The organism is Erwinia sp. GW821-FHT03D09 (genome assembly GCF_059420805.1).
In genome coordinates this window covers 119,848-177,518 of the sequence record NZ_JBWKUK010000007.1, presented here as the reverse complement: position 1 = coordinate 177,518, position 57,671 = coordinate 119,848, and the positions used below count along the sequence as shown (strand labels likewise).

48 protein-coding genes and 3 pseudogenes (1 of these 51 running past the window's edge) are annotated in these 57,671 nt (G+C 56.5%); 36 read left to right on the top strand and 15 right to left on the bottom strand.

Annotation, left to right across the window (positions count from 1 at the left end):
• Both treF and AC07U6_RS08950 read right to left on the bottom strand, forming a co-directional pair.
• Window positions 1–442, bottom strand: partial view of an alpha,alpha-trehalase TreF gene (gene treF / locus AC07U6_RS08955; protein ID WP_494764567.1) — the start only. Its footprint begins 1,211 nt before the window's first position; only the first 442 of its 1,653 coding nucleotides appear in the window; it begins with the start codon at window positions 440–442; its stop codon lies beyond the left edge, outside the window.
• Window positions 443–549: 107 nt separating this feature from the next.
• Window positions 550–852, bottom strand: a complete 303-nt coding sequence (locus AC07U6_RS08950) for a hypothetical protein (RefSeq protein ID WP_494764036.1) — start codon at window positions 850–852, stop codon at window positions 550–552.
• Here AC07U6_RS08950 and AC07U6_RS08945 point away from each other — a divergent pair.
• From AC07U6_RS08945 to AC07U6_RS08935, 3 genes and pseudogenes are all read left to right on the top strand, one after another.
• Window positions 842–1,053: pseudogene (locus AC07U6_RS08945) on the top strand (MFS transporter); the annotation flags it as partial. The gene AC07U6_RS08950 and the pseudogene AC07U6_RS08945 overlap by 11 nt on opposite strands.
• Window positions 1,042–1,332, top strand: coding sequence for a hypothetical protein (locus AC07U6_RS08940; protein WP_494764598.1), 291 nt, complete (start codon window positions 1,042–1,044; stop codon window positions 1,330–1,332). The pseudogene AC07U6_RS08945 and the gene AC07U6_RS08940, both read left to right, overlap by 12 nt.
• A gap of 141 nt (window positions 1,333–1,473) precedes the next feature.
• Window positions 1,474–2,100: a LysE family translocator gene (locus AC07U6_RS08935; protein ID WP_494764037.1), complete on the top strand. Its 627-nt coding sequence runs from the start codon at window positions 1,474–1,476 to the stop codon at window positions 2,098–2,100.
• Window positions 2,101–2,230: 130 nt separating this feature from the next.
• Here AC07U6_RS08935 and AC07U6_RS08930 read toward each other — a convergent pair whose 3' ends face one another.
• Window positions 2,231–2,401: a hypothetical protein gene (locus tag AC07U6_RS08930; protein ID WP_494764038.1), complete on the bottom strand. Its 171-nt coding sequence runs from the start codon at window positions 2,399–2,401 to the stop codon at window positions 2,231–2,233.
• Window positions 2,402–2,539: 138 nt separating this feature from the next.
• Between AC07U6_RS08930 and AC07U6_RS08925 the strand changes: the two genes are divergently transcribed.
• A complete protein-coding gene (locus AC07U6_RS08925) occupies window positions 2,540–3,436 on the top strand; it encodes a LysR family transcriptional regulator (protein ID WP_494764039.1) in 897 nt (298 codons plus the stop codon).
• 164 nt (window positions 3,437–3,600) lie between these two features.
• On the opposite strand, the gene AC07U6_RS08920 is transcribed toward AC07U6_RS08925, so the two are convergent.
• Window positions 3,601–4,380 (bottom strand): L-threonylcarbamoyladenylate synthase, encoded by a 780-nt coding sequence (locus AC07U6_RS08920; protein ID WP_200543595.1) that lies wholly within the window; start codon window positions 4,378–4,380, stop codon window positions 3,601–3,603.
• A gap of 414 nt (window positions 4,381–4,794) precedes the next feature.
• Between AC07U6_RS08920 and AC07U6_RS08915 the strand changes: the two genes are divergently transcribed.
• Window positions 4,795–5,172: a hypothetical protein gene (locus tag AC07U6_RS08915; RefSeq protein WP_494764040.1), complete on the top strand. Its 378-nt coding sequence runs from the start codon at window positions 4,795–4,797 to the stop codon at window positions 5,170–5,172.
• A 151-nt stretch (window positions 5,173–5,323) separates the two neighbouring features.
• Here AC07U6_RS08915 and AC07U6_RS08910 read toward each other — a convergent pair whose 3' ends face one another.
• A complete protein-coding gene (locus AC07U6_RS08910; RefSeq protein ID WP_494764041.1) occupies window positions 5,324–6,136 on the bottom strand; it encodes an IclR family transcriptional regulator in 813 nt (270 codons plus the stop codon).
• 337 nt (window positions 6,137–6,473) lie between these two features.
• On the opposite strand from AC07U6_RS08910, the gene AC07U6_RS08905 reads away from it, so the two are divergent.
• The 11 genes from AC07U6_RS08905 to araD all read left to right on the top strand — a co-directional run bounded on the left by AC07U6_RS08905 (window position 6,474) and on the right by araD (window position 17,395).
• On the top strand, window positions 6,474–8,000 hold the full coding sequence (locus tag AC07U6_RS08905) for a sugar ABC transporter ATP-binding protein (protein WP_494764042.1): 1,527 nt from the start codon (window positions 6,474–6,476) through the stop codon (window positions 7,998–8,000).
• A gap of 40 nt (window positions 8,001–8,040) precedes the next feature.
• Window positions 8,041–9,138 (top strand): ABC transporter permease, encoded by a 1,098-nt coding sequence (locus AC07U6_RS08900; RefSeq protein WP_494764043.1) that lies wholly within the window; start codon window positions 8,041–8,043, stop codon window positions 9,136–9,138.
• Window positions 9,135–10,235: an ABC transporter substrate-binding protein gene (locus tag AC07U6_RS08895; protein WP_494764044.1), complete on the top strand. Its 1,101-nt coding sequence runs from the start codon at window positions 9,135–9,137 to the stop codon at window positions 10,233–10,235. Before AC07U6_RS08900 ends, AC07U6_RS08895 begins: the two co-directional genes overlap by 4 nt.
• Window positions 10,236–10,248: 13 nt before the next feature.
• Entirely contained in the window at window positions 10,249–11,100 is an 852-nt protein-coding gene (locus tag AC07U6_RS08890; RefSeq protein ID WP_494764045.1) for an SMP-30/gluconolactonase/LRE family protein, read from the top strand.
• Window positions 11,101–11,387: 287 nt separating this feature from the next.
• Window positions 11,388–12,386, top strand: coding sequence for a 3-dehydro-L-gulonate 2-dehydrogenase (gene yiaK, locus AC07U6_RS08885; RefSeq protein WP_494764046.1), 999 nt, complete (start codon window positions 11,388–11,390; stop codon window positions 12,384–12,386).
• Between the two features lie 13 nt (window positions 12,387–12,399).
• Window positions 12,400–12,885, top strand: a complete 486-nt coding sequence (locus AC07U6_RS08880) for a NanQ anomerase/TabA/YiaL family protein (RefSeq protein ID WP_494764047.1) — start codon at window positions 12,400–12,402, stop codon at window positions 12,883–12,885.
• On the top strand, window positions 12,882–13,703 hold the full coding sequence (locus AC07U6_RS08875; RefSeq protein ID WP_494764048.1) for an MFS transporter: 822 nt from the start codon (window positions 12,882–12,884) through the stop codon (window positions 13,701–13,703). Before AC07U6_RS08880 ends, AC07U6_RS08875 begins: the two co-directional genes overlap by 4 nt.
• A complete protein-coding gene (locus AC07U6_RS08870) occupies window positions 13,700–15,175 on the top strand; it encodes an FGGY-family carbohydrate kinase (RefSeq protein ID WP_494764049.1) in 1,476 nt (491 codons plus the stop codon). The genes AC07U6_RS08875 and AC07U6_RS08870 overlap by 4 nt, the downstream gene beginning before the upstream one ends.
• Window positions 15,176–15,178: 3 nt before the next feature.
• A complete protein-coding gene (ulaD, locus tag AC07U6_RS08865; protein WP_494764050.1) occupies window positions 15,179–15,841 on the top strand; it encodes a 3-keto-L-gulonate-6-phosphate decarboxylase UlaD in 663 nt (220 codons plus the stop codon).
• Between the two features lies 1 nt (window position 15,842).
• The gene (locus AC07U6_RS08860) at window positions 15,843–16,700 is read left to right on the top strand and encodes an L-ribulose-5-phosphate 3-epimerase (protein WP_494764051.1); all 858 of its coding nucleotides are present in this window, start codon (window positions 15,843–15,845) and stop codon (window positions 16,698–16,700) included.
• The gene (gene araD / locus AC07U6_RS08855; RefSeq protein ID WP_494764052.1) at window positions 16,697–17,395 is read left to right on the top strand and encodes an L-ribulose-5-phosphate 4-epimerase; all 699 of its coding nucleotides are present in this window, start codon (window positions 16,697–16,699) and stop codon (window positions 17,393–17,395) included. The genes AC07U6_RS08860 and araD overlap by 4 nt, the downstream gene beginning before the upstream one ends.
• Before the next feature lie 130 nt (window positions 17,396–17,525).
• Here the strand turns inward: araD and AC07U6_RS08850 are convergent, their stop codons facing one another.
• On the bottom strand, window positions 17,526–18,668 hold the full coding sequence (locus AC07U6_RS08850; protein ID WP_494764053.1) for a phytanoyl-CoA dioxygenase family protein: 1,143 nt from the start codon (window positions 18,666–18,668) through the stop codon (window positions 17,526–17,528).
• A gap of 9 nt (window positions 18,669–18,677) precedes the next feature.
• Window positions 18,678–19,508: an SDR family oxidoreductase gene (locus tag AC07U6_RS08845; protein WP_494764054.1), complete on the bottom strand. Its 831-nt coding sequence runs from the start codon at window positions 19,506–19,508 to the stop codon at window positions 18,678–18,680.
• Between the two features lie 119 nt (window positions 19,509–19,627).
• Between AC07U6_RS08845 and AC07U6_RS08840 the strand changes: the two genes are divergently transcribed.
• Entirely contained in the window at window positions 19,628–20,635 is a 1,008-nt protein-coding gene (locus tag AC07U6_RS08840; RefSeq protein WP_494764055.1) for a LacI family DNA-binding transcriptional regulator, read from the top strand.
• 16 nt (window positions 20,636–20,651) lie between these two features.
• Here the strand turns inward: AC07U6_RS08840 and AC07U6_RS08835 are convergent, their stop codons facing one another.
• Window positions 20,652–21,146, bottom strand: coding sequence for a GNAT family N-acetyltransferase (locus AC07U6_RS08835; RefSeq protein WP_494764056.1), 495 nt, complete (start codon window positions 21,144–21,146; stop codon window positions 20,652–20,654).
• A gap of 235 nt (window positions 21,147–21,381) precedes the next feature.
• Entirely contained in the window at window positions 21,382–21,528 is a 147-nt protein-coding gene (locus AC07U6_RS08830) for a hypothetical protein (protein WP_494764057.1), read from the bottom strand.
• Between the two features lie 164 nt (window positions 21,529–21,692).
• On the opposite strand from AC07U6_RS08830, the gene AC07U6_RS08825 reads away from it, so the two are divergent.
• The 10 genes from AC07U6_RS08825 to glgP all read left to right on the top strand — a co-directional run bounded on the left by AC07U6_RS08825 (window position 21,693) and on the right by glgP (window position 36,936).
• Window positions 21,693–22,388 carry a pirin family protein gene (locus AC07U6_RS08825; RefSeq protein ID WP_494764058.1) on the top strand — a complete coding sequence of 232 codons (696 nt, stop codon included), beginning with the start codon at window positions 21,693–21,695 and terminating at the stop codon, window positions 22,386–22,388.
• Window positions 22,389–22,501: 113 nt separating this feature from the next.
• A complete protein-coding gene (gene gntR, locus AC07U6_RS08820; RefSeq protein ID WP_494764059.1) occupies window positions 22,502–23,497 on the top strand; it encodes a gluconate operon transcriptional repressor GntR in 996 nt (331 codons plus the stop codon).
• A 192-nt stretch (window positions 23,498–23,689) separates the two neighbouring features.
• Complete coding sequence (gene gntK, locus AC07U6_RS08815; RefSeq protein ID WP_494764060.1) at window positions 23,690–24,229, top strand: gluconokinase; 540 nt, start codon at window positions 23,690–23,692, stop codon at window positions 24,227–24,229.
• A gap of 10 nt (window positions 24,230–24,239) precedes the next feature.
• Window positions 24,240–25,580: a gluconate transporter gene (gene gntU / locus AC07U6_RS08810; protein WP_494764061.1), complete on the top strand. Its 1,341-nt coding sequence runs from the start codon at window positions 24,240–24,242 to the stop codon at window positions 25,578–25,580.
• Window positions 25,581–25,938: 358 nt separating this feature from the next.
• Window positions 25,939–27,048 (top strand): aspartate-semialdehyde dehydrogenase, encoded by a 1,110-nt coding sequence (gene asd, locus AC07U6_RS08805; protein ID WP_105592180.1) that lies wholly within the window; start codon window positions 25,939–25,941, stop codon window positions 27,046–27,048.
• A 467-nt stretch (window positions 27,049–27,515) separates the two neighbouring features.
• Complete coding sequence (gene glgB / locus AC07U6_RS08800; protein ID WP_494764062.1) at window positions 27,516–29,699, top strand: 1,4-alpha-glucan branching enzyme; 2,184 nt, start codon at window positions 27,516–27,518, stop codon at window positions 29,697–29,699.
• Window positions 29,699–31,672, top strand: a complete 1,974-nt coding sequence (glgX, locus tag AC07U6_RS08795; protein ID WP_494764063.1) for a glycogen debranching protein GlgX — start codon at window positions 29,699–29,701, stop codon at window positions 31,670–31,672. The genes glgB and glgX overlap by 1 nt, the downstream gene beginning before the upstream one ends.
• A gap of 15 nt (window positions 31,673–31,687) precedes the next feature.
• Window positions 31,688–32,977, top strand: a complete 1,290-nt coding sequence (glgC, locus tag AC07U6_RS08790; protein WP_494764064.1) for a glucose-1-phosphate adenylyltransferase — start codon at window positions 31,688–31,690, stop codon at window positions 32,975–32,977.
• A gap of 57 nt (window positions 32,978–33,034) precedes the next feature.
• Entirely contained in the window at window positions 33,035–34,468 is a 1,434-nt protein-coding gene (gene glgA, locus AC07U6_RS08785) for a glycogen synthase GlgA (protein ID WP_494764065.1), read from the top strand.
• A gap of 20 nt (window positions 34,469–34,488) precedes the next feature.
• Window positions 34,489–36,936 carry a glycogen phosphorylase gene (gene glgP / locus AC07U6_RS08780; protein WP_494764066.1) on the top strand — a complete coding sequence of 816 codons (2,448 nt, stop codon included), beginning with the start codon at window positions 34,489–34,491 and terminating at the stop codon, window positions 36,934–36,936.
• A 151-nt stretch (window positions 36,937–37,087) separates the two neighbouring features.
• Here the strand turns inward: glgP and glpD are convergent, their stop codons facing one another.
• Window positions 37,088–38,593, bottom strand: a complete 1,506-nt coding sequence (gene glpD, locus AC07U6_RS08775; protein WP_494764067.1) for a glycerol-3-phosphate dehydrogenase — start codon at window positions 38,591–38,593, stop codon at window positions 37,088–37,090.
• Between the two features lie 236 nt (window positions 38,594–38,829).
• On the opposite strand from glpD, the gene glpE reads away from it, so the two are divergent.
• The 4 genes and pseudogenes from glpE to AC07U6_RS08755 all read left to right on the top strand — a co-directional run.
• A complete protein-coding gene (gene glpE / locus AC07U6_RS08770) occupies window positions 38,830–39,159 on the top strand; it encodes a thiosulfate sulfurtransferase GlpE (protein ID WP_494764068.1) in 330 nt (109 codons plus the stop codon).
• Window positions 39,160–39,257: 98 nt separating this feature from the next.
• The gene (gene glpG, locus AC07U6_RS08765; RefSeq protein ID WP_494764069.1) at window positions 39,258–40,088 is read left to right on the top strand and encodes a rhomboid family intramembrane serine protease GlpG; all 831 of its coding nucleotides are present in this window, start codon (window positions 39,258–39,260) and stop codon (window positions 40,086–40,088) included.
• Between the two features lie 13 nt (window positions 40,089–40,101).
• Window positions 40,102–40,860: a DeoR/GlpR family transcriptional regulator gene (locus AC07U6_RS08760; protein WP_494764070.1), complete on the top strand. Its 759-nt coding sequence runs from the start codon at window positions 40,102–40,104 to the stop codon at window positions 40,858–40,860.
• A 21-nt stretch (window positions 40,861–40,881) separates the two neighbouring features.
• Window positions 40,882–41,901: pseudogene (locus AC07U6_RS08755) on the top strand (MFS transporter); the annotation flags it as partial.
• 48 nt (window positions 41,902–41,949) lie between these two features.
• Here AC07U6_RS08755 and AC07U6_RS08750 read toward each other — a convergent pair.
• Window positions 41,950–44,028, bottom strand: coding sequence for a sensor domain-containing protein (locus tag AC07U6_RS08750; RefSeq protein WP_494764071.1), 2,079 nt, complete (start codon window positions 44,026–44,028; stop codon window positions 41,950–41,952).
• Window positions 44,029–44,480: 452 nt separating this feature from the next.
• Between AC07U6_RS08750 and sbmA the strand changes: the two genes are divergently transcribed.
• The gene (gene sbmA / locus AC07U6_RS08745; RefSeq protein ID WP_494764072.1) at window positions 44,481–45,707 is read left to right on the top strand and encodes a peptide antibiotic transporter SbmA; all 1,227 of its coding nucleotides are present in this window, start codon (window positions 44,481–44,483) and stop codon (window positions 45,705–45,707) included.
• 123 nt (window positions 45,708–45,830) lie between these two features.
• Here sbmA and AC07U6_RS08740 read toward each other — a convergent pair whose 3' ends face one another.
• On the bottom strand, window positions 45,831–47,471 hold the full coding sequence (locus AC07U6_RS08740) for a dihydroxyacetone kinase subunit DhaK (protein ID WP_494764073.1): 1,641 nt from the start codon (window positions 47,469–47,471) through the stop codon (window positions 45,831–45,833).
• A 675-nt stretch (window positions 47,472–48,146) separates the two neighbouring features.
• On the opposite strand from AC07U6_RS08740, the gene leuA reads away from it, so the two are divergent.
• The gene (leuA, locus tag AC07U6_RS08735; RefSeq protein WP_494764074.1) at window positions 48,147–49,823 is read left to right on the top strand and encodes a 2-isopropylmalate synthase; all 1,677 of its coding nucleotides are present in this window, start codon (window positions 48,147–48,149) and stop codon (window positions 49,821–49,823) included.
• Here leuA and AC07U6_RS08730 read toward each other — a convergent pair.
• Together AC07U6_RS08730 and gltP are read right to left on the bottom strand one after the other, a co-directional pair.
• A complete protein-coding gene (locus tag AC07U6_RS08730) occupies window positions 49,802–50,569 on the bottom strand; it encodes an AraC family transcriptional regulator (protein WP_494764075.1) in 768 nt (255 codons plus the stop codon). The genes leuA and AC07U6_RS08730 overlap by 22 nt on opposite strands.
• Before the next feature lie 144 nt (window positions 50,570–50,713).
• On the bottom strand, window positions 50,714–52,012 hold the full coding sequence (gene gltP / locus AC07U6_RS08725) for a glutamate/aspartate:proton symporter GltP (protein ID WP_494764076.1): 1,299 nt from the start codon (window positions 52,010–52,012) through the stop codon (window positions 50,714–50,716).
• 520 nt (window positions 52,013–52,532) lie between these two features.
• Here gltP and acs point away from each other — a divergent pair.
• The 3 genes from acs to actP all read left to right on the top strand — a co-directional run bounded on the left by acs (window position 52,533) and on the right by actP (window position 56,615).
• Window positions 52,533–54,488 carry an acetate--CoA ligase gene (acs, locus tag AC07U6_RS08720; protein WP_494764077.1) on the top strand — a complete coding sequence of 652 codons (1,956 nt, stop codon included), beginning with the start codon at window positions 52,533–52,535 and terminating at the stop codon, window positions 54,486–54,488.
• A 160-nt stretch (window positions 54,489–54,648) separates the two neighbouring features.
• Complete coding sequence (locus AC07U6_RS08715) at window positions 54,649–54,960, top strand: DUF485 domain-containing protein (protein ID WP_494764078.1); 312 nt, start codon at window positions 54,649–54,651, stop codon at window positions 54,958–54,960.
• Window positions 54,957–56,615, top strand: coding sequence for a cation/acetate symporter ActP (actP, locus tag AC07U6_RS08710; protein WP_494764079.1), 1,659 nt, complete (start codon window positions 54,957–54,959; stop codon window positions 56,613–56,615). The genes AC07U6_RS08715 and actP overlap by 4 nt, the downstream gene beginning before the upstream one ends.
• Window positions 56,616–56,682: 67 nt before the next feature.
• On the opposite strand, the pseudogene AC07U6_RS08705 reads toward actP, so the two are convergent.
• A pseudogene (locus tag AC07U6_RS08705) lies at window positions 56,683–57,448 on the bottom strand (Rpn family recombination-promoting nuclease/putative transposase).
• Window positions 57,449–57,671: the final 223 nt, after the last annotated feature.

The window sequence follows — 57,671 nt, the reverse complement described above, 5'->3', positions numbered from 1 at the left end:
TCGGATGGCGGGTTAATACCGGCCACAGGGCATCAATATGTTCCGCCATGGTTTTTTCCGGGTCGGAAACATAATGACTTTCATTGACCTGCGGCAGATCGAAATTCTCCAACACGAAGTGAAGCAAATTAAAATCATCGCGCTCGCGGGCCAGATAATAACGAAACATAATGCGTTCCGGATCGAACTTTGGTGCACAGTCGGCAAACGTTTTACTGTCGCTAAAGATGCGCGATGTCTGCACCGCAACGAACAGCTCCTGATAGCGGTCCGACGGCGTGAGGATATCGGAAACCGGCAGGCCGCGGATGTGCTCCGGCTGCGGCTCCATCACCGCTTCAGGACCAGCTTCGTAATCGAGATACCAGTTTTCAAATTCGCCGGGAATGTTGTTTATCGTTTCGGTGTGATTGAAAGTGATAAAAGCCTCCTGCTGCCGGATATTAACGGCAGAATTCACATGATGAATTTATCGTACTGCTAATGAGTATAGTACCGGTGTCTCTTCACGCAACCCAATGTTTCTATTAATCTTAATGACATATTATTTCAAAAAATAAATGAAACATTAAATACGGTTTTTTTATAAAAAAAAGAAAACATCAGAGCGAATGAATAAACATAAACTGACAAATTCAGCTTCCAGCCGTATTTATTAAAAATAGCTGCCGCATAACAGGAGGTTAGCGTGACCTGGCTCACTGTTTTGCCGCAACCTAATTTCCCAGCTTTTTTAGCGGTAATCTTCAATCCGAACCGCAGATTAGTACGTTTTTCCTTGTGCAAGCCCGCCACCTCGCCCACTGCGCCGATACCACGAACCTGGTGGATCGCCCTGCTGATGGCCGTCACTTTCTTTATGGAAAATCTGGATGCGACGGTGATCGCCACCGCCCTGCCGCAGATGGCGCGTGATTTTTCGGTCAGCGCGATTGATATGAACGTGGGTATTACGGCTTTTCTGCTGGCGGTGGCGGTATTCATTCCGCTGAGCGGCTGGCTGGCCGCTTTGGCGAACGGCGCATTTTTGCCAGCGCTATCGTGCTGTTTACCTGCTATAACTCGTTGGGTTTTGCCGATGTGCCGCGCCCGCAGATGAGCGCTGCCGCTACGCTATTCAGCATGTTCTTCCAGTTCAGTATGAGTGCCGGTATCGCCTTTGCCGCACTGGCGCTGCGCGCCTCGATGTCTTTGCAGGCGCATCCACAGCCGCTGCCGGTAGATTTTTCCTGGGCGTTTATTGCCGTCAGCCTGCTGTCGCTGCTGGCATTACTTGACAATCTGCGACGGAAGGCAGGAACCAGCGAGCACGTTTTACAGCGCCAGCCGTAGCAATAATGGAAAATCTTGCGCATGTGATTTACTTCTCACTGCCGTGAAAATAAACTATCGCTCCTTCGTATTTCAACGAAATCCATTATCGCTTATCGCTAAAAACCCTCAGACAGAGGGTTTTAAATGAAAGGACCTTGTATGACGCTCCACCTCTGGTTGGCCTATACCGGCGTAATTGCCGCACTGATTGCGATTCCCGGCCCGTCGGCTTTAATCAGCATGACCCACGGCCTGCGCTTTGGCCGTAAACATGCGCTGGCAACGGTTGTCGGCGGCGTGCTGGCAGCCATGATGCTGATGACCGCCTCCGCGCTGGGTCTGGGTGCTATTTTGGCCGCCTCCACCACTGCCTTTACCATTCTGAAAGTGGTCGGTGCCGCCTATCTGGTCTGGCTGGGCATTTCCGCATGGCGCGATAACAGCCATGAAACGCCGGCGGCCACGCCGGAGATGGAAGACGCGCCGAGCGCGCTGCGACTGTTCCGTAAGGGCTTTATGGTCGGCATCAGTAACCCGAAAGATCTGCTGTTCTTCGCCGCGCTGTTCCCGAACTTTATTGATGCCAGCCAGCCGCACGCGCTGCAGTTTGCCACCCTGGCGATCACCTGGGCCGCGCTGGATTTCAGCATTATGTTCAGCTACGCCTGCGCCGGTCGTCGCCTGTCAGGGCTGTTCTCTAACCCGAAACGACTGCGGATGCTCAACCGTTCAACAGGCAGCCTGTTTGTCTTTGCCGGTGGCGCACTGGCCATCTCCGCGAAGTAATCCCCCAGGGCCGCCTCACAGCGGCCCTGCTGCTTTACAGCATCAGTCTCTCTACCCGGATATTCTGATTCGCCTGCGGATCGGCGGAATAAACAAAATGGTCAGAAATAAGAATAAATCGATCCGGATTTCATATTTTCGCCCGTTCACCAAACTCTTTTTTAAATACGCTGGCCACTCCCGGCATACAGGGATCGTGCGACATTAATATATCCACCTTTGCCCAGACTATTTCACCAGGCGTCACGCTTTCGCGCCCACTGGCCCGGGCGAGTATTTTCTGACTGATTGTCTGACCCATGTTAATTTTCTCTCTGCGCGATTATTCTCCGATAACTTAAATTTATTTTTAATTACCCTATCTATTTTCTGTGCGTTGGAAACGTGAAATATGCTAGTATCCTTTATTGTTTCTCCTTAAGAACAATCCGGGATAATAATGAGCGATTTTGAAAACCTGCACGGGATGATTATTTTTGCCAAAGTGGTGGAAACGCTAAGCTACACCGAAGCGGCAAAGGTGCTCGGGCTGGCGAAATCCTCGGTGAGCAAGGAGATTTCCGCGCTGGAAGTGCGGCTGGGGGCCAAACTGCTCACCCGCACCACCCGCCGAATCCAGGTGACCGAAGTGGGGATGACCTACTATCACTACTGCTATCGCATCCTGCACGAGGTGAAAAGCGCCGACCTGTTCATCCGCCAGTTCCACGAGGAACCCACCGGCAGCCTGCGCGTGGTTGCGCCGGTGACGTTTGGCTGCCAGTGCATCGTGCCGGTACTGAACCACTTTGTCGCCAGCAATATCCACGTCAGCGTCGATCTTGACCTCACCGATCGCCCGGCCAGCCTTGAGGACGATAACTTCGACCTGGCGGTAGTGATTAAGCGCGAGCTTCCAGGACACCGTAACTATCGCCCGCTGATGGATATTACCTGGGGAATTTACGCCGCTCCGGATTACTTGCAACAGCACGCGGAAATTACCAGCCCGGACGATCTTACCCGCCATGACTTTATTCTTTTTCGAGGCCCGGCGCATACCATCTCGCTGCCGTTCAGAAAAGAAAAGCAAAAAAAAGATATTGAAGTCCGCAGCAGATTTCGTGCCAACAACAGTATTGCACTGGTCAATTCAGCCATAGCCCAGACCGGCATCGCGTATTTACCAAGCTATATTGCGCAGGAAGCCGTTGATGAGGGTAAATTAGTTCACCTCCTGCCGGACTGGGAGATGGATATTTATAAATCCTACGTTCTGATGAAAACGGACAGCTATATTTCCCCGCGCGTCAGGTTATTCGTCGAGGCACTGCAAAAGGCGCTGAGTAGTAATTAACATTTCGGATTCAGGCCGGGAGATGGCAGTAATTAACGCTCCGGATTCATTCCAGGAGAGTAACAATAAAAAAACGCCCGTATTAGCGGGTGCTGATTGATTTTCGCGTTAATCGCGCCTGAAGATAGCAGCATCTGCCGTCGTCTCAGGCGCAGAAGCGGTAATCAGTAGTAGTTACCGTGACGGTAATCCCAGGTGGTGAAGATGTCGGACAGCATTGACATAATCTTATCCACGTCCAGACCTTTACGGATCAGTACCGGGCAAGGCGTGATGTTACGTTCGCCTTTCTGCTCTGGAACCAGCTTACCGTTTTCGTCCACCATCGCGACCATCACGCCCTGCTCGTAACGGGTCTTTTCAGATTCATTAGGCTGGATTGATTTCACGTAGTCGTTCGCAGCAATAATCAGGTCAGCGTGCTGTTCGATACGCTCGCCGATACCTTCCACCAGGCCACGGTTACCTTTACCTGACGGGTTAGCCGAGCTGGCGAAGGAGAACTTGCCGTGGTTTTCCCACAGTTCTTTTGCCAGGTTCTCACCAGGCACACCAAACTTGATCACGAAGCAGCTGGTCTGGCGGCGGTCCATCATCAGGTCTTTAGAACCGTCTTCCGGAATGCGCGCGACGGCTTCTTCTTTCCACGGCAGGATGCAGCCCAGCAGAACGTCTTTATCCCAGTGCTGCTGATACAGCTCTTCGATTTCCGGGTTCAGCTGCGCCAGCTCTTTCAGCTGTTCCAGCGAGCCGCACAGCACCACACCAGGCTTGTTACGGTTACGCTGTTTGGCATCGAACTTGCGCTCCAGGCCTTTCGCGTCGGAGGTCATGATGATGTAGCCCACTTTGGTAGGGCAAACGATCATGCCGCCTTCAGCAGACAGGATTTCAACGGCTTCCGGCTGTAAGCCACCATTCCAGTTAACGACTTTATTGCTCATCACGACACCTTCGGATTCGGTTTAAATTAGGAGGGTAATCACCCGTTGAAACCATCCTGCCACAACCAGTTTTTCCTGCAACAATAAACGCGTAAAACCGCCTATTGTTTCCATCAGAAAACAATCGTTGCACTACGGAAGGGGTGAAACCGACGATTTGGCGAAAATAATATTCCACTGATAAACCTGATGGTGACATTTCCCTGATTAACTCATTAAAAATCAGGCGGTTTATTCATTCCATTTTTCCTGTTTCAATGTTGAGCTGGCTCGCAGTTTGTTAAATTAACCGCCTCTCCCACCGTTGATGCTTTTACAACCATTAAGCATAACGAGTCAGGTGAATCACTCGCCGGGGGAAAATCATGGACAAACATCACGCGCAAAGTCGCACACACGTTTATCGCAAAAAACATGCGCTATCTGCTGCCGCTGCTGGTGGTCTGCTATCTGTTTGCCTTTATCGACCGAACGATCGTGGGTTTTGCCTGGCTGGAAATGGAGGCCGATGTGGGCCTGAGTGCCGCCGCGTTTGGCCTCGGCGCCGGGCAGCCGATTTTCTGGAGCTTCCCGGCAAAGCAGCTGAAAGGCACCGATGCGGCGGTGGGCATTGCGTGGATTAACGCCTTCGGCATTGTGGGTGGCTTTATCGGCCCGTACGGATTTGGCGTGGTGGCACAGCTAACCGGCAGCAATGAGAACGGCCTGCTGATGCTCTATCCGCTGCGGCGAATGATGCGCCGCCAGTGCAGGATGAGCGGGGAAGCAGTAGCGGTTCCGCATCATCGGTAACAACAAATGCCGCTGGCCAGCACGTCACTGTTACGCGCTGAACGGCGGCAGAAGCCAGGTCGGTTGAGCAAACGGCAGAATCGGCAGGGCCATCGCCCCTTCTACTGCCTTCTCAACGACCGGCGAACATGTCGATCCGGCCATGCCCGGATCAGCTATTAAACCCCAGCTCGGCGGAGATGGCTCTGGCGGTGGCCACCACCGATACCATCAGTTTTTTCACGCCGACCTGCTGCAGCTTGGCGGTCGGCAGCGACACCGAAACGGCAAACGGCACCCGCTGCTGGATATCAAAGACCGGTGCCGCCAGGCAGGACACACCCAGTTCGTTTTCTTCCCGATCCATCGCGGTTTGCTGCTGGCGGATCGCCTTTAGTTCATCCAGCATTTCCGGCAGCGTGGTGATGGTATTTTTCGTCAGCTGCTGGATCGTATCCTGATGCGTTTCCCAGTAGTGCGCCGGATACTCTTCACTGCCCCAGGCCATAAAGATTTTACCCATTGCCGAGCAGTACAGCGGCATATGCTGTCCGATATAAGCCCGGGTCCGCAGCATGCCGGTCGTTGGCTCCAGCTTGTAGATCAGAATCACATGATCGTCTTCACGGCTGGAGAAATTCACCGTTTCACCGACTTCCAGATTGAGTTTTTCCAGATGGGGAGCCGCAACGTGAATGATATTCAGCGACGACAGGGCCTTCTGCCCCACCGAAATAAATTTGGTGGTCAGTCGGTAGCTGCCGGGCGAAGGCGCCTGGGTGACATAGCCGCTGCTGTACAGCCCCTGCAACAGCCGGTGAACGGTACTTTTTTTCATCCCGGACAGCTCTGACAGATTCGCCAGCGGGCAGCCGTTAGGGTAATTACTCAATATTTCAATCAGCTGCAGGCCACGAAACAGGCTCTGGGTGCCAGCCGGCTGATCCTTTTTATCGTCCTTTGCGGTATCCGCCTTTACGCTCATTCACGCTTCCTCTTAGTGTCCCGCACACCCTTTACGGGGCTTTGTCTGATGGTAACTCATGCCTCTGCGGCTGTGAACATGGAACGACATTTCAACCCTGATATCGCTCCATCTTAGACGGTTAAACGCGTAAAAGCGAAGTGAGCGATTCATCACAGTTCTATAACATCAAAATTAAATATCTGATTTATATAAATAAATAAAACTTCCTCACCTTTGCTTTCCGCCCTCAGTAATAATACTATTTTTGAAACCTGATTTCGCATGTTGGAATAAGCGGTGTTTTTAATATGCTGTCGCCGCCGTTGATACTTATCTGTTGTTGCAGGAGACTGTTATGCAGGATACACCCGGGGCAGCGGTTCTGACGCTGAGCCACATCACTAAACGCTTTGGCGGCAATATCGCCGTCAATGACGTCAGCCTGGAGGTTCATCCCGGTGAAGTCATGGCATTGCTGGGCGAAAATGGCGCCGGCAAATCCACGTTAATTAAAGTCCTCGCCGGCGTTTACCCACGCGACGACGGCGATATCCGCTTTCACGACGACACCATTACCTCCGCCGCCGCGCTGAAAACCGCCCAGCGCCAGCCCATCGCCTTTATTCATCAGGACCTCGGCCTGATCGAGTGGATGACAGTGGCGGAAAATATGGCGCTGGTGATGGGGTTCACCCGCCGACTGGGGCTGATTGACTGGCGGGCGGTGCGCGAACGTTCCCGCCAGGCATTGGAAGAAGTGGGTATCGCCCTCGACCCGGACTCACGCGTTTTCGAACTGTCACGCACCGAGAAATCCCTTCTGGCTATCGCTCGTGCGGTGGCGGTCAACGCCGAAGTGCTGGTGCTGGATGAACCCACTGCTTCGCTGCCGGCCAACGACGTCCGCCACCTTTTCAGCGTCATCGAACGCCTGAAAAGTAAAAAAGTGGGGATGATTTACGTCACCCACCGTCTGGACGAAGTAATTGAAATTGCCGACCGCGTCTGCGTAATGCGCGACGGAAAACGCGTAGCGGGCGGCTTTACCCGCGACTACAGCCTGCGCAACCTGGTGGAGATGATCGTCGGCGAAGCGGTTGAGGGCAACCAGCGCGAACCGCTGCCGGAAAAAGCCGATCCGGTCCTGACCTTCGACAGCGTAAGCATTGATGAGGTTGGCCCGGTGTCCTTCAGCCTGCAGCCCGGCGAGATGCTGGCGCTGGCCGGGCTGCGCGGTGCCGGGCAGGAGGAGATAGGCCGCCTGCTGTTCGGCCTTCGCCAGCGCACCGGCGGCAGCATCACCTTCCGTAAACAACCCTATCAGGCCAGCTCCCCGCAGCAGGCCATGGCGGCGGGCGTATCGCTGGTTGCCGGGGATCGCACCGGCGAGAGCCTGGTGATGTCGATGAGCGTGCGTGAAAACCTGTTTATCAACCCCTGCGCCAGCGGCCATCGCCCGATCTCACACTACGGGCGCCGCGCCGAACTGGGCGCCAGCTGGTGGAAAATGCAGCTGTTCGACGTGCGGCCGAAGGACGTCAGCCTGGATATCAGCGCCCTCTCCGGTGGCAACCAGCAAAAAGTGGTGATGGCGCGCTGGATGCACCTCAATGCGCCACTGCTGATCCTGGAAGATCCCACCGCGGGTGTCGATGTGGGCGCGCGCGAAGAGATCTACCACCTGCTGAATAAAGCGCTGGCCGAAGGCGTGGCGGTACTGGTGCTCTCCAGTGACTTCGAAGAAATCGCCCATATCTGCAACCGGGCGCTGGTCTTCAACCGCGGGCAGATCGTCGGCGAGTTGAAAAACGATCGCGTCAGCTTTGCCAATCTACTTGAACTGGCCTCCGCCAGCAGCGAATCCACCGTCGCCACCGTGTGAAATTTTACGCCACCCCGCAGACGGTGGCAGGAGAAGATCTATGTCTAAAACGTCCGTCAAATCAACCGCGCTGGAGCAGCGGGTCAGTCTCAGCCAGCACGGCGCAGGCCCGTGGTCGATGCAAATCATCACTCGCTACGGCCTGCTGCTGTTGTGCGTTCTGCTGGTGGTGCTGTTCTCCGCGCTGTCGCCGTCGTTCGCCAGTATGCTGACCCTACAGGCAATCCTCTCCAGTAAAGCCAAGATCGCCCTGCTGGCGCTGGCCGCAACGATCCCGATGATCGTCGGCAAAATCGATCTTAACGTCGGTTTTGGGATCGTGCTGTGGCACATTCTCGCCATTACGCTACAGGTGCAGTACGGCTTCTCCTGGCAGATGGCGGTACTGGCTGTGCTGGTCATCTCCGCGCTGTACGGCCTGCTGAACGGCATTCTGGTGGCGCTGGCGGATATCGACAGCTTCGTGGCTACCCTGGGCTCCGGTACCGTGCTCTACGCCATCGCACTGTGGCACTCCGGCGGCCGTCAGATCGTCGGCGATCTGCCCGATGCCTTTACCGCCCTGCACTACACCGAAATTTTCGGCATTCCGATTGGCGCGTTCTACGTGCTGGCGGTGGCCATTGTCCTGTGGCTGATCACCGAACACACCCCGCTTGGCCGCTGCATGTACGCGGTAGGCGGTAATCCGGCGGCGGCGCGGCTGAACGGCATTGCGGTCAATAAATTCACCATCGGCGCATTTATCGCTTCCAGCGTGCTGACCGGTTTTAGCGGCGTGCTGATCGCCGCTGAACAGGGCGTAGGCCAGGCCAGCGTGGGGATGGACTATCTGCTGCCCGCGCTGGTGGGGGCCTTCCTCGGCAGTACCACCATTCGTCCGGGACGGGTCAACGTCTGGGGCACGGTGGTTGGGATTGCCATTCTGGCGATCGGTATCGCCGGTATCCAGCAGTTTGGCGGCGAATTCTGGGTTGAACCGCTGTTCAACGGTGCCACCCTGCTGCTCTCCATTAGTCTCGCCGGTTACGCCCAGCGCCGCCGGATGTTAAACCAGAAAGCCGTCGTTCGCAGCCAGAGCGCCCCGGCGACGCCTCCTGACAATAATCAAAACGCCACTACAGGAAGTCAGCTATGAAAATTCACGTTCTTGCCTTAACCCTCAGTACCCTGCTGGCCGCCGCATTACCGGTACGGGCAGACAGTTATCTTGACCAGGCCACAGCGGCAGTGACCAAAGCTACCGCCAGCGTGACCGAATGGGACGGCCCGACCACCGGGCCAAAACTACAGGCTAACAAGAAGGTGATTTTCATCGCCTCCGATATGAAGAACGGCGGCGTGCAGGGCGTGCAGCAGGGGCTGAGCGAAGCCGCGAAGGCGGCGGGCTGGAAGCTCGATACCCTCGACGGCGGCGGTTCGGTAAAAGATCAGCTGGCAGCGCTGAATCAGGCAATTGCCCAGCGCCCGGACGGCATCGTGATCGGCGGCTGGAACCCGAACGTGGCGAAGGTGCTACTGAAAAAGGCCGCGCAGCAAAAAATCGTGCTGATGGCCTGGCACGCGGTGCCGCAGCCGGGGCCGATTCCGGAGTACGGCGTCACCACCAATATCACCTCCGATTCTACCGAAGTGGCGCGTCTGACCGCGCAGTATGCGGTGGTGCATTCCGGCGGCAAGGCCAGCGTGCTGATCTTCACCGATTCGCTGTATCAAATCGCGCTGGATAAAGCGAATACCATGAAGCGGGAAATCGAGAAGTGCAGCGGCTGTAAGGTCGTGGAGTTTATCGATACGCCACTGGCTGATACCGCTAACCGCATGCCGTCGATGACCTTCAGCCTGCTGCAAAAATACGGCGATAAGTTCCAGTACGCGCTGGCGATTAACGATCTCTACTTCGACTTTATGGCCCCGGCGCTGAAAACGGCGGGTAAAGGCGGCAGCAACGCGCCGTTTAATATCTCCGCCGGTGACGGCTCGGTTTCCGCCTTCCAGCGCATTCGCAGCGGTGACAGCCAGATCGGCACCGTCGCCGAGCCGCTGAAGCTGCACGGCTGGCAGCTGCTGGACGAATTTAACCGCGCCTTTGCCGGGCAACCGCCTTCAGGTTATGTCACCCCGGCGCACCTGATCACCAAAGAAAATATCGGCAGCGACGGCGGCCCGCAGAACCATTACGACCCGCAGAACGACTATCAGGGCCACTACAAAGCCATCTGGGGCGTGAAGTAACGGAGGCACGACTATGGCAATCACCGACGATCTGGTTATTGAGACGCTCTGCTCCCCGGCGATCTGGGCGGAAGGCCCGGTATGGCTGCCGCAGCAGGATGCGGTGGTGTTCAGCGACGTTAAAGGCAACCGCATGTTTCGCTGGCAGCGTAACGGCGAACTGGAGGTATGGCGCTCCCCTTCTAACTTCGCCAACGGCAACGCGCGGGATGCGGAAGGACGGGTGATCAGCTGCGAGCACGGTCGGCGCGGTATCAGCCGCACCGAGCACGACGGCAGCGTCACCATGCTGGTAGAAAAGGTGGACGGCAGGCGCTTTAACTCGCCTAACGACGTGGTAGTGCGCTCGGACGGCACCATCTGGTTTACCGATCCGCCGTACGGCATCACCAGCGATGACGAAGGCTATCACGCCCACAGTCAGGTGATCGGCTGCTATCTCTACTGCTTCGATCCGGCCAGCGGCATACTGACTATCGCCGCCAGCGATCTGCAGCGCCCTAACGGGCTGGCCTTCTCGCCGGATGAAAGCCTGATGTACGTGGCGGATATGTCGGTGATTGATTTCCCCACCCTGGGCCGCCGCGAACTACGGGTGTACCAGGTTGAGGGAGATCGGCTGAACCACGGTAAATGGTTTACCGAGGTGGCCCCCGGTATTCCGGACGGTTTCTGCGTTGACCGCCGGGGCAACGTCTGGTGCAGCTGCGCCGACGGGGTGATCGTCTTCGACAGCGGCGGTAACCGCATCGGCAAAATACCTCTACCGGAGTGCGTGTCTAACTGCACGTTCGGCGGCCCGGACGGCGACGAGCTGTATATCACCGCCACCCGCTCGCTGTACCGCGTCCGCATCAGGCAGTAGTTATGAACAGCGGCGCGCTGACCGAATCGCTGGCTGTACCGGCGCGCCTCAAATCACAGTCAGTATTATGTAGCCTGTAGCAGGGGAAACTTTGCTGTCGGCTTTGCCATGCCTGTTTTTGACCGGGTGTGGCAACGATCACAGAAGCTGACATTAATTTTATCTATCTGTTTTTTAAAAATAAATTCACCCCTCGTTTTTTTGACTTCATTCCGATAACCTCATAGGATTTATTTGGAACAACATTCCATATATTGAAATTCACACCGGCGGGGAGTAACAGCAGCATGAGAATCAGCTACCAGCAGTTAAAGCAGGAATTCCTGCGGGTTTTACTGGCGCGCGGCGTGGCGGCGGAGAAGGCCGAAGCCTGTGCCACCCTGTTTGCCGATACCAGTGAAAGCGGCGTTTACTCCCACGGTGTGAACCGCTTCCCCCGCTTTATTCAGCAGCTGGATGCCGGGCATATCGTGCCGACGGCAGCCCCGGAAAAAATTCTCTCACTGGGTGCGATTGAACAGTGGGATGCGCACCGCGCAATCGGCAACCTGACCGCTACCACCATGATGGATCGCGCGATGGAACTGGCCGACAGCCACGGCATCGGCCTGGTGGCGCTGCGTAATGCTAATCACTGGATGCGCGGCGGCAGCTACGGCTGGCAGGCGGCAGAGAAAGGCTATGTTGGCATCTGCTGGACCAACTCGATTGCGGTGATGCCGCCGTGGGGCGCAAAAAACTGTGCAATCGGCACCAACCCGCTGATCGTTGCCGTACCGGGCGAACCGATAACCATGGTGGATATGTCGATGTCGATGTTCTCCTACGGCATGCTGGAAATTAACCGCCTGGCGGGCAAAACTCTGCCGGTGGACGGCGGTTTTGATAACGACGGCAACTACACCCGCGACCCGGCCACCATTGAAGAAAACCGCCGCATCCTGCCAATGGGCTACTGGAAAGGTTCCGCCCTCTCTATCGTGCTGGATATGCTGGCTACCCTGCTCTCTAACGGCTCATCGGTAACCGAAGTGACCCAGGACAACGGCGATGAATTCGGTATCTCGCAGGTGTTTATCGCGATTGATGTCGATCGCCTGATCGATGGCCCAACCCGCGACGCCAAGCTGGCACGCATTATTGAATCCATCAGCGGTGCCGAACGCGCCAACGGCGAGCAGGCCATCCGTCTGCCGGGCCATAAATTCCCCGGCATCCGCGCGGAAAACCAGCAGCTGGGCATTCCGGTAGACGAGCGCGTCTGGGCGCGCATTCAGGCGCTGTAACAGGAGCAACGCGATGATTTTTGGACATATCAACAATACCGAAGCGCATCACTATCCTGCTGCCGTCGCCTGCGCCGTGGACTATCTGGCCCGCCACGATCTGCGGGCGATGGCCGCCGGGCGCTACCAGCACGATCGGACCGGCTGGGTGGTACAGGTGCTGGATTTACAGACCGGCCCGCACAACGAGAGCTTCCCCGAAGCCCACCGCCACTTTATTGACGTGCAGTTTCTGGTCCACGGCGAGGAGCTGATCGGCGTGGCAACGGAAAAGGCCGAGCTGACCATCCACCAGCCGTACAACGCCGATCGCGACATTATTTTCTATCGCGATGCGCCGAACGAAACCCTGCTGCTGATGAAACCCGGCAATTTCGCCGTGTTCTTCCCGCAGGATCTTCATCGGCCAAACCTGATGATCGACAGCCCGCAGGCGATCCGCAAAGTCGTGGTCAAGATCCCTGTTAACGACGTTATCAACTTCGAGAGAGCACTATGAGCCTGACTTCAAGTTCAGTGGCTTCCGGCGCGTCCATTCCGACCACGCGCTGGCTGCGGATCATCCCTCCGATCCTGATCGCCTGCATTATCTCTTATATGGATCGCGTGAATATCGCCTTCGCTATGCCGGGCGGTATGGATGACGAACTGGGCATCAGCGCCTCCATGGCCGGTCTGGCGGGCGGGAGCTTCTTTATCAGCTATCTGTTCCTGCAGGTGCCCGGCGGCAAGCTGGCAGTCTACGGCAACGGTGAACGCTTTATCGGCTGGTCGCTGCTGGCCTGGGCGATGATCGCCATCCTCACCGGTATGGCCACCTATCAGTTCCAGCTGCTGGGGCTGCGCTTCCTGCTCGGTGTTTCCGAAGAGGGTATGCTGCCGTACGTCGGTGTGATCTTCGGCATGTTTATCTTCTCGTCGCTGTCCGATGCCACCGGACGCCGCAAGCTGTTTGTTGCGCTGCCGCTGGCCGGGTTTGCTATTTGTATGGCGCTGTCGGTGCTGCTGAAAGCGCATATCTGGTGGTCCTACGCCGCGCTGGTCGGCTGCTGGGTGTTTATTCAGTCGGCGGCCGGGGTATTCTGGGGTATTCCTCCGCGCCTGTTTAACGCTGAAGTGGCAGGCGGCGCACGCGGAGTGATTAACGCACTGGGCAACCTCGGCGGCTTCTGCGGTCCGTATATGGTCGGCGTGCTGATTGCCGAATACAGCAAAGATGCTGGTGTTTACAGCCTGGCGATCCCACTGGCGATTGCTTCGGTACTGGCGCTGACGCTACCCGCCCGCTGCGATGCACCGCAGAAGGGGGCCGCATGAGTTACTGGCTGGGGCTGGACTGCGGCGGCACCTTTATTAAGGCCGGGCTGTATGACGCATCAGGCCATGAACAGGCGGTAGCACGGCAGAACCTTGCGGTGCTGGTGCCGGAACCGGGCCGGGCGGAACGCGATATGAACCAGCTGTGGCAGGTGGCCGCCACGGTGATCCGTCAGGTGCTGGAAAACGGCGGGATCGATGCCGCAGACGTGCGCAGCATGGGGATCTCCGCACAGGGTAAAGGGCTGTTCCTGCTCGATAAACAGGGCCAGCCGCTGGGTAACGGCATGCTCTCTTCCGACCGCCGCGCGCTGGAGCTGGTTCAGCGCTGGCAGCGTGAAGGCGTACCGCAGGCGCTCTATCCGGTAACCCGTCAGACGCTGTGGACCGGGCATCCGGTTTCGCTGCTGCGCTGGGTTAAGGAGCACGAGCCGGAACGCTATGCCGCGATCGGCAGCGTGATGATGGCGCACGACTATCTGCGCTTCTGCCTGACCGGTGAACGGGCCTGTGAAGAAACCAATATCTCTGAATCCAACCTGTATGACATGCAGCAGGGCGACTGGTCGCCCGCGCTGGCGGAGCAGCTGGATATCGCGGAGATCCTGCCTGCCCTGCCGCCGATTGTCGGCTCCAGCGACGTGGCGGGTCACATTACGCCCGCCGCCGCCGCGCAGTGCGGGCTGGCGGAAGGCACGCCGGTGGTCGGCGGACTGTTTGACGTGGTGTCCACCGCGCTGTGCGCCGGACTGTACGACGACACGCGGCTGAATGCGGTGATGGGCACCTGGTCGGTGACCAGCGGCATTACCGACTGCCTGAGCGATGAAGTGGATTACCCCTTCGTGTACGGCCGCTACGCCATTGACGGCCAGTACATCGTTCACGAAGCCAGCCCGACCTCCGCTGCCAATCTGGAATGGTTCTGCCAGCAGTGGGGCATCGACGACTACGCGCAGCTGAACCAGTGGGTGGCAGAACTGCCTCCGGCGGCCAGCTCGCTGCTGTTCGTGCCGTTCCTCTACGGCAACAACGCCGGGGCCAACCTGCACGCCAGCTTCTACGGCCTGCAGGCGGGCCACCAGCGCGGGCATCTGGTGCAGGCGATTTATGAAGGCGTGGTGTTCTCGCATCTGACCCACCTGAACCGCATTCTCAAACGCTTCCCCAACGTCAGCGCCCTGCGCCTGACCGGCGGACCCACGCGTTCAGCCGAGTGGATGCAGATGTTTGCCGATATCAGCGGCCTGCCGGTGGAGATCCCGCAGATTGAAGAGAGCGGCTGCCTGGGAGCGGCGCTGGTGGCGATGACCGGAACCGGCGCGCTGCCGTCGCTACAGCAGGCGCAGCGGGCGCTGGACCCGGCGATCGTCAGCTACCAGCCAAACGCCGAGCACCACGCGCTCTACCAGAAAAAATACCTTCGCTATCAGAAACTTATTACGGCACTGATTGCCGCCAACCAGGAGTAACTCATGAGCCGTTCCTCTGTCCCTCAACTGCAGCTGGCGCTGGATCAGACCCGGCTGGACGCCGCCCTTGATGCCGCCGATCGCCTGCACGAGCACGTCGATATCGTGGAAGCCGGCACCATTCTCTGCTTCAGCGCGGGCGTGGAGGCGGTGCGCCAGCTGCGACAGCGCCTGCCGGAGAAAACCCTGGTGGCCGATTTTAAGGTCGCCGATGCCGGATCGACGCTGGCCGAGCTGGCGTTTGAGGCCGGTGCTAACTGGATGACGGTAATCTGTGCCGCACCGCTGGCCACCTTTGCCAGTGCCCATGACGTTGCCCAGCGCTATCAGGGCGAGATCCAGATCGAGCTGTTCGGCAACTGGACGATGGACGACGCCCGCAGCTGGCGCGCCCTCGGCCTGAAGCAGGCGATTTACCACCGTGGCCGCGATGCGCAGGCCCAGGGGCAGCGCTGGAGCCAGCAGGATCTCGACGCGATGAAAGCACTCTCCGACCTCGGCTTCGGACTGTCGGTGACCGGCGGGATCACCCCGCAGGAGCTGCCGCAGTTCAAAGAGATCGACGTGCGCGCCTTTATCGTGGGCCGTGCGCTGACAGAAAGCGCCAACGGTCTGGCCACCTCCGCCGAGTTCCATCTGGCCATCGACAGTATCTGGGGGAAATAACATGCGCCAGCATCCGTTAGGAATTTATGAAAAAGCCCTGCCCGCGCACCTGAGCTGGCCGGAACGTCTGGCGCTGGCGAAGGCCTGCGGCTTTGACTTTGTTGAGATGTCGGTAGATGAAACCGATGCCCGCCTGGCGCGCCTAGACTGGACCAAAGCCCAGCGCCTGTCGCTGGTGGACGCGATGATTGAAACCGGGGTCAACATCCCGTCAATGTGCCTGTCCGGCCATCGCCGCTTCCCGTTTGGCAGCCGCGATCCGGCCGTTCGCCAGCAGGCGTACGATCTGATGCAGCGCGCCATCCAGCTGGCAAAGGACACCGGTATCCGCACCATCCAGCTGGCCGGCTATGACGTTTATTACGAATCGCACGATGAAGGTACCGTCACCCGCTTCGCCGAAGGGCTGGCCTGGGCGGTGGAACGTGCGGCGGCGGCGCAGGTGATGCTGGCGGTGGAAATCATGGACACCGAGTTTATGAACTCCATCAGCAAGTGGAAGCACTGGGATCGCCAGCTGGCGTCGCCGTGGTTCACCGTTTATCCGGACGTCGGCAACCTCAGCGCCTGGGGCAACGACGTCAGCGCCGAGCTGGCGCTGGGCATCGATCGCATCGCCGCAATTCACCTGAAAGACACCCTGCCGGTCACCAATGATTCACCGGGCCAGTTCCGCGACGTGCCGTTTGGCGAAGGCTGCGTCGATTTTGTCAGCGTATTCCGCACGCTGAAGCAGATTAACTATCGCGGCGCATTCCTGATTGAAATGTGGACCGAAAAAGCCGAAGAGCCGGTGGCCGAGATCGTACAGGCGCGGCGCTGGATTGAACAAAAAATGCAGGAAGGAGGATTACTGTGAGCAAAACGTCCCTGAAAGAACAGGTGTTCGAGGCCAACCTCGCCCTGCCGCGCCATAATCTGGTGACCTTTACCTGGGGCAACGTCAGCGCAATTGACCGTGCCAGCGGCCGCGTAGCGATCAAGCCTTCCGGCGTGGATTACGATGTGATGACGGTGGACGATATCGTGGTGGTGGATCTGGAGAGCGGCCGCGTGGTGGAAGGCAGCAAGAAGCCCTCTTCCGATACGGCAACGCATCTGGCGCTGTATCGCGCCTTTGAAACCGTCGGCGGTATCGTGCATACCCACTCGCGCCACGCCACCATCTGGGCGCAGTCCGGGCTGGATCTGCCCGCCTGGGGCACCACGCACGCCGACTATTTCTACGGCAAAATCCCCTGCACGCGGCTGATGACTGTGCAGGAAATTGCAAAGGATTACGAGCACAATACCGGCGAAGTGATTATTGAAACCTTCCACTCGCGCGATATCAGTCCGGCAGCCGTTCCGGCGGTGCTGGTCAACGCCCACGGTCCGTTTGCCTGGGGCAGCAATGCGGATAATGCGGTGCACAATGCGGTGGTGCTGGAGGAAGTGGCCTATATGGGGATTTTCTCGCGGCAGCTGACGCCGGGGATCGGGGATATGCAGCAGGTACTGCTGGATAAGCACTATTTACGTAAGCACGGGGCGAATGCGTATTACGGGCAGTGAGTGACGGTTGCAGGATCGTGCCCCGTTATGCGTAACGGGGCCGTTCCATTGAAGCACCGCTGTCAGATCAGCACGGCAAAGAGCAGGCGAATGTCAAAATCAGCACATTCCTTCGTTTCCTCTTCCGGCATCATGCCTGACGTTTCTGCGTATGCTCTGCCAGCTGCTGGTTGAAATGTACCGGCGTCCACTTCTCTCGCAGCGCCTGTAACAACAGGGCCTGCTGGGTCTGCGGCACCAGCCCGCCCAGCGGCGGATCGGTATCCAGATTGGTTGGAAATGAGTAGCCCTCCGCAGCGGATGCAATAACGGCACTGAGCTTATCTTCCGGCAGATCGCGCTGAAGCAGGGCCGGATAGATACTTTTCAGCACCTTGATATGGTTGACCTTTTCCATGGTTTTGCCAAAGCTTGATGACACCTGCAGCAGGTTGGCGGTGCGCACGCGATCCGGCGTGACATTGTTGCCCGCCGCGTGGAACAGCGCCGGGTTGAAGAACAGCCCGTCGCCTTTGTGCAGCGGTAGCTGGATAGCATACTGCTGGAAAAAGGCAATAAACTGCGGGTCCCGCCAGGCCAGATAGCCCGCCTGATACTGCTGTGACCACGGCAGGAGCTGGGTCGGTCCGGACTCAATCGGCATATCGGTGTGCGCCACTGCACCCTGCAAAGTCAGGTACTGCGACAGAATTTGCAGCGGCAGTGGGAACTGCTCAACGACTTCATTACTCTGGAAGCCCAGGTGGTAGTCGCGATGCGGCTGCTGTGCCTTACCGCCGGGACGAACCTGGTTCACCTGGGCGGTCATCTCGTAGCCCGGCCCCAGCCAGCTTTCACAAATTATCGACAATAACGGATTGTCGTAATAATCAATAAAGGCGTCGGCATCGCGCTCCGCGACTTTTTGCAGCGCATTCCAGATGCGGCCGTTGCTGCCCGCTTTGGCGAAGTGATCGCCGCCGCCGCCCGCTGCCGCTTCGTCTTTCAGAATCGCTTCAAACAGCTGGCTGCTGCGATCCACCGCTGCCAGGTTGTCATACAGTCCTTTCACCACAAATACGCCGGGGCCGGAAGAGAGTGCGCGGTGCAGCTCGCTCAGCACCGCTTTGCGGTCATCACGCGCGGCGCTCAGCAGCGAATCGGCGCGGTAAATCAGCACGTTCAGCTCGCTGCCCTGCGCCAGCGGATAATCGTCCTGACGCAGTGTCTGGCGGCAAACCGCCGCAAACTCATCAATATTCAGCTGCTTTTCCTGCAGATAGATAGCGTTCATAACGACTCCTTACAGGCTCAGCGGCTGCTGGGGTTTTGGTGCGCCGTCGTCACCGCAGCCCACCACATTCTGGTCAAAATCAATCACCGCACCGGTCATCATCCCGGACTCTTCAGAGAGCAAAAACGCCACGCCGCGCGCCACTTCCCGCGGCTTCAGCAGGCGGCCAAACGGCTGCTCGCGCTCGGCTTTCTCCAGCCAGTCATCGGAGGCCTGGTGATACTGCTTCTGAATATCATCCTCGTGCGGTGTGTCCATCCAGCCAATATTCAGGCCATTCACCCGAATGCGGTTACGCATGGCGCTGAACGCCACGTTTTTCGTCAGCGTCACCAGCGCGCCTTTTGATGCAGCATAGGTGGTGAGGAAGCTCTGACCGCCGTGGGAGGTCATGGTGATGATATTAACGATGCTGCCTTCCGTGCCGTTCGCCACCATCAGTTTGATTGCCGCCTGCATCAGGAAGAACGGTGCACGGACGTTAACGGCGAAGATAGCGTCAAACAGCTCCGGGGTGGTGTTAAGGATGGTGCCGCGATCGGACATCCCGGCGCAGTTGACCAGGCCGTGCAGCACGCCGAAGCGGCTTTCAGCCGCGGCGATCACCTGCTCGCAGGAGTGCGGAGCGGTCAGGTCGGCGGCGACAAATCCGGCATCACAGCCCAGCGCCCGCAGCTTTGCTACCTGCTCTTCACCGGCGCGCGCATTACGGCCGCAGATAATCAGGCCACGCGCGCCGCGCTCGGCCAGCAGTTCAGCCACCGCCGCACCCAGGCCCTGGGTACCGCCGGTCACCACATACACTTTGTTCTGAAACTGATTGTTGAAGTCTGAACTCATGATTAAGCGCCTTTCGTGTTTTTTATCGGATACAGGGTGAGGAACAATTGCTCTGAGCCACCTTATCACTTACATTTTTTTAACAACACGCGCCAACAACCTCAAAAAGACCTCAAATTATGAAGTTCTCGATTAAACAGATCGCCGCACAGTCGGGCGTCAGCAAAGCGACGGTGGATCGCGCGCTGCATAAACGCGGCAGCGTGCATCCACAAACCGATCGACGCATTGCCGCCGCGATCCGCGATCTTGAGCTACAGCAGCGGGTGAATCTGGCCAGCGGCAGAACGCTGAATATTGACGTAGTGCTGCATACCCCAGAGCGCTTCAGCTCGCTGGTCAGCGCCGCCCTACTCAGCCAGCTCGGCAGCCTGGCACCGTTCCGCCTGATGCTGCGTTTTCACGTCTTTGAACAGATCGATGCGAAGGCCCTCCAGCAGTTACTTTTGCGCTGCGGCAGCGACAGCTACGGCGTCATTCTCAAGGTCAGTGATGAAGCGCCGCTGAACGCCAGCGTGGAACAACTGCTGCGCCAGCGGGTGCCGGTCGTCACGCTGGTGACCGATCTGCCCGACAGCGCGCGCATTCGCTATGTGGGCATGAATAATGGCAGCGCGGGTCATACGGCGGCCTATCTATTGTCGCGCTGGCTGGGGCCGCAGCCCCATTCGGTGGCGGTGGTGTTGAGCAGCGCCGGATTTCGCGGCGAAGAGGAGCGGGTGGCCGGATTTAGTGACGGGCTGCGCCAGCTTGCGCCGCAGCATAAGGTGGTGCGCATCAGTGAAGGCTACGGCGTGGATAACCTGACGTTTGAGCGAGTGATCGAAGCGCTGGCCAGCGATCCGGCCATCAGCGCGGTGTACAGCGTTGGCGGGGGAAATCGTGCCATATATCGCGCGTTTGCCAGCCAGCAGCGCTCGCTGCGGGCCTTTATTGCCCACGATCTGGATGAAGAAAATCGTGAAATGCTGGCCGCGCGGCAGCTGGATGCGGTGATCGATCACGATCTGCGTGCCGATGCCCGCAGTGCGCTACAGGCAATCCTGCGCTTTCACGGATTTTTACCGCCGGAAGAGGAAATGGGGGCTTTTTCGCGGGTGAACGTGGTGACGCCCTTTAATCTGTAGGCGTCACCCGCAGGATTCAGTCTTTCAGGCGCGCCATAAACAGTGCATCGACCTGCACGCCGTTGCGCACGCCGAAACGAACGCCGCGGCCTTCGGTCACGAAGCCAAATTTCTCATACAGCGCAATGGCCGCCTGATTATCGGCGTAAACGGTAAGTTCAATGCGATCCACCTGCAGCCAGCTGTCGCAGAGATCGACTATCGCCGTCATCATCGCCTTCGCCACGCCCTTACCGCGATGGCGGATGTCCACGCCCAGGCCAAACGTGGCCGTATGGCGGCGGCGCGCCGGGGTATTCAGCACCACGAAACACTGCCCGACAATCTGGCCGTTAATGCAGGCCACCAGCATGTGCTGGCCGTCCGGCGTGTTCTTTAGCTTCTCCTGCCAGCGCTGTAGTGAAGGGTAAGGGAGCTGAAGCGTATCGCTGTAGGTTTCCGGCTGGCTGTACATTTGATGCAGCGCCGCAGCGTCATCAGGCTCGGCGTGTCGAACGATAATCTCACTCACCTTTACTCTCCTTAGTTATAGAAATCCTCTTTAAAATCAGGGTTTTTAATCATCAGATCAAGTAAAAAATAATCAGAAAAGAGCTTTACAAGTGCGAATGATAATGATTATTATTGCTATGCGTTTTCAGCAGAGCTGTACTACTGGCTGAGAAGGCACGACATTGCTCACATTGCTTCCAGTATTTCTTAGCCAGCTCGGGTGCTGGCTTTTTTTTGCCTGCGTTTTGCCTGGCTCATCCCATCTTACCCGGCGACTCCTTCCATCGTTTGATACCGATTTCGCCGCTGCTGCGATGGCCACTGTCGTCGTGACTACTGCGGTCATTTTTACAGTTGCTGGTGCCGTCTTCACCTTCAATATTGCTGTCACTTTTGTCCATGAATCCTTTCCCTCCTGAAAGACCGGGTTGTCACGCTATCCCAACCTGACTGATGATATCGCCGCTATTTCATCGAATAATTTGAATAGAGGAGACAATTTTCTCCGCTATCAACACGATCCGATCCGGCGCAGACTACGTTAAAACATTGAGGAGAATTGAATATGATCTACTTACGTAAAGCACAGGATCGGGGCCACGCAAACCATGGCTGGCTGGACAGTTATCACACCTTCTCTTTCGCTAACTATTATGACGCCAACTTTATGGGCTTCTCCGCGCTGCGGGTGATTAACGAAGACGTAATTGATGGCGGCCAGGGTTTTGGCACCCATCCTCATAAAGATATGGAGATCCTGACCTACGTGCTCTCCGGTACCGTGGAGCATCAGGACAGCATGGGTAACAAAGAGCAGATCCCGGCGGGTGAGTTCCAGATTATGAGCGCGGGCACCGGCGTACGTCACTCCGAGTACAACGCCAGCAAAGACGTGCCGCTGCATCTGTATCAGATCTGGATTATCCCGGAAAGAACCGGCATTGAGCCGCGCTACGCACAGCGCCGCTTTGATGATGTGCAGGGCCGTCAGCTGGTGCTGTCGCCGGATGCGCGCGACGGTTCACTGAAGGTTTACCAGGATATGACGCTGTCCCGCTGGGCGTTTAAAGCGGGCGAGCAGGGCACCGCAGAAGTGGCAGAAGGCCGTAAGACCTGGATTCAGGTGGTGAAAGGCGATATCACCGTGAATGGCAAAGCGGCCACCATCAGCGACGCCTTTGCTATCTGGGATGAGCCATCGCTGGAGATTATCGCCAGCAGTGATGCCGAAATCCTGCTGTTCGATCTGCCGCCGGTTTAAGCCGCGGGAAGATAACTGCATCACACTTCGGGCGCGGGAAACCGCGCCCTTTCTCTATTTCCCGCGCATTTTTGTTACACTCAGCCGGATACCGACCAACCAGCTGAAGCCTAATGAAGAAAAAAAGACCGGTACTTCAGGATGTTGCCGACCGTATCGGCATCACCAAAATGACCGTCAGCCGCTATCTCCGTAACCCCGAGCAGGTTTCCGCCGCGCTGCAGGGCAAAATTGCCGCCGCGCTGGATGAGCTGGGCTACATTCCTAACCGTGCGCCGGATATGCTCTCTAACGCCACCAGCCGGGCGATTGGCGTGCTGCTGCCGTCGCTGACCAACCAGGTCTTTGCCGACGTTCTGCACGGCATTGAAACCGTTACCGATGCGGCGGGCTACCAGACGCTGGTCGGCCACTTCGGCTACAGCCCGGAGAAAGAGGAGCTGCAGCTGCGCTCCCTGCTGGGCTGGAATATCGACGGCCTGATCCTGACTGAACGCACCCACACCGCCGCCAGCCTGCGCATGATTGAAACCGCCGGCATCCCGGTGATTGAGATGATGGACAGTGTCTCTCCCTGCCTGGATATGGCGGTGGGATTCGATAACGTTGAGGCGGCGCGGCAGATGACTCAGGCTATTTTACAGCGCGGCCATCGGCACACGGTTTACCTCGGTGCGCGGCTGGATGAGCGAACGCTGCAAAAAGAGCGCGGTTACGCCCAGGCAATGCGCGAGGCGGGACTGGAGCCAAAAACCGTGATGATGGAAGCTGCCTCGTCGTTTACCGCCGGTGCGATGCTGCTGCGCGAGGCGCAAAAGCGCTATCCGCAGACCGACAGCCTGTTCTGCACCAACGATGACCTGGCGGTGGGCGCGATGTTTGAGTGCCAGCGGCAGGGGCTGCGGGTACCGGAACAGATGGCGATCGCCGGTTTTCACGGCCACGATATTTCCAGGGCCACTACCCCGCAGCTGGCTACCGTGCAGACCCCGCGCGAACAGATGGGCCACGCAGCCGCCGCGATGCTGCTGGCGCGCATTCGCGGTGAAGAAGTCGATTGTGGGCCGCTGGATATCGGCTTCACGCTGTCTATGGGCGAAAGTATTTAACCCCGACGGACGCATTCGCGTCCGTTATCTCTTTGTGCCTCCCTCACGCTGTTTTTGCCGTTTTTTTGAAGCTCCTCACACTTACCAGCTTTTCCCGCCGCAGCTGTTGCCATAATTTGTACAGCACCAGACAATGTTACCGATAACAAATTGCCGTTCACACCTGCTTATGACTCTGACGGAGCAAAAATAATGACCTCATCTCCCCCGTCCAATCACGTATTCGTACTGATGGGCGTATCCGGCAGCGGCAAATCCGCCGTGGCCAATGCCGTTGCACATGAACTGAAAGCCGCCTTCCTTGACGGCGATTTCCTGCACCCGCGCGCCAACATTGAAAAAATGGCCGGTGGTCATCCGCTGGACGACGCCGACCGTAAACCGTGGCTGAAGGCGATTAACGACGCAGCCTTCGCCATGCAGCGCACCAATGACGTGTCGTTGATCGTCTGCTCGGCGCTGAAAAAGCACTATCGCGACATCCTGCGTGAAGGGAACCAGAACCTTTCCTTCGTCTACCTGAAGGGCGATTTCGACACCATCGAATCCCGCCTGCGCGCGCGTAAAGGCCATTTCTTTAAGCCGCAGATGCTGGTTACCCAGTTCGCCACGCTGGAAGAACCGGGCAGCGAAGAGAAAGATGTGTTGGTTATTGATATTAATCAGTCCCTTGATGACGTCATTGCCTCAACGCTGAAAGCCATTGACGGTGCCATCAACAAGACGAAGTAAGTAGGGTGTAATGAGTACTGCAACACTGGTTTTGACCGCAGCGGGTTCGGTATTACTGCTGCTGTTTTTAGTGATGAAGGCGCGTATGCACGCCTTTGTGGCGCTGATGTTAGTGTCGATTGGTGCCGGTTTGTTCTCCGGTATGCCGCTGGATAAAATCGCCCAGACGATGGAAAAAGGCATGGGCGGCACGCTCGGCTTCCTCGCCATCGTCGTAGCGCTGGGAGCGATGTTTGGCAAGATCCTGCATGAAACCGGCGCGGTCGATCAGATCGCCATCCGCATGCTGAAGGCCTTCGGTGAAAGCCGTGCGCACTATGCGATGGGTATTGCCGGACTGATCTGTGCGCTGCCGCTGTTCTTTGAAGTGGCGGTCGTATTGCTGATCAGTATCGCCTTCGCCGTGGCGCGCCGCACCGGGGATAACCTGGTAAAGCTGGTGATTCCGCTGTTTGCCGGAGTTGCGGCAGCAGCGGCGTTCCTGCTGCCGGGGCCTGCCCCGATGCTGCTGGCCTCGCAGATGCACGCCGATTTCGGCTGGATGATCCTGCTGGGGCTGTGTGCGGCGATCCCGGGCATGCTGATTGCCGGTCCGCTATTTGGCCGCTTTATCAGCCAGCACGTACAGTTCACACCGCCAGCGGAGAGCGAGCATCCCGAATTTGATGAGAGCAAGCTGCCATCGTTTGGCTTCAGCCTGTCGCTGATTCTGTTCCCGCTGGTGCTGGTGGGACTGAAAACCATCGGCACCCGCTTTACCGAACCCGGTTCCCGCCTGTATGAGTGGCTGGAATTTATCGGCCACCCGTTTACCGCGATTCTGCTGGCCTGCCTGGTGGCGATTTACGGCCTGGCTTACCGTCAGGGCATGGATAAAGAGCGCGTGATGCAGATCTGCGGTGCGGCGCTACAGCCGGCGGGGATCATCCTGCTGGTGATCGGTGCCGGTGGTGTGTTTAAGCAGGTGCTGGTGGATTCCGGCGTGGGTCCTGCATTGGGCAATGCCCTGACCGGCGCGGGGCTGCCCGTTGCGCTGGCCTGCTTCGTCCTGTCCGGTGCGGTGCGCATTATTCAGGGCTCGGCGACCGTGGCCTGCCTGACCGCCGTGGGGCTGATTATGCCGGTGATTGAGCCGCTGCATTATTCCGGTGCCCAGCTGGCCGCGCTGTCGATCTGTATTGCCGGTGGCTCGATTATCTTCAGCCACGTCAACGACGCCGGTTTCTGGCTGTTTGGCCGCTTTACCGGTGCAACGGAAGGGCAAACCCTGAAGACCTGGACGATGATGGAAACCATCCTCGGAACGGTTGGGGCGGTTATCGGTCTGATTGCTTTCGAGCTGCTGTCGTAATAAATCAGAAGGGGCGGCGGAAACTGCCCTCCCCCTTCTGCGATTCTGTATATTACCGCTCTATGACGAGGTTTCGGCTCCTGATACGCCAAAACCCCTATAATCCTCGGTAAAACCCGCTCTGATGGTCGATTTAACAACGATAATAGGGTTGCTCCCGTTATCAGACATCCGCGTTAATACTCTTGCCTCACGCCGACGGCCGTGGATTATTAGCCCCTCTGCTAAAAAAATCCCCTTAATCGATTTAATTCACTTGCCACTTTTGCTGCACCTTGTAGATTTGGACAGAGTACATTCCGGTGATTTTAACTGAATTACGGGCGTTATCAGTGCAGGCCCGAGGTAAAGGTAGATAATGAAAACTGTAGGACTTGTCGGTTGGCGTGGCATGGTTGGTTCCGTGCTGATGCAGCGTATGATCGAAGAGCGTGACTTTGACGTTGTACGCCCGGTGTTTTTCTCCACTTCCCAGCACGGCCAGGCCGCGCCGGAGTTCGGCGGCCGTTCTGCCGGTACGCTGCAGGATGCGTTTGATATCGATGCGCTGAGCGCACTGGATATCATCATCACCTGCCAGGGTGGCGATTACACCAGCGAAGTTTATCCAAAACTGCGTGCCGCTGGCTGGCAGGGTTACTGGATTGACGCTGCTTCCACGCTGCGCATGAAGGACGATGCGATTATTATCCTCGACCCGGTGAACCACCAGGTTATCCACGACGGCCTGAACAACGGCATTAAAACCTTCGTTGGCGGTAACTGCACGGTCAGCCTGATGTTGATGTCGCTGGGCGGTCTGTTTGCCAACGATCTGGTGGAGTGGGCCTCCGTTGCCACCTATCAGGCGGCATCCGGCGGCGGCGCACGCCACATGCGTGAACTGCTGGCTCAGATGGGCATGCTGCATGACCACGTGGCGAAAGAGCTGCACAACCCGGCATCGGCGATTCTCGACATCGAGCGCCGCGTGACCGAGCTGACGCGTAGCGGCACTCTGCCAACCGATAACTTCGGCGTTCCGCTGGCCGGCAGCCTGATCCCGTGGATCGATAAGCAACTGGAAAACGGCCAGAGCCGCGAAGAGTGGAAAGGCCAGGCGGAAACTAACAAAATCCTGCGCACCGACAGCGTGATTCCGGTAGACGGTCTGTGCGTTCGTGTTGGTGCGCTGCGCTGCCACAGCCAGGCATTTACGCTGAAACTGAAAAAAGACGTGCCGCTGGATGAGGTAACCCAGCTGCTGGCTTCCCACAACGAGTGGGTGAAAGTGGTGCCGAACGATCGTGAGCTGACTATGCGTGAGCTGACGCCTGCTGCGGTAACTGGCACGCTGAATACCCCGGTGGGCCGTCTGCGCAAGCTGAATATGGGGCCGGAATACCTTTCTGCCTTCACCGTTGGCGATCAGCTGCTGTGGGGTGCGGCTGAACCGCTGCGCCGTATGCTGCGCCTGCTGGTGGGCTAAACGGCTGCGCTTTCCCCTGTCGCCTGCGGCAGGGAAAAGTATCTGTATGTTATATTCTGATTCAGTAATTATCACTAACGGCATGACCCGCTATTACCTGTTTTTCTGAATACCCGATCTACCGTTTTGAGTTTTTCCGCCTGAGTCGGGGTTCTCCCCAGCTGGCGCTTAAGAAGTTTCTGACATTCCTGCCTTACGCCCTAACAGCAGTACAGTTTGATGTGAAAGAAATATTTTTACGCTTTCGTACCCGGCTATTGTTGTCACCTGGCTATGCTTAAATCAGTCGTTGTTCCATCAGCAAATAATAGTTTCGCTTCAGGGTTTATTATCGCGTGCTGCGATGGTTTTTCCAGCGGATGGTCATATCCCCTGCAGCATGCCATTAAGCTCAACGAAGAGCAGAGCATGTCCGAAACGTTTTTAACGTTCGGTCATCGTCTGCCGTCTATCATGGGAAGAAAGTCATGTCAGAGCTTGCCGATCGTCGTGTGATTAATGCCTTACTTTCTGGTCACCTCGCTGACCCTTTTTCTCTATTGGGTATGCATCAAACCAACAAGGGCCTGGTGGTTCGCGCGCTGCTGCCGGACGCCAGCGAAGTCTGGGTGATTGAAACCAGCACCGGGCGCAAATGCGCGCAGCTGGAGTGCCTGGACGGGCGCGGTTTTTTTCAGGCGGTGATCCCGCGGCGTAAAAACCTGTTTCGCTATCAGCTGGCTGTCACCTGGCACGGCCAGCAAAACCTGATCGATGATGCCTACCGTTTTGGCTCGCTGCTGCCCGAAATGGACAGCTGGCTGCTGGCGGAAGGTACGCACCTGCGTCCGTACGAAAAAATGGGCGCGCATGCCGATGTTATTGATAACGTCATCGGCACGCGCTTTTCCGTATGGGCACCGAATGCCCAGCGCGTTTCCGTCGTGGGCGAGTTTAACTATTGGGACGGCCGCCGCCATCCAATGCGCTTCCGCCGTGAGCTGGGCGTATGGGAGCTGTTTATTCCTGCGGCCCGGCCTGGCCAGCTGTACAAGTTCGAAATCGTCGATGCTCACGGCCAGCTGCGGATGAAGGCCGACCCGTATGCCTTTGAAGCCCAGATGCGCCCTCAGACGGCCTCGATGATCTGCGGCCTGCCGGAAAAAACCGAAATCGCCCCAGAGCGCCAGCGTGCCAACGGCTTTGACGTTCCCATCTCAATTTATGAGGTGCATCTGGGTTCCTGGCGTCGCCATACCGATAACAACTTCTGGCTGAGCTACAAAGAGCTGGAAGAACAGCTGGTCCCTTATGCCGTGGAGATGGGCTTTACCCATCTGGAGCTGATGCCGATTAACGAGCATCCTTTTGACGGCAGCTGGGGCTATCAGCCGCTGGGCCTCTACGCGCCAACCCGTCGTTTTGGTACCCGCGACGAATTCCGTTCGTTTATTGCGGCCGCGCACAACGCCGGGCTTAACGTGCTGCTCGACTGGGTACCGGGCCACTTTCCGTCAGATGAATTTGGCCTGTCGAATTTTGACGGCACCAATCTGTACGAACACAGTGACCCGCGTGAAGGCTATCACCAGGACTGGAATACCCTGATTTATAACTTTGGCCGCCGGGAAGTGAGCAACTATCTGGCGGGCAATGCGCTGTACTGGATCGAACGTTTTGGCATTGATGGCCTGCGTGTGGATGCCGTGGCCTCAATGATTTATCGCGACTACAGCCGTGCAGAAGGTGAATGGGTACCGAACTATTACGGCGGGCGGGAAAATCTGGAGGCGATCTCCTTCCTGCGCTACACCAACCGCACGCTGGGCCATGCCGCGCCGGGTTCCATCACCGTTGCTGAAGAATCGACGGACTTTAACGGCGTCTCGCGTCCGCCGGAAATGGGCGGGCTGGGCTTCTGGTTCAAGTGGAACCTCGGCTGGATGCACGACACGCTCGACTACATGAAGCTGGACCCGGTTCATCGCCGCTACCATCACAATCTGATGACCTTCGGCATGCTCTACAACTACACCGAGAATTTCGTGCTGCCGCTGTCGCACGATGAAGTGGTTCACGGTAAACGATCGATTCTCGACCGCATGCCGGGAGACGCCTGGCAGAAATTTGCCAACCTGCGCGCCTACTACGGCTGGATGTTCGGCTTCCCCGGCAAAAAGCTGCTGTTTATGGGGAACGAGTTTGCCCAGGGGCGCGAGTGGAATCACGACAGCAGCCTCGACTGGCACCTGCTGGAAGGGGAAGACAGCTGGCATAACGGCGTGCAGCGGCTGGTGCGCGACCTCAACCACACCTACCGCGCTCATCCGGCCCTGTATCAGCTCGACTTCGAACCCGCCGGGTTTGAGTGGCTGGTAGTGGATGACTTCGAAAACTCGGTATTTGTCTACGTGCGCCGTGACCGCGATGGTAATGAGCTGATCGTCGCCAGTAATTTCACTCCGGTGCCGCGCTATGACTACCGCTTTGGCATCTCACAGGGCGGGCGCTGGCGTGAAGTGCTGAACACCGATTCAGGTCACTATCACGGCAGTAATCTCGGTAACGGCGGCACCATTGATACCGACAGCTGGGGAAGCCACGGCCGCAGCCACTCGCTAAGCCTGACGCTGCCACCGCTTTCCACTCTGTGGCTGGTTCGGGAGGCGTAATGGCACCGATACGTTCGGGTAAACCGCAGCCCCTCGGGGCCAGCTACGACGGCAAAGGCGTTAACTTTACGCTGTTCTCTCAGCATGCGGAGCGCGTAGAGCTGTGCCTGTTTGATGAGAATGGCCGAGAGAAACGTGTCGATCTGCCCGCACGCAGCGGTGATATCTGGCACGGGTATCTGCCTGCCATTCATCCGGGCCAGCGCTACGGCTATCGGGTACACGGCCCGTGGGCTCCGGCACAGGGGCAGCGATTTAACCCGGCGAAGCTGCTGATCGATCCCTGCGCGTATCAGGTAGAGGGGGAAGTGTGTGACGATCCGCGCTTCCAGTGCGGCGATCGGGAACCGGACACGGCGGATAACAGCAGCATTGCGCCGAAATGCGTGGTACTGGCCGATAACTTCGACTGGGAAGATGATGCCGCACCGCGGGTTCCCTGGGGCAGCACGGTGATTTATGAGGCCCACGTTCGCGGGCTGACCTGCCAGCATCCCGATCTCCCGCCGGAGATTCGCGGTACCTATGCCGCGCTAGGGCATCCGGTGATGATTCGCTATTTTCAGCAGTTGGGTATCACCAGCCTAGAACTGCTGCCGGTGGCCTGCTTCGCCAGCGAACCGCGCCTGCTGCGCATGGGGCTGACCAACTACTGGGGCTACAATCCGCTGGCCTGCTACGCGCTGGATACCCGCTATGCGGCGGGTGACAATGCTCGGCAGGAGTTTCAGCAGGCAGTGAAAGCGCTGCATCAGGCGGGGATCGAGGTGATTCTGGACGTGGTGTTTAACCACACGGCGGAGCTGGAAGAAACCGGGCCGATGCTGTCGATGCGCGGCATTGATAACCAGAGTTATTACTGGCTGACGGAACAGAGCGAGTACCAGAACTGGACCGGCTGCGGTAACGCGCAAAACCTCAGCCATCCGCAGGTGATGGCCTGGGCGCTCGACTGCCTGCGCTACTGGGTGGAGGTGTGCCACGTTGACGGCTTCCGCTTCGATCTGGCGACGGTATTAGGCCGTACTCCGGGCTACCAGCGTGATGCACCGCTGTTCCAGGCGATCGCCGCCGACCCTCTGCTGTCAAAATGCAAAATGATCGCCGAACCCTGGGATATCGGGCCGGGTGGCTATCAGGTGGGCAATTTCCCATGGCCGTTTGCCGAATGGAACGATCACTTCCGCGATGCCGCCCGCCGTTACTGGCTGCATAGCGACCTTTCCAACGGTGAGTTTGCCCGGCGGTTTGCCGCTTCCAGTGATGTTTTTCAACGTGACGAGCGGCCACCTTCCAGCAGTATTAATCTGATCACCGCGCACGACGGTTTTACCCTGCGCGATGTGGTCAGTTTCAATCAAAAACATAATGAGGCCAACGGCGAAGATAACCGTGACGGCAGCAGCAGCAATTTCAGCCATAACCACGGCGTGGAAGGGCTGCACGCACCGCTGCTGGTTACGGAGCATCGCCGCCGCAGTGTGCATGCGCTGCTGACCACGCTGCTACTGGCGCAGGGAACGCCGATGCTGCTGGCAGGCGATGAGCACGGCCACAGCCAGCACGGAAATAATAATGCCTATTGCCAGGATAATCCGCTGACCTGGCTTGACTGGCTGCACCGCGATAGCGGGTTATTTTCCTTTACTGCCGCACTGATCCATCTGCGCCGCCGCATTCCGGCGCTGCAAAGCGATCGCTGGTGGCAGGAAGGTGATGGGAACGTTGAATGGCTGAACCAGCAGGGCCAGCCGCTCAGCGCCAGTGAGTGGCAGCAGGGAGCGCATCGTTTGCAAATCCGGCTTTCGCAGCACTGGCTGATTGTGCTCAACGCCACCGAAGAAGTGTGTGACCTGATTTTACCTCAGGGAAATTGGCACGCCATTCCGCCCTTTGCCGGGGACGATAATCCGATCCGGTCAACTGTCTGGCATGGTGCAGCGCACGGTGTGTGCGTGTTTCAGGAAAAATAATACCAGGAGTATTGCATGGTCAAACTCAATAAGAACGACTCCCTGATGCTGGCAAGACAGCTGCCAACGCAAACCGTTGCGCTGATCCTTGCCGGTGGACGCGGTACCCGGTTACGCGATCTCACCGCCAAACGCGCCAAACCGGCGGTTCACTTCGGCGGCAAGTTTCGCATTATCGACTTCGCACTCTCTAACTGCCTGAATTCAGGCATCCGCCGCATCGCGGTGATCACCCAATATCAGTCGCACACGCTGGTGCAGCATATTCAGCGCGGCTGGTCGTTCCTGAATGAAGAGATGAATGAGTTTGTCGATCTTCTGCCTGCCCAGCAGCGGCTATCGACAGAGCACTGGTATCGCGGCACCGCCGATGCGGTCACGCAGAACCTTGATATCATCCGGCGCTACCGCGCGCAGTACATCGTTATTCTGGCAGGCGATCACATCTATAAGATGGACTACTCCCGCATGCTAATCGACCACGTCGAAAACGACGCGCGCTGCACCATCGCCTGCCTGCCGGTACCGCTGGAAGAAGCCAGTTCGTATGGCGTAATGAAAGTGGATGAAAATAACCGCGTGGTGGAATTTCTGGAGAAACCCGCCGATCCGCCGTCGATGCCCGGTGATGACAGCAAGGCGCTGGCCAGTATGGGCATCTACGTATTTGACGCCGACTATCTTTATCGCCTGCTGGAAGCCGACCAGGAGCTGCCGGAGTCCGACCACGACTTCGGCAAAGATTTGCTGCCGAAGATCGTTGCCAGCGGTGAAGCACTGGCTCACTCCTTCAATCTGTCCTGCGTGCAAAGTGGGGAAGCCGTTGAGCCCTACTGGCGCGATGTCGGTACGCTGGAAGCCTACTGGAAGGCAAACCTCGATCTGGCTTCGGTCACGCCGGAGCTGGATATGTACGACAGTACCTGGCCAATTCGTACCCATATGGAGCCGCTGCCGCCGGCGAAATTCGTTCAGGACCGTTCCGGTAGCCATGGTATGACAATGAATTCACTGGTGTCGGGAGGCTGCATTATCTCCGGCTCGGTGGTAGTGAACTCGGTGCTGTTCTCCCGCGTTCGAATCAACTCCTTCTGCAATATTGAGTCGTCGGTATTACTGCCGGATGTGGAGGTGGGACGTTCCTGCCGCCTGCGCCGCTGCGTGATAGACCGCGCCTGCGTGCTGCCAGAAGGAACGGTGATTGGCGAAAACCCGGATGATGATGCCCGGCGTTTCCACCGATCGGAAGAGGGAATTGTTCTGGTCACAAGGACCATGCTGGCGAAGCTCGGCTGGATCAGCTAGGCGGAAAAACGTGATGGCCTGATGGCATCACGTTCTGGCACTGTTTAGGAGCCGATAATGCAGGTGTTACATGTCTGTTCAGAGATTTTCCCGCTACTAAAAACCGGCGGGCTTGCTGATGTTGTTGGAGCATTACCGGCGGTGCAGATTGCAGAAGGAATGGATACACGCGTATTACTTCCGGCATTCCCCGATTTGAAAAAGGGAATTACCGATGCGGTTGTGGTGGCGAAACTGCAAACTTTTGCCGGCTATGTCGAACTGCTGTTCGGGCACTATAACGGCGTGGGGATCTATCTGATCGATGCACCGGGATTGTACGATCGTCCCGGCAGTCCGTATCACGATGAATCACAGTTTGCCTATACCGATAATTATCTGCGTTTCGCACTGCTGGGCTGGATGGGATGCGAAATGGCCTGCGGGCTGGATACCTTCTGGCGTCCGGATGTGGTTCATGCGCACGACTGGCATGCCGGGCTGACCTGTGCCTATCTGGCCGCGCGCGGGCGTCCGGCAAAGTCGGTGTTTACCGTGCATAACCTGGCATATCAGGGGCTGTTTAACGCGCACCACATGGAGCAGATCCAACTGCCGCGCTCGTTTTTCAATATGTACGGGCTGGAGTTTTACGGCCAGATCTCCTATCTGAAAGCGGGCCTGTACTACGCCGACCATATTACGGCGGTCAGCCCGACCTACGCCCAGGAGATCACCCAGCCGGAGTTTGGCTACGGTATGGAAGACCTGCTCAAGCAGCGCCAGCTGGAGGGAAGACTGAGCGGTATTCTTAACGGCGTCGATCCAGCCATCTGGGACCCACAGCATGATCCGCTGCTGACGGCACGCTATAACCGTGATGTCCTGGACACCAAAGTTGAGAACAAGCGCCAGCTGCAAATCACTATGGGGCTAAAAATTGACGAAAAAGCGCCGATTTTCGCCGTGGTCAGCCGCCTGACTAAACAAAAAGGATTGGATCTGGTGCTGGAAGCATTGCCTGGCCTGCTGGAGCAGGGTGGGCAGCTGGTGCTGTTGGGGGCCGGAGATGCGGTTCTTCAACAGGGGTTCCTGGCGGCAGCAGCCGAGTATCCCGGCCAGGTCGGCGTGCAGATCGGCTACCACGAGGCGTTTTCACACCGCATCATGGGCGGCGCGGATGTGATTCTGGTGCCCAGCCGTTTTGAACCCTGCGGACTCACCCAGCTTTACGGCCTGAAGTACGGCACTCTGCCGCTGGTGCGACGTACCGGTGGTCTGGCCGATACCGTTAATGATTGTTCGCTGGAAAACCTCGCAGACGGTATCGCCAGCGGTTTTGTGTTCGAAGATAGCAACGCGTGGTCACTGCTTCGCGCTATCCGACGTGCTTTCGTCCTCTGGTCCCGTCCTTCGCTCTGGCGCTATGTTCAGCGGCAGGCTATGGGGATGGATTTTAGCTGGCAGGTGGCTGCTGTGGCCTACCGCGATCTCTATCAACGTTTGTTGTAACCTGACGATGGGAAACTGATATGAACGCACCTTTTTCTTATACTTCACCGACGCTCAGCGTGGATGCCCTCAAGCATTCGATAGCCTACAAGCTGATGTTTACCATTGGTAAAGATCCGTCCATTGCGAATAAACACGAGTGGCTGAACGCCACATTACTGGCGGTACGCGATCGTATGGTGGAGCGCTGGCTGCGTTCAAATCGTGCCCAGCTGTCGCAGGATGTTCGACAGGTTTACTACCTGTCGATGGAGTTTCTGGTTGGTCGCACATTGTCCAATGCCCTGCTGGCAATGGGAATTTATGAGGATGCGCAGACGGCGCTGGAAGAGATGGGCTTCGACCTTGAGGAACTGATCGAAGAAGAGAACGACCCGGGACTGGGCAACGGCGGCCTGGGGCGTCTGGCGGCCTGTTTCCTGGACTCACTCGCCACGCTCGGTTTACCTGGTCGGGGATACGGTATTCGCTACGACTACGGTATGTTTAAGCAGAATATCGTTGACGGTCAGCAGGCGGAATCACCGGACTACTGGCTGGAATACGGCAACCCGTGGGAATTTCAGCGTTTTAATACCCGCTATAAGGTGCGCTTCGGCGGCCGTATCCAGCAGGAAGGCAGCCGTGCGCGCTGGGTAGAAACCGAAGAAGTACTGGCGATGGCCTACGATCAGATCATCCCAGGGTTTGATACCGACGCCACCAATACTCTGCGGCTGTGGGGCGCGCAGGCCAGTAATGAAATCAACCTCGGTAAGTTTAATCAGGGCGATTACTTCGCGGCGGTAGAAGATAAAAACCATTCAGAAAACGTGTCCCGCGTGCTATATCCCGACGACTCAACCTACTCAGGCCGGGAGCTGCGCCTGCGTCAGGAGTACTTCCTGGTCTCATCAACGGTGCAGGATATCCTCCATCGCCACTGGGCAATGCACCAGACCTTTGACAATCTGGCGGACAAAATCGCTATCCACCTGAATGATACCCATCCGGTACTGGCGATCCCCGAGCTGATGCGGGTGCTGATCGATGAGAGCAAGTTTAGCTGGGATGACGCGTTTGGCGTGGCCTGCCAGGTATTTTCCTACACCAACCACACGCTGATGCAGGAAGCGCTGGAAACGTGGCCGGTGGATATGATTGGCAAAATTCTGCCGCGCCATCTGCAAATTATCTTTGAGATCAACGACTACTTTCTGAAAACTATTCAGGAGCAATATCCGGAAGACTGGGAACTGCTGTCGCGTATCTCGATCATTGATGAAAATAACGGCCGTAAGGTCCGTATGGCCTGGCTGGCGGTAGTGGTCAGCCACAAGGTTAATGGTGTATCGGAGCTGCACTCGAATCTGATGGTGCAGTCGCTGTTTGCTGATTTTGCCAGACTCTTCCCCGGCCGCTTCTGCAATAAAACTAACGGCGTTACGCCACGCCGCTGGCTGGCGCTGGCTAACCCGTCGTTATCCGGCGTACTGGACGAAGCGATTGGCCGCACCTGGCGCACCCAGCTCAGCCAGCTGGATGAGCTGAAGCAGCATATTGATTATCCTAATTTTATTAGCAAAATTAGCGATGCCAAGCTGGCGAACAAGAAGCGTCTTGCTATCTACATCGCGCAGAAGCTGGATATTGTTGTCGATCCGAATGCGATGTTCGATGTGCAGATCAAGCGCATACACGAATACAAGCGCCAGTTGCTTAACGTCCTGCACGTGATCACCCGCTACAACCGCATCAAAGCCGATCCGGATGCTGAGTGGGTACCGCGCGTCTGCATCTTCGCCGGCAAAGCCGCCTCGGCCTACTATATGGCCAAACATATTATTCATCTGATTAACGATGTCGCAAAGGTGATCAACAGCGATCCGCAGGTGAAAAACCGGCTGAAAGTGGTGTTTATTCCAAACTACGGGGTCAGCCTGGCGCAGATCATTATTCCAGCGGCCGACCTCTCCGAGCAGATATCGCTGGCCGGTACGGAAGCCTCCGGTACCAGTAATATGAAGTTCGCTCTGAACGGTGCGCTGACCATCGGTACGCTGGACGGTGCTAACGTTGAGATGCTGGAGCACGTGGGTAAAGAGAATATCTTTATCTTCGGCAACACCACGCCACAGGTTGAAGAGCTGCGCAGCAACGGCTACAGCTCGCATAAATATTACGAGCAGGATGCCGAGCTGCATCAGGTATTGACGCAGATCGCCACCGGAGTGTTCAGCCCGCAGGAGCCTGGCCGCTATCGTAATATTTTCGATTCGCTGGTGAATCTGGGCGATCACTATCAGCTGCTGGCGGATTATCGCAGCTATGTTGATACGCAGGACGAAGTGGATAAGCTGTATCGTAACAAGGAGGAGTGGACGCGCCGCGCGTTGATTAATATTGCCAGTATGGGCTACTTCTCCTCGGATCGTACCATTCAGGAGTATGCGGACGAAATCTGGGGCATTCAGCCTATTCGCCTGTAGGTGATAAATAAATAGAAAAGGGCGACCGCTGTCTGGCGGTCGCCCTTTTTGTTTGTGCCGTTCAACCACGCCCTCTTCGGGGACCGCGATGTGCTCCTGATATATCGGGGTATTGCAGACAGGAGCAGCAGCCGGTGGCTCCCGTCAACGATCAGGATGCCAGTGAAAGCACCGGCTTGGCGTGCTGAAGCAGCCACTCAGCGACGCGCGCCTGTTGCTGTTCGTTCAGCCACATACCCTCTTTGGTGCGGCGCCAGATAGCATCTTCTTTCGTGCGAACCCACTCTTTCTGCACCAGATAACGCAGTTCCGCCTCGTAGAAATGGTGACCAAACAGCTCGCCCAGGTCATCCAGGCTTTTCGCCTCTTTCAGGAACAGTTCGCTGCTGCTGCCGTAGGTGCGGGCATAGTGACGGGCCATCTCTTCGGTGATAAACGGATAGCGGCGGCGCAGGCTGGCCGCGTAATCTTCACGGCTTCCGGCAAAATCGCCGCCCGGCAGCACGCAGGTTTTGGTCCATGCCGCGCCGATACCCGGATAATATTTGCTGAGTTTTTCCATCGCATGCTCGGCCAGCTTACGATAGGTGGTCAGCTTACCGCCGAACACTGACAGCAGCGGCGCCTGGCCCTGCTCGTCATGCACGTCCAGCGTATAGTCGCGGGTTATCGCCTGCGGAGAGTCGGACTCGTCGTCGCACAGCGGACGAACGCCGGAGTAGGTCCAGACGATATCGTCCCTGGCCAGCGTTTTCCTGAAGTGGGTGTTATAAACATTCAGCAGGTAGTCGATCTCTTTATCGTCAATCTTGACGTCTTTCGGATCGCCTTTGTACTCCACGTCGGTGGTGCCGATAATCGAGAACTCATCCATCCACGGAATAACAAACACAATACGATGGTCTTCGTTCTGCAGAATATAGGCCTGCTTCTGGGTGTGTACGCGTGGCACTACGATATGGCTGCCTTTGATCAGGCGAATACCGTAAGGCGATTTCAGCTTCAGTCCGTCATCAAACAGCTGCTTGACCCACGGACCGGCGGCATTGACCAGGCCTTTCGCCTGCCAGGTATACACTTTACCGCTGTCGATATCTTCAGCTTCTACGGTCCACAGGCCGTTTTCACGCCAGGCTTTGGTCACGCGGGTACGAGTACGCACTTCACCGCCGCGCTTTTCAATTTCCTGTGCGTTAAGAACCACCAGGCGCGCATCGTCCACCCAGCAGTCGGAATATTCGAAACCGCGCACGATTTCAGGTTTAAGCACTGAGTCTGCGCCAAAACGCAAACCTTTACTTCCCGGCAGGCTGGTACGCTTACCAAGATGATCGTACATAAACAGACCAATGCGGATCATCCAGGCCGGGCGCAGATGCGGACGGTGCGGCAGGCGGAAACGCATAGGGAAAGCGATATGCGGAGCCATTTTTAACAGCACTTCACGCTCTGCCAGCGCCTCGCTCACCAGACGGAATTCATAATGTTCCAGATAGCGCAGGCCACCGTGGATCAATTTAGAACTGGCGGAGGAGGTGGCGCAAGCGAGGTCTTGAGCCTCCAGCATCAGCACCGACAATCCGCGTCCGGCTGCATCGGCCGCAATACCAGCGCCGTTAATACCGCCGCCGATTACGATCAGGTCTTTGATTTCCACGTCATCTCCTCCGATGTTCGGAATCGTTCAATAATGTTCGTTTTCGAGCATTATATTAATAGTAAACCAACATTGATGCCAGCGTTAACCGGATAAAAACATTTATGCGTGATGCAGGTAACATAATTTCTTTAACAATTACGCAAATTACTCAGACCATCTCTGGTTAAACCCTACCCACTTCAGGCTACAATAGGATTTGACTGACGACTTTTGACTGTTAACGAGACCCCATCATGGAACAATTTGAGTGTATCAACGTCCAGGAAGCCCGGCAGAAATTGGCCGATGGCAAAACCCTGCTGGTTGATATCCGCGATCCGCAAAGCTTCTCTGCGGCACATGCCACCGGTGCATTTCACCTGACCAACGACTCGCTGCAGGCCCTGATGGCCAGCGCGGACCTGAGCGGTACCGTGCTGGTGATGTGCTACCACGGCAACAGCAGCAAGGGTGCGGCCCAGTATCTGCTGAATCAGGGTTTTGCGGCGGCCTACAGCATCGACGGCGGCTTTGATGCCTGGTACGCTGCGTTCCCGCAGCAGGTAGAATCCGGCGTACGCTGACCGATGTGCGGCAGTGGAAGCCTTTGATCCTGCAAGCTTCGATGTGACGGGGTATACTGCCGCTCTCGTTTTAATCCACAGGGAATCAGCCTTCTATTATGCGCATCACCCAATTTACCCATCTGCGCATGGCGCAGGCGTTTGTTGACTACATGGCGACGCGCGGCATTACGCTGCGTATTGAGCAGGAAGGCAGCTACACGCTGTGGCTGGATGATGAATCTCAGTTAAGCGTGGTCGAAAACGAACTTAACCAGTTTATACGCGAACCGGATCACCCGCGCTATCAGGCAGCCAGCTGGAAAACGGAAAATACCGACAGCGGGATCAAGTACGTCACTCCTCCCGGCACACCGCTAAAGGAAAGAATGAAGGAAATGGCCGGGCCGCTAACAATTGGGGTGAGTATCGCATCAATACTGGTCTACCTGCTGATTGCGCTGGGCGGCTATGCACAGGCAATTGCCTGGCTCGGCTGGCCGAAGGACAGCATGCAGCATTTCCAGGTGTGGCGCTGGTTCAGCCACGTGCTGATGAACTTTTCACTACTGGCGCTGCTGGTTAACCTGCTGTGGTGGTTTTATATTGGCGGGCGCATCGAAAAACGGCTCGGCAGCGGTAAGCTGTTTACCATCGCGCTGATCTCCGCGCTGCTGTGCGGCTTCGCGCAGTCCCGATTTAACGGCTTCTGGTTCGGCGGACTCTCGGGCGTGGACCATGCGCTGGTCGCCTATGCCTGGCTGCATGCGATGCGCGATGAGCGCAGCCCGCTGAATATTGGCGGCGGGCTGATGGGGATATTTGTCGTGTGGGTGATACTGGAAGCCACGGGCGTCTTCGGTGCTAACACCGGCCTGCCAAGCCATGTTGCCGGGCTGCTGGTTGGCCTGGCCATGGCGTTTGTAGACACCCGTCAGAAAAAACGATAACAGGGGAACTCTTTTGAAGCAGACACAGCGTCATGACGCGATTATCGAGCTGGTGCGTCGCCAGGGATATGTCAGTACTGAAGAGCTGGTGGAGCACTTTGCCGTCAGTCCGCAAACCATCCGCCGTGATTTAAACGATCTGGCCGAGCAGAATAAAATCCATCGCCATCACGGTGGTGCAGCGCTGCCGTCCAGCTCGGAGAATACCGCCTGGCAGGACCGTAAAATGATGTGGTCTGCGGAAAAAGCGCGGATCGCCCAGCGGGTCGCCAGCCAGATCCCCGACGGCGCTTCATTGTTTATCGATATCGGCACCACGCCGGAAGCGGTGGCCCATGCGCTGATGAACCACAACAACCTGCGCATTGTGACCAACAATCTGAATGTGGCGGTGCTGCTGATGGCCAAGCCTGATTTCCGCCTGATCCTCGCCGGTGGAGAAGTGCGCACCCGCGACGGCGGCATTATGGGCGAGGCCACGCTCGATTATATTTCCCAGTTCCGCCTGGATTACGGCATTCTGGGCATCAGCGGCATCGATCTGGACGGTTCGCTGCTGGACTTCGACTACCACGAAGTGCGGACCAAACGGGCAATTATTGAGAACTCCCGCTGCGTAATGCTGGTGGCCGACCACTCCAAGTTCGGCCGTAATGCGATGGTGAATCTGGGCAGCATGAGTCTGATTGACTATCTGTTTACCGATGAAGCGCCGCCGCCGGAAATTATGAAAACCATTGAGCAACATGAAGTGCATCTGGAGCTGTGCTGATGGTTTTAACTGAGCAGCCAGGCGGAATGGATTATTTTCTGCCGCTTCCTGGTGGGCATCGGCCTGGGTATTGAGCTGGTCACTATCGATACCTACCTTAGCGAATGCGTCCCCTCGCGGCTGCGCAGTAAGGCCTTCGCCTTTGCCTTCTTTGTGCAGTTTCTTTCGGTCCCCGCCGTGGCGCTGATGTCCTGGTGGCTGGTGCCGCAGACCATTCTCGGCCTGACCGGCTGGCGCGGGGTAGTCATCGCCGGTGCGGTCTGCTCAATGATTATCTGGCTGGTAAGGAAAAACCTGCCGGAATCGCCGCGCTAGCTGGCCCAGCAGGGGCGACATCAGGAGGCGCATCAGGTGGTCAGCAGCCTGGAAATCCGCTGCGGTGTGCCGGTGACCGCCCCTGCCGTGGCCGATATGGACACGGCAGCCACACAGAAACCACAGGGGCGCTTCCGTGATAACTGGCGGCCGGAATATCGCCAGCGCACGCTGATGCTGGTGGTGATGAATATCTTCCAGGCAATCGGCTTCTTCGGCTTTGGCAACTGGCTGCCCGCGCTGCTGTCGGGCAAGGGTGCCAGCATCACTCACAGCCTGCTGTACGCGTTTTTTATCACCCTCGCCTACCCGCTGGGCTCGCTGATTTGCAGCCGCTACGCGGATAAAATCGAGAACAAGTGGCAGATCGTTCTGTCATCGCTGATGACCGTGGTCTTCGGCACGCTGTTTGCCCTGCAGAGCAATCCACTGCTGCTAATCATCTGCGGTTTCTGCATCATCTACTCAAACGCCTGGCTGACTTTCAGCTATCACGCCTACCAGACCGAAGTGTTTCCTACGTTTATTCGCGCACGCGCCGTGGGGTTCTGCTACTCGTTCAGCCGCCTTTCAACGGTGTTCAGTAGCATTATTATCGGGATGATTTTGCAGGTGGCGGGCACTCAGGGCGTCGTGGCCTTTATCGTCGTCAGCATGCTGATTGTTATGCTGACCATCGGCATCTTCGGGCCGAAGACGCGCGGCATTAACCTGGACGATATCTGATCCAGGCACAGGGGCGACACGGCGTCGCCCCTGACGTTCACCTGCGGATCAGAACTCTTTCAGACGGTCTTCAGAGGGCTGCGGGCGGCCAAAATAGTAGCCCTGGAACAGCGTACAGCCCTCTGCCTTCAGTTGTTCAAACTGCTCGTTGCTCTCCACCCCTTCGGCGGTGATCTGAATATCCAGACTGCGGCTCATACCGGTAATCGCCCGAATAATCGCCAGCGCTTCGCGGCTGTCTTTCATATCGTTGATAAACGACTTGTCGATCTTGATCTTGTCGAACGGGAACGAGCGCAGATAGCTCAGCGATGAGTAGCCGGTGCCGAAATCATCCAGCGCGATACGCACGCCCAGCGCCTTCAGCTTCTGCAGGATATCGATATTCACCGAGGTGTTATCCAGCAGCACCGATTCGGTGATCTCCACTTCCAGGCGATGCGGCGCCAGGCCGGACTCTTTCAGTGCCGCTTCCACTACCGATACCAGCGCGCTGTTTTTGAACTGCACCGGCGACAGATTCACCGCCACACTCTGCCCCTCCTGCCAGCTGGCCGCTTCACGACAGGCCTCATGCAATGCATAGGCACCCAGGCTATGGATCAGACCGGTTTCTTCCGCGATCGGAATAAAGTCCATTGGCATAATCATGCCTTTTTCCGGGTGATGCCAGCGCATCAGCGCCTCGTAGCCAATAATATGCTGGTGCTGATTATTGGTGATCGGCTGATAGTAGAGCCTCAACTGGCGGCAGCTAATCGCTTCGCGCAGATCGTTTTCAATCATCCGCCGCTTCGCCGCCAGCTCGCCCATTTGTTCGGTAAAGTATTCGAAGCGGTTACGCCCATTACGCTTGGCTTCATACAGCGCCATATCGGCACAGCGCAGCAGGTGCTCCGGCGTGCTGATCCCACGTTCGGCAATCGCAATGCCAATGCTCAAACCGACGGAAAGATTGTGCCCGTCAACGTTGAACGGCGGGCGAATCGTTTCGATCAGGCGGTTGGCAACGATCTCCGCCTCTTCCGCCTGCTTCAGACCCGGCAGCACGATAGAGAACTCATCGCCACCGGTACGCGCCAGCGTATCCTGCTCGCGCAGCACGCTGTGCAGGCGCACCGCCACGGTCCGCAGCAGATCGTCGCCCACCTGGTGGCCCAGCGCATCGTTAACGTTTTTGAAGTTATCCAGGTCGAGGCACAGCGTGGCGGTAATTTTGCGATCTTCACGATCGGCGCGTAGCGCATCGTTGATCCGCTGGCTGAACAACACGCGGTTGGGCAGGCTGGTCAGATTATCGTGATGCGCCATATGATGAATGCGCGCGTCGGCGGCGCGCTGATCGGTGACATCATCGGCGATCAGCAGCACGTAGTTATGCGTAGCATCGTTACCGCGAATAATCGAGGCCGTGGCGTTGATAATACGATCGCGTCCGTGGCTGTCCAGCAGGCGCTCGCTGCGGTGCATGCCCCCTTTACGCTGGGCTGCGTCGGAAAGCTGTATAAAATATTCGCCCATTTCCAGCGTCATGCACTGCGACAGCTTCTTGCCGACGAAGTCTTCCTGTACGCCGCCAAGCAACTGCTGTGCTTTATTGTTAATCAGCAGGATTTCACGCGTAACCACATCTTCCACAATAACGCTGGACGGAATGTTAGCGACGATAGTATCGAGAAACGTCGAGAGTGCCGCCATTTTTTCGCTGTGCCGTTCCGCCAGCTCGTGGGCTTCGCGCATCTGCTCTTCATGCGCGCGCAGTTCGGTGCAGTCGCGGGTGATTTTAGCGAAGCCCAGCAGCTCACCGCTGTCGGTATGAATAGCATCAATGATCACGTGTGCCCAAAAGGCAGTACCGTCTTTACGGTATCGCCAGCCTTTGCTTTCGTAACGACCGGTTTCACGGGCAATGCCCAACCCGTGCTGTGGTAAACCCTTTTTCTGATCCTGGTCACTGTAAAAACAGCTAAAATTTTTGCCGATGATTTCGTCCGGCAGATAGCCTTTGGCCCGCTGGGCACCCGTATTCCAGTTCGCGACGGTACCATCCGGTTTCAGCATATAAATAGCGTAGTCAACCACGCTCTGAACCAGAAGCCGATACATTACATCTGAGTTTTCATTCATTATTGTTTTCACCCGGTTGCTGACAGCTATTTCTCTTCAATGGAAAGATACTGCCGGCATGCAATCAATACGCCATTGAATGGCGCACACGCTGATCCTGCCCACATCCTGTGTGAACACAACTCCTGTCGTACCTGTGACGAACAGTCTCCTGGGGAAGGACGAAAACCGCTGCGTGCTCAGGCAGGTTCACCTGTCACTCCGTCGGCGTCCATTATCTGCTTTGTTGAATAAACATTCAAAATGCAAATCGCGTTTTTTCATTAATCTGACTTCATTTGTTAGTAAATAGGGGACTTCGGGCAGGGAAAATAGAGTAGTCAGCCAGAAAATCAGCATACACGATAATTTTTCACCCTGAGAATTGGCCTGGAAATTTATGGAAACACTGTTAGTGAGATTCCTCACAAACAATCACGGTATAACCGTTACAAATTCGCTGTGGAGTTTCTATGTTCAAATCCTTTTTCCCCCGGCCGCTGCTGTTTTTCAGCAGCGTAGCGCTGTGGAGCCTGATGGCCATTCTGTTCTGGTTCGGCTATGCCGGCAGTCACCTCGCGCACATGATGCAGTTCTCCCCGGTGGCTCTTGGCCCTTTGCCAAACAACGCCCTCTGTTTTATTGCTCCCACCGAACTCGGTTTCTACAGCTACTACCTGCTGGCGGCGCTGCTGTTTGCCGGCTTCTGGGCACTTTTCAGCCCGCATCCGTGGCAGCGCTGGTCAGTGCTCGGCAGCGCGCTGATTATTTTTGTTACCTGGTTTTCCGTGCAGGTGGGCGTGGCGATCAACCGCTGGTATGAACCCTTTTATGACCTCGTTCAACGGGCGATGGCGCATCCGAATACGGTAAAAATCGACACGCTCTACGGCCAGATTGGCGGCTTCCTCAGTATTGCGCTGATTGCCGTGGTGATCGACGTCCTGAACCTGTTTTTTATCAGCCACTACGTTTTCCGCTGGCGTTCAGCGATGAACCACTACTATATGTCCCACTGGCCGCGCCTGCGCGGGATTGAGGGCGCAGCACAGCGTGTGCAGGAAGACACCATGCGCTTTGCCTCCACGCTGGAAGATATGGGGGTAAGCTTTATTAACGCAATAATGACGCTTATCGCCTTCCTGCCGGTGCTGGTCGCGCTGTCGGTGCATGTCAAAACCGTGCCGATTATCGGCAATGTGCCTTATGCGCTGGTGATCGCCGCCGTTGCGTGGTCGATACTCGGTACCGGGCTGCTGGCGGTGGTGGGGATTAAGCTGCCGGGGCTGTCATTCCGCAATCAGCGGGTGGAGGCCGCCTACCGTAAAGAGCTGGTCTACGGCGAAGACGATCCGCAGCGCGCGCAGCCGCCGACGGTGAAGACGCTGTTTTACAACGTGCGGGTCAATTATTTCCGCCTCTATTTTCACTACCTTTATTTTAATATCGTGCGCATTTTCTATATTCAGCTGGATGCGGTATTCAGTATTTTTGTCCTGTTCCCGTCGATTGTCAGCGGGGCCATTACGCTCGGGCTGCTCACGCAGATTACCAACGTGTTCGACCAGGTGCGCGGCTCGTTCCAGTATTTGATTAATTCCTGGACCACGCTGGTTGAACTGATGTCGATCTACAAGCGTCTGCGCAGCTTCGAACATACGCTGGATACGCTGCCGGAGGCGGAAAGCCACGCTATCTGATGGAATACTGGCGTCTGGCGTCTGGCGTCTGGCGTCTGGCGTCTGGCGTCTGGCGTCTGGCGTCTGGCGTCTGGCGTCTGGCGTGATGGCCGCCGCTCGGGGCGGCCATCGTCAACAACCAGGCTATTTTCCGGCCAGTGCGGCGAACACTTTCTCTACCGCATAAGCACCGGGATCTTTCACCCCATCCAGACTTTCTGCATTCAGATAGGAAGCACGCCCCGCTCCGGCGCTGCGCATCCGGCTGGTGCTCTCGGCCCCCTCGCGCGCGGCTTCAGCCACGGCGGCCAGATTTTTTCCCTCGACCAGAGCGGTAAATGCGGGGTTCAACGCATCAATCATCGTACGCTGCCCGACCTTCGCACCGCCGTAATGCTGCATACGCTCCAGACCGTATTTCAGCGCCTGCGGCAGCGTTTCGCCCTGCTCCAGACGCTGACCGGCGGCAGTAAACAGAATCGACATCAGCACGCCGGAAGATCCTCCCATTACCGTCGCCAGCTTTTCGCCGATAACGTTTAGCAACTGGCCGGTACGATCGAGCGGCAGCGCCTGCGCTTCGCAGGCGTTGAGAATGCTTCTGGCTCCGGCGGCAAACGTTGAACCGGTATCGCCATCCCCCACCTTCGCATCAAGGTGATTCAGCTCGCTTTCCTGCGAAATCAGCGTCCGGCAAACGGTGGTCAACAGTGCAGCCACTTTATCGTTCGCTGAAGGGGTAAAAGTCAGCTGTCGATCGAGCGTTTTCGCCGGGGCTTCAATCGGAGCTGGCGGAGGGAGGGCCACCGTCCAACCCGAAGCTTCCACTTTCGCCAACAGTGCCTTCTCAAATACATCATCCAGCCTCAGAACAGATAAAGAGAATCCTTTCATATCCAGTGCGCTGACCAGCGTTGCCGGCCCCAACAGCAGCCGAACCTGCCTGCCAATGGCCGAGCGCAGCACTTCCCGCGTCACCACTGCCATCTCCAGCATTGAAAAACCGCCAAGATTATTGATCATCAGTGCCAGCGGAGCGTCACCGGCGCGTGCAGCCAGACGCTGCACCATCTGGGCTACAACCTCAGCACTGTTCTGCGTTTTCAACGTCAATGCACCGGGTTCGCCATGAATCCCCATCCCCAGCTCACAGGTACCGGGCTTGACGCGATCGTCACGTGCTTCCCCGGGAATATGACAGCTGCTGAAGGCAACGCCGATTGATGCGGTCATCCCAATGGCTCTTTGTGCTAATGCGATGACATCGGCCAGACTTTTCCCCTGCTCCGCGGCGTAACCGGCAATTTTATGCACCAGCGCCGTACCTGCAATACCACGAGGTTGAGGATTGTCCGGCAGCGCAATATCATCCTGGACCATCACCATTTCCACCCGATACCCCAACCGCTTAGCTTTTTCCGCTGCCAGACCAAAGTTAAGGCGATCGCCGGTATAGTTCTTCACGATCAGCAGGCAGCCTGCCTCACCAGTCACGTTAATAATGGCGTGCAAAACCGCATCCACGCTGGGTGAGGCAAAAACATCACCGCACACCGCGGCAGTCAGCATCCCTTTGCCGACAAAACCGATATGAGCAGGTTCGTGGCCGGAACCGCCACCGGAAATCAGCGCAACCTTCGAACGGTCCCAATCGCTGCGCACGACAATCCGCAAATCTTCTCCCAGCGCGAGACGGCTAAGATTATGAAAAGGCGTACTTAACAACGAGCCTTCTATCGCCTCATTGACCAGATGTTGCTTGTCGTTCATAAAAAACTGACTCATCTTATCTCCTTATCTCGGGCATGCACTCTGCACAGGTGGCAACCTGTGCGATGCTATAACTGTAGTAAAAAACCCTAAAACAATCGTTACGCAAACGGCGCATTACATTCCCAGCGCTCTAAAAGCGCTGAAATAATCTTTTGCCTTCATCCGTTAGCAGAAACGTTATCAACTCTGATTAGTTATCTAAGTAATAATGGCGGCGTAAATTTAAATAATCGCATGGTAATTTTATCCATAATTAATTACAATATTTAACCAAAAAGAAAGGCTAACAGATTGAAATGCCTACATCCGTTTTGTTTATTCATTCTTATTCGCTTTTTGCATACGGCAAATACCACTTGAAACTGCAGCATCAATCACAATTTCGGTTAATTAAGATGAAAAATAATCTAAAAGAGTCTACAAATAATGACAGATGCCCGGATAAGATTGTTATCAACCTGGCAAATTATTAACGAAGCCGCCGGTTTACCGCAGAAAAAGGCAGGTAATATTCTGAAAGGACATCGTATATAAACGCTAACACCAGGGCGTCAAAAGGGGCAGATGAAGTAATCTGTTCCTTTTTTTTGACCTGTCACTTTTCAGCATCAGGTTGTCAGCTTTGCGTCAGTCAACGCCTCCCATGCCAACGCAGAATAGAACCTCTATCAACAAGGAGGAATGACTATGCTGCAACAACCCAACGACAAATACCACGCGTTTCCACAGGTCACGCTGAGCGATCGCCAGTGGCCGGGCAAAACGCTGACTCAGGCACCGCGCTGGCTCTCCACCGATCTGCGCGATGGTAACCAGTCGCTGGCCGAGCCAATGGATAGCACGCGCAAAAAGCTATTCTGGCAGCTGCTGTTGCAGTGTGGATTTAAGGAAATTGAAGTGGCTTTCCCTTCCGCCTCACTGACCGATTTTAATTTCGTTCGCGAGCTGATCGAAGAGCGCATGATCCCGGATGATGTGTCGATTCAGGTGCTGACCCAGGCGCGTAGCGATCTAATCGACCGCACCTTTTTATCCCTTGAAGGAGCAAAAAATGCCACTGTACACCTTTATAACGCCACCGCACCGGTGTTCCGCCGCCTGGTATTCCGCCAGAGCAAAGAGCAGATTATCGAACTGGCGGTGAATGCCACCCGTCTGATCCGCCAGCGCTGTGAGGAACAGCCGCAGACTAACTGGACCTTCGAATATTCACCGGAAACGTTCTGCTTTACCGAACTCGACTTCGCGCTGGAAATCTGTGAAGCGGTCGCCGCCGTCTGGCAGCCCTGCGCGGAACGGCCAATGATCGTCAATCTTCCCGCCACCGTGGAAGTCAGCACGCCTAATGTCTATGCCGATCAGATCGAATACTTCTGCCGCCATTTCTCCTGGCGTCCACAGGTTTGCATCAGCGTCCACCCGCACAACGACCGCGGCACCGGCATCGCCGCCGCCGAACTGGCCCTGCTGGCCGGAGCCGATCGGGTGGAAGGCTGCCTGTTTGGCAACGGCGAGCGTACCGGCAACGTCGATCTGGTGACCATGGCACTGAACTTTTACACCCAGGGCATCAACCCCCAGCTGGATTTCAGCCAGATGAAGCAGGTGGTAGATCTGGTTGAGCAGTGCAACCAGCTGCCGGTGCATCCGCGCCATCCTTATGCCGGCGAGCTGGTATTTACCGCCTTCTCCGGTTCGCACCAGGATGCGATTAAGAAAGGCTTTGCCGCCCGCAAAGAGCAGCAGGATAACGTCTGGGAAGTGCCTTATCTGCCGCTGGACCCGGCGGATATCGGCTGTAACTATGAGGCGGTGATCCGCGTTAACAGCCAGTCGGGGAAAAGTGGCGCGGCGTGGATGATCGAGCAAAATCACGGCCTGGTCCTGCCACGAGCACTGCAGCAGGATTTCAGCCAGCGGGTACAGCAGGTCACCGACGGCGAAGGCAAAGAGATGACCCAGGCCGCTATCTGGCAGTTGTTCCGTCAGGCGTATGGCCTGAGCTCACCAGAGCTACTGCTGGGGGAATACCGCAGCCAGAGCGACAGCCATGGACAGCTGCAGTTTGAGGCCAGCGTGCAACGCGGAGAACAGCCCCATGCCGTCGCAGGAAGAGGAAACGGACTGCTTTCCGCCGCGGTCGATGCGCTGCGCCAGGCGTTTGACGTCTCCTTTACCATTCAGGATTATCATGAACACACTCTGGGCCAGCGCAGCGACAGCCGCTCGGTCGCCTATCTGCACTGCACCTTTGCCGGCAATCACAGCGCCTGGGGCGTCGGTATCGACAGCGACATTTCCCGCGCTTCGCTGCAGGCGCTGCTGAACGCGCTGGCGCAGGGTCAGCTGGCGGGTGGGAAGTAGTCGCTGGGCGCCACGCCCATAATGCGGCGGAACATCGCGCTGAACGCACTCTGGCTTTCATAGCCAAGCTCGAGTGATACCGTCAGCACGGAGTCCCCTCTCGCTAAACGCGCCAGCGCTTCCATCAGCCTGGCGCGCCTTACCCAGTCGCTGAACTGCAGCCCGGTTTCCTGATAGAAGCGGCGGGCCAGTGTACGGCTGCTGACGTTGATGCGCCGGGCGCTGTTCTCCAACGTCCAGCTCTCTCCGGGTTCGGCCCTCAAGGCGTTACATAGTGAAATCAGCGCCTCACTCTGCGGCTCAGGCAGGCTGAACGGCAGTTCGGTCATCACGCGAATCTCGTCCAGTATCAGCTCATAAATACGCTCCGCCCGACTGGCGGGGGCATAGGATTCCGGCAGTGTCAGCGCGCTGACGATTAGCTCGCGTAACAGCGGAGAGACCTGTACCACCTGGCAGCTGGCGGGCAGATCGGCACGCGCCAGCGGATCGACAAACAGCGTGCGCGCCGCCACATTACCGGTCATTTGCAGCGCATGCGGCACACCAGCAGGCAGCCAGACGCCGCGCCCCGGCGGTACAATCCAGTGGCCCAGATCCGTTTCAATGCGCACCACGCCGCTCAGCGTATGGACCAGCTGTGCACAGTTATGATGATGCCTCGGCTCACTGTCGCCGTGGCGATAATCATGGGCGTAAGGCACCAGCGGACGGGTAGCAAAAGAAAAATCAACGGAGGATGACATAGTGTCTCCTGAAGTTGGCAAGAATTTAAGCTTAACAAAGACGCGGGCAGAAAACGGAGAAAAATAGGGGACGAAATGAGAGACTGCGGCAGAACAGGAAAGAAATCGGGCGCACCGCGAACGGCCCACCCGATATGGGCACTATCAGGAATGAGCGGCTTTCAGCTGTGCCTCATAGGCAGAGGCCTGCTTCGTATCAAACTGATGCTCCCACTTGGCGACAACCAGCACCGCCAGCGCATTACCCACTACATTCAGTGCAGTACGCGCCATGTCGAGGATACGGTCAACACCAGCAATAAACGCCAAACCTTCCAGCGGAATGCCTACGCTACCCAGCGTTGCCAGCAGCACCACGAACGAGACACCCGGTACGCCAGCGATCCCTTTCGACGTCACCATCAGCGTCAGCACCAGAATGATTTCATCGCCCAGCGACAGGTTGATGCCGTACAGCTGCGCAATAAAGATCGCCGCAATACTCTGGTACAGCGTTGAACCGTCAAGGTTAAACGAGTAGCCGGTTGGGACCACGAAGCTGGTGATCGACTTCGGCGCACCGTAGGCTTCCATCTTCTCCATAATACGCGGCAGTACGGTTTCCGAACTGGCGGTGGAGTAAGCCAGGATCAGCTCATCCTTCAGGATGCGGAACAGCACGGTGATACGCAGGTTGCAGATACGCGCTACGGCTCCCAGCACCACAAAGGCGAAGAAGGCGATAGCGGCGTACACCAGGATCACCAGCTTGGCCAGCGGCCATAGCGAAGCAAAACCGAAGTTGGCCACCGTCACCGAGATCAGCGCAAATACCCCAACCGGCGCGTAGCGCATGATCATGCTGGTCACTTTAAACATCGCTTCCGAGGTGGAGCGGAACACTTTCACCAGCGGGTCGCGATGTTCAGACGGCAGCGACGAGAGGCCCAGACCAAACAGCACAGAGAAGAAGATAATCGGCAGCATGTCACCTTTGGCGATAGCAGCGAAAATATTCTGCGGAATCAGCGACAGAATGGTGGTGACCAGGCTGTGAGGCTGGCCCTGAACCTGTGCCGTTGTGGCTTCATATTTAGAGATGTCCACCGTTGCCAGCGTCGACATATCAATGCCGGAACCGGGTTGGAATACATTCGCCAGAGTAATACCTGTCACAATGGCAATGGTGGTAATCACTTCGAAATAAACGATCGTTTTAACGCCAATACGTCCGAGTTTCTTGGCATCCCCAACGCCGGCGATGCCGACAATCAGCGTGGAGATAACGATCGGTACAACAATCATTTTGATCAGGTGAATAAAGATGTCACCGGCCGGGCTGAGAATGTTAGTGACTAACCATTCGCGTTCCCCGGGTTGATTATGCAGAACCGCCCCAACGACGATCCCCAGTACCAACGCAATCAGTATTTGCCAGGCAAGGCTGAGTTTTATTGCTTTCATAACGAGTCTTTTCCTTAACATGACCTGCTTTCCGCATGGAGCTTGCGGAGTGAATGACACTCAAGGGAGGCAGACCGAAACCGGTCAATTCACAGGCAATGGATGGTTGATACCTGTATTCAGGCGCGTAATCAGTACCATTTTAAGCGACATTAATGCAAGTCCGAGAAATATGTATCTACTTTGTTAATTCCAGGCAGAATAAAGCTCTAATTTTAACCAAAACAAACTAAGTCATTGTTATAATTAACAATATTAAATCATTAAAACAACATAATTATGCACGACCTTACCGTAAGTCATGTCAAATCAAAGGTCTGCTTGCGTTTTTTTTGTACACTATGCAGGCGTAAATTAGCCTTTTTCCTATCGCTTCCCTCTCTTTAAGGCAATGTCTCACCCCGGTTTCATTACGCTGGGTTATGGCGTGATCTGCCGCTCAAAAAGAAAACAAAGCCTTGCGGGCATCTTCACTTAACCATTGATTGACATATTATTAACATCTTCAAGGAGGGCAGCCATGAGCCAAATACATACGTACCCTGTTCCCGCGAATATTGCGGAAAATACCCTGATTAATGCTCAGCAGTACCACTCGATGTACCAGCAATCAGTGCTGGACCCCGATGCATTCTGGGGTGAGCAAGGCAAAATACTTGACTGGATCAAGCCTTACCGTACGGTGAAAAACACCTCTTTCGCCCCGGGAAATATTTCTATTCGCTGGTTTGAAGACGGCACCCTGAATCTGGCAGCCAACTGCCTGGATCGCCACCTGCAAACGCGCGGTGACCATCCGGCTATCATCTGGGAAGGCGATGACGCCAGCGAAAGTAAAACCCTCACCTATCGTGAACTGCATCGTGACGTGTGCCGCTTTGCCAACGTGCTGCAGGATCTGGGCATCAGTAAAGGTGATGTGGTTGCTATCTATATGCCAATGGTGCCGGAAGCGGCGGTTGCCATGCTGGCCTGCGCGCGAATTGGCGCGATCCATTCGGTGATTTTCGGTGGCTTTTCACCAGAAGCCGTAGCGGGACGAATTATCGACAGCAACGCCAAACTGGTGATTACCGCCGATGAAGGTGTTCGCGCCGGCCGTAGCATCCCGCTGAAGAAAAACGTCGATGACGCGCTGAATAACCCCGCCGTTACCGGCGTGAAAAATGTAGTGGTATTTCGCCGCACCGGTCGCGATAGCGGCTGGAAAAGCGGACGCGATCTGTGGTGGCACGAGCTGGTGGCTAATGCCAGCAGCGAGCACCAGCCGGTTGAAATGAACGCCGAAGATCCGCTGTTTATCCTCTACACCTCCGGCTCGACCGGCAAGCCGAAAGGCGTACTGCACACCACCGGCGGCTACCTGGTTTATGCAGCGACCACGTTCAAATACGTATTTGACTATCACCCGGAAGATATTTACTGGTGTACCGCCGATGTCGGCTGGGTCACCGGCCACAGCTATCTGCTCTACGGGCCGCTGGCCTGCGGCGCAACGACGCTGATGTTCGAGGGCGTGCCAAACTGGCCGAAACCGAGCCGTATGGCGGAAGTGGTCGATAAGCATAAAGTGACCATCCTGTATACCGCGCCAACGGCCGTGCGTGCGCTGATGGCTGAAGGCGATAAGGCGATTGAAGGCACCGACCGTTCTTCGCTGCGCATTCTGGGCTCGGTCGGCGAGCCGATTAACCCGGAAGCCTGGGAGTGGTTCCACAAAAAGATTGGTAACGGCCGTTGTCCAATCTCCGATACCTGGTGGCAGACCGAAACCGGGGGCTTTATGATCACCCCGCTGCCCGGAGCAACCATCCTGAAACCGGGTTCGGCCACCAAACCGTTCTTTGGCGTTCAGCCTGCACTGGTCGATAACGAGGGCCACCCGCAGGAAGGCGCGACCGAAGGCAATCTGGTGATTGTCGATTCGTGGCCGGGCCAGGCACGAACCCTGTTCGGCGATCATGAGCGTTTCGAACAGACCTATTTCTCAACGTTTAAGAATATGTATTTCAGCGGCGACGGTGCGCGCCGTGACGCCGACGGCGACTACTGGATCACCGGCCGCGTTGACGATGTGCTGAACGTTTCCGGCCACCGCCTGGGGACCGCCGAGATCGAATCCGCGCTGGTATCGCATCCAAAAATTGCCGAGGCCGCCGTGGTCGGTATTCCTCACAGCCTGAAGGGCCAGGCGATTTATGCCTATATCACCCTGAATCACGGAGAGGAACCCACGCCGGAGCTGTATACCGAAGTGCGTAAATGGGTGCGGAAAGAGATAGGCCCGATTGCCACGCCGGATGTACTGCACTGGACCGACTCCCTGCCGAAAACCCGCTCCGGTAAGATCATGCGCCGTATTCTGCGCAAAATTGCCACCGGGGATACCAGTAATCTCGGAGATACCTCAACGCTTGCCGATCCGGGCGTCGTTGAGAAACTGCTGGAAGAAAAACAAGCCATTAAAATGCCGTAAATCCGATGGGGGTCCCAGAGCCCCCATTGCTTAACTGCCGCAGAGCAGCCCGTCATCTTTCGTCTTAATTTTCAGCACCATGAAGTTACAACAAGGAAACCAGGCCGCCGAAGCCGTGCTTCTGCTATCCCGGTATAACTCTACCTCTGGAGACGCTGTGATGAACGATGTCATTTATCAACGCATAGAGAAAAGCACCCGATTTAAAGAACTGGTCAGAAAACGCCAGAACTTTGCCACCCTGCTGTCCATGATTATGCTGGTGCTCTACGTCGGTTTTATCCTGCTGATTGCCTTTGCTCCCGGCTGGCTGGGCACGCCGCTGCATGACGGTACTAACGTCACGCGCGGTATTCCCATCGGAATCGGGCTGATCGTTATCTCCTTCGTGCTGACCGGCGTTTACGTCTGGCGCGCTAACGGCGAGTTCGACCGCCTGACCCGTGAACTGCTGAACGAGGTGAAAGAATGAAACTTCGCCTTCTACCCCTGACTCTCCCCGTCCTGCTGCCTTTTGGCGCGCAGGCTGCCGATGCGATTACCGGTGCGGTTGAGCGCCAGCCCACCAACGTTGAAGCCATTGTCATGTTCCTGATTTTTGTGGCCGCCACGCTGGGCATTACCTACTGGGCCTCAAAACGCACTCGTTCGCGCAGTGATTACTACACTGCCGGCGGCAATATCACTGGTTTTCAGAACGGACTGGCGATGGCCGGTGACTTTATGTCTGCCGCCTCATTCCTTGGGATCTCCGCGCTGGTTTATACCTCCGGTTACGATGGTCTGATCTATTCACTCGGCTTCCTGGTCGGCTGGCCGATTATTCTGTTTCTCATCGCGGAACGCCTGCGTAACCTGGGCCGCTACACCTTTGCCGATGTGGCCTCCTACCGCCTGAAGCAAAAACCTATTCGCACCCTCTCCGCCTGCGGTTCCCTGGTGGTAGTGGCGCTGTATCTGATTGCACAGATGGTTGGAGCCGGTAAGCTGATCCAGCTGCTGTTCGGGCTGGACTACCACGTTGCCGTCGTGCTGGTCGGGATTCTGATGGTGATGTACGTGCTGTTCGGCGGCATGCTGGCCACGACCTGGGTGCAAATTATCAAGGCCGTACTGCTGCTGTTCGGTGCCAGCTTTATGGCCATCATGGTGATGAAAACCGTCGGCTTCAGCTTCAATAATCTGTTTACCGAAGCAATGAAGGTCCATCCGAAAGGCATTGAGATTATGCGCCCCGGCGGGCTGGTGAAAGATCCGATATCGGCGCTGTCGCTTGGCCTTGGCCTGATGTTTGGTACCGCAGGCTTGCCGCATATTCTGATGCGCTTCTTTACCGTCAGCGATGCCCGCGAGGCGCGTAAAAGCGTCTTTTACGCCACCGGCTTTATGGGCTACTTCTACTTCCTGACCTTTATTATTGGCTTCGGTGCGATCCTGCTGGTCGGTGCCAACCCGGCATTTAAAGACGCCGCCGGTGCACTGATTGGCGGCAATAATATGGCCGCGGTTCATCTGGCCAACGCGGTTGGCGGCAGTATGTTCCTCGGCTTTATCTCAGCGGTAGCCTTTGCCACCATCCTCGCCGTGGTCGCCGGGCTGACCCTCGCAGGCGCATCGGCGGTTTCCCACGATCTGTACGCCAGCGTGTTCCGCAAAGGTCAGGCGACCGAGCGCGAGGAGCTGAGAGTATCCAAAATCACCGTGCTGGTGCTTGGCGTGGTGGCAATTGCGTTGGGGATACTGTTTGAGAAGCAGAATATTGCCTTTATGGTTGGGCTGGCCTTCTCGATTGCCGCCAGCTGTAACTTCCCGATCATTCTGCTGTCGATGTACTGGTCAAAACTGACCACCCGTGGCGCGATGATCGGCGGCTGGCTGGGGTTGATTACCGCCGTTGTGCTGATGATCCTCGGCCCAACCGTTTGGGTGCAGGTACTGGGGCATGACAAACCGGTTTATCCATACGAATATCCGGCGCTGTTCTCAATGCTCGCAGCCTTTATCGGCACCTGGCTATCCTCCATCACCGATAACTCAGCGGAAGGGGCACAGGAGCGCCTGCGCTTCCAGGCCCAGTTTGTCCGTTCACAAACCGGCGTCGGTATTGAAGGCGGCAAAGGGCATTAATTGATGGCGACAGGGGCGGGCCGTATGCCTGCCCCGTTGTTGCTAAGGCCGAGCCTTGATGGGTGGATTAATGATCCATTTCGGCGAGCTCATCTTCCGACAGGCCGGTAATTTCTGCTATCGCCTGACGCTCGAATCCCTTCGCCAGTATTTTTCTCGCCACCGATCTTGTTACATCCTGTGCAGCTTCCAGGCGGCCTTTTTTCAGCCCCCTTTCCATGCCTTGTTCAATGTAGCCAGCGAATAACAGTGTGACCAGCGGCTCCAGCAATTCCACGAGATCGCGCTGGAGAATATGCTTCTGCAGCAGTTCCAGTATTGCCATTCGGCGATGTTGCATGATTTCATCATCCGGAATAACCGTCACATCAACCAGAGAGAAATCGCCACCGTAGAGACGGGCCGCCCGTTCCGGATCGCTAAACGCCTGCAGCCAGCTCATTGAATAGGGATAAGGTGTAACCCGACCGTGATAAAAAAGTATCGGTACCACCAGCGGCGGCTGTTCATTTCCGGCATCAAGATGGCGCTGCATGACAGCAATGGCATAACGCATTAATCGAAAGGCCATATGCCTGTCGGGCGTGCTTTGATGTTCAATCAACGTATAAATATAGCCCTCTCCCCGAGTGGTAATTACCGAAAAAGCACGTCGGAATAACAGGCACGCAGATCCTCTTCAATAAAACTCCCTGATTCCAGTGCGAGAGTATCAAGACTACACATACTCAGCAGATCTACCGGTAAATGGATTTGAAAAAATCACACGCGGTATTCGGGTGGCTTAATATCTTTTTAAAAATCGCATCGTGCAGCGTTTGAGTTCCTTTTATCACCGCAAAATGATGTATTTTACAGAAGCGGGAAAGGGTATTTTATATTTATTCTCTGCGCCTGCGGCAGCCGTTCCTTTTTTTCTGCAACGGCATGTTTTCGGTATTAAAAATTACCGATCGCGATCCAAAAATCATCATTCACTATTTCAGTCAGAAACGCCGGTCGGGTATTTTAAATTCAGCAGAACGGCAGAATAAACGGGGATAGAGATTGGTGAAC

What these genes read in the sequence shown, in the direction of transcription:
- AC07U6_RS08935 (WP_494764037.1), top strand. Translation starts at nt 1,474, where the DNA reads ATGACGCTCCACCTCTGGTTGGCCTATACCGGCGTAATTGCCGCACTG.
- AC07U6_RS08930 (WP_494764038.1), bottom strand. Translation starts at nt 2,401, where the DNA reads ATGGGTCAGACAATCAGTCAGAAAATACTCGCCCGGGCCAGTGGGCGC.
- AC07U6_RS08925 (WP_494764039.1), top strand. Translation starts at nt 2,540, where the DNA reads ATGAGCGATTTTGAAAACCTGCACGGGATGATTATTTTTGCCAAAGTG.
- AC07U6_RS08920 (WP_200543595.1), bottom strand. Translation starts at nt 4,380, where the DNA reads ATGAGCAATAAAGTCGTTAACTGGAATGGTGGCTTACAGCCGGAAGCC.
- AC07U6_RS08915 (WP_494764040.1), top strand. Translation starts at nt 4,795, where the DNA reads ATGCGCTATCTGCTGCCGCTGCTGGTGGTCTGCTATCTGTTTGCCTTT.
- AC07U6_RS08910 (WP_494764041.1), bottom strand. Translation starts at nt 6,136, where the DNA reads ATGAGCGTAAAGGCGGATACCGCAAAGGACGATAAAAAGGATCAGCCG.
- AC07U6_RS08905 (WP_494764042.1), top strand. Translation starts at nt 6,474, where the DNA reads ATGCAGGATACACCCGGGGCAGCGGTTCTGACGCTGAGCCACATCACT.
- AC07U6_RS08900 (WP_494764043.1), top strand. Translation starts at nt 8,041, where the DNA reads ATGTCTAAAACGTCCGTCAAATCAACCGCGCTGGAGCAGCGGGTCAGT.
- AC07U6_RS08895 (WP_494764044.1), top strand. Translation starts at nt 9,135, where the DNA reads ATGAAAATTCACGTTCTTGCCTTAACCCTCAGTACCCTGCTGGCCGCC.
- AC07U6_RS08890 (WP_494764045.1), top strand. Translation starts at nt 10,249, where the DNA reads ATGGCAATCACCGACGATCTGGTTATTGAGACGCTCTGCTCCCCGGCG.
- yiaK (WP_494764046.1), top strand. Translation starts at nt 11,388, where the DNA reads ATGAGAATCAGCTACCAGCAGTTAAAGCAGGAATTCCTGCGGGTTTTA.
- AC07U6_RS08880 (WP_494764047.1), top strand. Translation starts at nt 12,400, where the DNA reads ATGATTTTTGGACATATCAACAATACCGAAGCGCATCACTATCCTGCT.
- AC07U6_RS08875 (WP_494764048.1), top strand. Translation starts at nt 12,882, where the DNA reads ATGAGCCTGACTTCAAGTTCAGTGGCTTCCGGCGCGTCCATTCCGACC.
- AC07U6_RS08870 (WP_494764049.1), top strand. Translation starts at nt 13,700, where the DNA reads ATGAGTTACTGGCTGGGGCTGGACTGCGGCGGCACCTTTATTAAGGCC.
- ulaD (WP_494764050.1), top strand. Translation starts at nt 15,179, where the DNA reads ATGAGCCGTTCCTCTGTCCCTCAACTGCAGCTGGCGCTGGATCAGACC.
- AC07U6_RS08860 (WP_494764051.1), top strand. Translation starts at nt 15,843, where the DNA reads ATGCGCCAGCATCCGTTAGGAATTTATGAAAAAGCCCTGCCCGCGCAC.
- AC07U6_RS08850 (WP_494764053.1), bottom strand. Translation starts at nt 18,668, where the DNA reads ATGAACGCTATCTATCTGCAGGAAAAGCAGCTGAATATTGATGAGTTT.
- AC07U6_RS08845 (WP_494764054.1), bottom strand. Translation starts at nt 19,508, where the DNA reads ATGAGTTCAGACTTCAACAATCAGTTTCAGAACAAAGTGTATGTGGTG.
- AC07U6_RS08840 (WP_494764055.1), top strand. Translation starts at nt 19,628, where the DNA reads ATGAAGTTCTCGATTAAACAGATCGCCGCACAGTCGGGCGTCAGCAAA.
- AC07U6_RS08830 (WP_494764057.1), bottom strand. Translation starts at nt 21,528, where the DNA reads ATGGACAAAAGTGACAGCAATATTGAAGGTGAAGACGGCACCAGCAAC.
- AC07U6_RS08825 (WP_494764058.1), top strand. Translation starts at nt 21,693, where the DNA reads ATGATCTACTTACGTAAAGCACAGGATCGGGGCCACGCAAACCATGGC.
- gntR (WP_494764059.1), top strand. Translation starts at nt 22,502, where the DNA reads ATGAAGAAAAAAAGACCGGTACTTCAGGATGTTGCCGACCGTATCGGC.
- gntK (WP_494764060.1), top strand. Translation starts at nt 23,690, where the DNA reads ATGACCTCATCTCCCCCGTCCAATCACGTATTCGTACTGATGGGCGTA.
- gntU (WP_494764061.1), top strand. Translation starts at nt 24,240, where the DNA reads ATGAGTACTGCAACACTGGTTTTGACCGCAGCGGGTTCGGTATTACTG.
- asd (WP_105592180.1), top strand. Translation starts at nt 25,939, where the DNA reads ATGAAAACTGTAGGACTTGTCGGTTGGCGTGGCATGGTTGGTTCCGTG.
- glgB (WP_494764062.1), top strand. Translation starts at nt 27,516, where the DNA reads ATGTCAGAGCTTGCCGATCGTCGTGTGATTAATGCCTTACTTTCTGGT.
- glgX (WP_494764063.1), top strand. Translation starts at nt 29,699, where the DNA reads ATGGCACCGATACGTTCGGGTAAACCGCAGCCCCTCGGGGCCAGCTAC.
- glgC (WP_494764064.1), top strand. Translation starts at nt 31,688, where the DNA reads ATGGTCAAACTCAATAAGAACGACTCCCTGATGCTGGCAAGACAGCTG.
- glgA (WP_494764065.1), top strand. Translation starts at nt 33,035, where the DNA reads ATGCAGGTGTTACATGTCTGTTCAGAGATTTTCCCGCTACTAAAAACC.
- glgP (WP_494764066.1), top strand. Translation starts at nt 34,489, where the DNA reads ATGAACGCACCTTTTTCTTATACTTCACCGACGCTCAGCGTGGATGCC.
- glpE (WP_494764068.1), top strand. Translation starts at nt 38,830, where the DNA reads ATGGAACAATTTGAGTGTATCAACGTCCAGGAAGCCCGGCAGAAATTG.
- glpG (WP_494764069.1), top strand. Translation starts at nt 39,258, where the DNA reads ATGCGCATCACCCAATTTACCCATCTGCGCATGGCGCAGGCGTTTGTT.
- AC07U6_RS08750 (WP_494764071.1), bottom strand. Translation starts at nt 44,028, where the DNA reads ATGAATGAAAACTCAGATGTAATGTATCGGCTTCTGGTTCAGAGCGTG.
- sbmA (WP_494764072.1), top strand. Translation starts at nt 44,481, where the DNA reads ATGTTCAAATCCTTTTTCCCCCGGCCGCTGCTGTTTTTCAGCAGCGTA.
- AC07U6_RS08740 (WP_494764073.1), bottom strand. Translation starts at nt 47,471, where the DNA reads ATGAGTCAGTTTTTTATGAACGACAAGCAACATCTGGTCAATGAGGCG.
- leuA (WP_494764074.1), top strand. Translation starts at nt 48,147, where the DNA reads ATGCTGCAACAACCCAACGACAAATACCACGCGTTTCCACAGGTCACG.
- AC07U6_RS08730 (WP_494764075.1), bottom strand. Translation starts at nt 50,569, where the DNA reads ATGTCATCCTCCGTTGATTTTTCTTTTGCTACCCGTCCGCTGGTGCCT.
- gltP (WP_494764076.1), bottom strand. Translation starts at nt 52,012, where the DNA reads ATGAAAGCAATAAAACTCAGCCTTGCCTGGCAAATACTGATTGCGTTG.
- acs (WP_494764077.1), top strand. Translation starts at nt 52,533, where the DNA reads ATGAGCCAAATACATACGTACCCTGTTCCCGCGAATATTGCGGAAAAT.
- AC07U6_RS08715 (WP_494764078.1), top strand. Translation starts at nt 54,649, where the DNA reads ATGAACGATGTCATTTATCAACGCATAGAGAAAAGCACCCGATTTAAA.
- actP (WP_494764079.1), top strand. Translation starts at nt 54,957, where the DNA reads ATGAAACTTCGCCTTCTACCCCTGACTCTCCCCGTCCTGCTGCCTTTT.